The 57,671-nt window shown below is 67.0% G+C and carries 49 protein-coding genes, 3 tRNA genes and 1 other RNA gene (2 of these 53 cut by a window edge); 13 read left to right on the forward strand and 40 right to left on the reverse strand.

Annotation, left to right across the window (positions count from 1 at the left end):
- The 3 genes in view from FM104_RS00570 to FM104_RS00580 are tightly spaced (at most 40 nt apart) and all read right to left on the reverse strand, a layout consistent with a single transcriptional unit that may run on beyond the window.
- Nucleotides 1-343, reverse strand: the 5' portion of a protein-coding gene (locus tag FM104_RS00570) for an IMPACT family protein (RefSeq protein WP_087129507.1). Its footprint begins 317 nt before the window's first position; only the first 343 of its 660 coding nucleotides appear in the window; the start codon lies at nucleotides 341-343; the stop codon falls past the left edge of the window.
- Between the two features lie 40 nt (nucleotides 344-383).
- Nucleotides 384-929 carry a DUF1697 domain-containing protein gene (locus FM104_RS00575; protein ID WP_087129508.1) on the reverse strand — a complete coding sequence of 182 codons (546 nt, stop codon included), beginning with the start codon at nucleotides 927-929 and terminating at the stop codon, nucleotides 384-386.
- The gene (locus FM104_RS00580) at nucleotides 926-1,522 is read right to left on the reverse strand and encodes an isochorismatase family protein (protein ID WP_087129564.1); all 597 of its coding nucleotides are present in this window, start codon (nucleotides 1,520-1,522) and stop codon (nucleotides 926-928) included. The genes FM104_RS00575 and FM104_RS00580 overlap by 4 nt, the downstream gene beginning before the upstream one ends.
- 477 nt (nucleotides 1,523-1,999) lie before the next feature.
- Between FM104_RS00580 and FM104_RS00585 the strand changes: the two genes are divergently transcribed.
- Both FM104_RS00585 and FM104_RS16405 read left to right on the forward strand, forming a co-directional pair.
- Nucleotides 2,000-3,658 (forward strand): sodium:solute symporter family protein, encoded by a 1,659-nt coding sequence (locus tag FM104_RS00585; protein WP_087129565.1) that lies wholly within the window; start codon nucleotides 2,000-2,002, stop codon nucleotides 3,656-3,658.
- Between the two features lie 19 nt (nucleotides 3,659-3,677).
- Nucleotides 3,678-3,815 carry a putative transporter small subunit gene (locus FM104_RS16405; protein ID WP_179206608.1) on the forward strand — a complete coding sequence of 46 codons (138 nt, stop codon included), beginning with the start codon at nucleotides 3,678-3,680 and terminating at the stop codon, nucleotides 3,813-3,815.
- A gap of 57 nt (nucleotides 3,816-3,872) precedes the next feature.
- Here FM104_RS16405 and FM104_RS00595 read toward each other — a convergent pair.
- The 10 genes from FM104_RS00595 to FM104_RS00640 all read right to left on the reverse strand — a co-directional run bounded on the left by FM104_RS00595 (nucleotide 3,873) and on the right by FM104_RS00640 (nucleotide 13,259).
- A tRNA-Thr gene (locus tag FM104_RS00595) sits at nucleotides 3,873-3,944 on the reverse strand.
- Between the two features lie 73 nt (nucleotides 3,945-4,017).
- Complete coding sequence (locus tag FM104_RS00600; protein ID WP_087129567.1) at nucleotides 4,018-5,529, reverse strand: alpha/beta hydrolase; 1,512 nt, start codon at nucleotides 5,527-5,529, stop codon at nucleotides 4,018-4,020.
- Nucleotides 5,530-5,567: 38 nt separating this feature from the next.
- A complete protein-coding gene (locus FM104_RS00605; RefSeq protein ID WP_087129509.1) occupies nucleotides 5,568-6,725 on the reverse strand; it encodes a DNA polymerase III subunit delta' in 1,158 nt (385 codons plus the stop codon).
- A 42-nt stretch (nucleotides 6,726-6,767) separates the two neighbouring features.
- The gene (gene tmk, locus FM104_RS00610) at nucleotides 6,768-7,388 is read right to left on the reverse strand and encodes a dTMP kinase (protein WP_087129510.1); all 621 of its coding nucleotides are present in this window, start codon (nucleotides 7,386-7,388) and stop codon (nucleotides 6,768-6,770) included.
- A complete protein-coding gene (gene topA / locus FM104_RS00615; protein ID WP_087129511.1) occupies nucleotides 7,385-10,231 on the reverse strand; it encodes a type I DNA topoisomerase in 2,847 nt (948 codons plus the stop codon). Before topA ends, tmk begins: the two co-directional genes overlap by 4 nt.
- A gap of 110 nt (nucleotides 10,232-10,341) precedes the next feature.
- Nucleotides 10,342-10,671 carry an Rv3654c family TadE-like protein gene (locus tag FM104_RS00620; RefSeq protein WP_087129512.1) on the reverse strand — a complete coding sequence of 110 codons (330 nt, stop codon included), beginning with the start codon at nucleotides 10,669-10,671 and terminating at the stop codon, nucleotides 10,342-10,344.
- Between the two features lies 1 nt (nucleotide 10,672).
- Nucleotides 10,673-11,047 (reverse strand): TadE family type IV pilus minor pilin, encoded by a 375-nt coding sequence (locus tag FM104_RS00625; protein WP_087129513.1) that lies wholly within the window; start codon nucleotides 11,045-11,047, stop codon nucleotides 10,673-10,675.
- Nucleotides 11,047-11,292: a DUF4244 domain-containing protein gene (locus FM104_RS00630; RefSeq protein ID WP_087129514.1), complete on the reverse strand. Its 246-nt coding sequence runs from the start codon at nucleotides 11,290-11,292 to the stop codon at nucleotides 11,047-11,049. The genes FM104_RS00625 and FM104_RS00630 overlap by 1 nt, the downstream gene beginning before the upstream one ends.
- Before the next feature lie 54 nt (nucleotides 11,293-11,346).
- Complete coding sequence (locus FM104_RS00635; RefSeq protein ID WP_306298497.1) at nucleotides 11,347-12,261, reverse strand: type II secretion system F family protein; 915 nt, start codon at nucleotides 12,259-12,261, stop codon at nucleotides 11,347-11,349.
- Nucleotides 12,258-13,259 carry a TadA family conjugal transfer-associated ATPase gene (locus tag FM104_RS00640; RefSeq protein WP_087129515.1) on the reverse strand — a complete coding sequence of 334 codons (1,002 nt, stop codon included), beginning with the start codon at nucleotides 13,257-13,259 and terminating at the stop codon, nucleotides 12,258-12,260. Before FM104_RS00640 ends, FM104_RS00635 begins: the two co-directional genes overlap by 4 nt.
- Before the next feature lie 381 nt (nucleotides 13,260-13,640).
- On the opposite strand from FM104_RS00640, the gene acs reads away from it, so the two are divergent.
- Nucleotides 13,641-15,611, forward strand: coding sequence for an acetate--CoA ligase (acs, locus tag FM104_RS00645; protein WP_087129516.1), 1,971 nt, complete (start codon nucleotides 13,641-13,643; stop codon nucleotides 15,609-15,611).
- 92 nt (nucleotides 15,612-15,703) lie between these two features.
- Here the strand turns inward: acs and FM104_RS00650 are convergent, their stop codons facing one another.
- Entirely contained in the window at nucleotides 15,704-16,162 is a 459-nt protein-coding gene (locus FM104_RS00650; RefSeq protein ID WP_087129517.1) for a RidA family protein, read from the reverse strand.
- Nucleotides 16,159-16,383 carry a hypothetical protein gene (locus tag FM104_RS00655; RefSeq protein ID WP_087129518.1) on the reverse strand — a complete coding sequence of 75 codons (225 nt, stop codon included), beginning with the start codon at nucleotides 16,381-16,383 and terminating at the stop codon, nucleotides 16,159-16,161. Before FM104_RS00655 ends, FM104_RS00650 begins: the two co-directional genes overlap by 4 nt.
- Nucleotides 16,384-16,466: 83 nt before the next feature.
- On the opposite strand from FM104_RS00655, the gene FM104_RS00660 reads away from it, so the two are divergent.
- From FM104_RS00660 to FM104_RS00675, 4 genes are all read left to right on the forward strand, one after another.
- A complete protein-coding gene (locus FM104_RS00660) occupies nucleotides 16,467-19,091 on the forward strand; it encodes a transglycosylase domain-containing protein (protein WP_256971441.1) in 2,625 nt (874 codons plus the stop codon).
- Between the two features lie 44 nt (nucleotides 19,092-19,135).
- Nucleotides 19,136-20,026, forward strand: a complete 891-nt coding sequence (locus FM104_RS00665) for a metallophosphoesterase (RefSeq protein ID WP_087129570.1) — start codon at nucleotides 19,136-19,138, stop codon at nucleotides 20,024-20,026.
- Nucleotides 20,027-20,104: 78 nt separating this feature from the next.
- Nucleotides 20,105-20,181, forward strand: a tRNA-Pro gene (locus tag FM104_RS00670).
- 92 nt (nucleotides 20,182-20,273) lie between these two features.
- A complete protein-coding gene (locus tag FM104_RS00675) occupies nucleotides 20,274-21,047 on the forward strand; it encodes an HAD-IIB family hydrolase (RefSeq protein ID WP_087129519.1) in 774 nt (257 codons plus the stop codon).
- A gap of 123 nt (nucleotides 21,048-21,170) precedes the next feature.
- On the opposite strand, the gene FM104_RS00680 is transcribed toward FM104_RS00675, so the two are convergent.
- The 18 genes from FM104_RS00680 to ffs all read right to left on the reverse strand — a co-directional run bounded on the left by FM104_RS00680 (nucleotide 21,171) and on the right by ffs (nucleotide 43,381).
- Nucleotides 21,171-22,442 carry an alpha-hydroxy acid oxidase gene (locus FM104_RS00680; protein ID WP_087129520.1) on the reverse strand — a complete coding sequence of 424 codons (1,272 nt, stop codon included), beginning with the start codon at nucleotides 22,440-22,442 and terminating at the stop codon, nucleotides 21,171-21,173.
- A gap of 50 nt (nucleotides 22,443-22,492) precedes the next feature.
- Nucleotides 22,493-23,251, reverse strand: coding sequence for a FadR/GntR family transcriptional regulator (locus FM104_RS00685; protein WP_087129521.1), 759 nt, complete (start codon nucleotides 23,249-23,251; stop codon nucleotides 22,493-22,495).
- Between the two features lie 98 nt (nucleotides 23,252-23,349).
- On the reverse strand, nucleotides 23,350-23,991 hold the full coding sequence (locus tag FM104_RS00690; RefSeq protein ID WP_087129522.1) for a thymidine kinase: 642 nt from the start codon (nucleotides 23,989-23,991) through the stop codon (nucleotides 23,350-23,352).
- Nucleotides 23,992-24,001: 10 nt separating this feature from the next.
- Nucleotides 24,002-25,474: a malate:quinone oxidoreductase gene (locus tag FM104_RS00695; RefSeq protein WP_087129523.1), complete on the reverse strand. Its 1,473-nt coding sequence runs from the start codon at nucleotides 25,472-25,474 to the stop codon at nucleotides 24,002-24,004.
- A 111-nt stretch (nucleotides 25,475-25,585) separates the two neighbouring features.
- Nucleotides 25,586-26,656: an aspartate-semialdehyde dehydrogenase gene (locus FM104_RS00700; RefSeq protein WP_087129524.1), complete on the reverse strand. Its 1,071-nt coding sequence runs from the start codon at nucleotides 26,654-26,656 to the stop codon at nucleotides 25,586-25,588.
- Nucleotides 26,657-26,907: 251 nt separating this feature from the next.
- Entirely contained in the window at nucleotides 26,908-28,026 is a 1,119-nt protein-coding gene (locus FM104_RS00705; protein WP_179206615.1) for a DDE-type integrase/transposase/recombinase, read from the reverse strand.
- A gap of 303 nt (nucleotides 28,027-28,329) precedes the next feature.
- Nucleotides 28,330-29,616 (reverse strand): aspartate kinase, encoded by a 1,287-nt coding sequence (locus FM104_RS00710; protein WP_087129571.1) that lies wholly within the window; start codon nucleotides 29,614-29,616, stop codon nucleotides 28,330-28,332.
- Between the two features lie 317 nt (nucleotides 29,617-29,933).
- Entirely contained in the window at nucleotides 29,934-30,854 is a 921-nt protein-coding gene (locus FM104_RS00715; RefSeq protein ID WP_256971442.1) for a DMT family transporter, read from the reverse strand.
- A complete protein-coding gene (recR, locus tag FM104_RS00720; protein ID WP_087129526.1) occupies nucleotides 30,851-31,444 on the reverse strand; it encodes a recombination mediator RecR in 594 nt (197 codons plus the stop codon). The genes FM104_RS00715 and recR overlap by 4 nt, the downstream gene beginning before the upstream one ends.
- Nucleotides 31,444-34,020, reverse strand: coding sequence for a DNA polymerase III subunit gamma and tau (locus tag FM104_RS00725; protein ID WP_087129527.1), 2,577 nt, complete (start codon nucleotides 34,018-34,020; stop codon nucleotides 31,444-31,446). Before FM104_RS00725 ends, recR begins: the two co-directional genes overlap by 1 nt.
- Before the next feature lie 53 nt (nucleotides 34,021-34,073).
- Nucleotides 34,074-35,144 (reverse strand): DUF2207 domain-containing protein, encoded by a 1,071-nt coding sequence (locus FM104_RS00730; RefSeq protein ID WP_087129528.1) that lies wholly within the window; start codon nucleotides 35,142-35,144, stop codon nucleotides 34,074-34,076.
- 9 nt (nucleotides 35,145-35,153) lie between these two features.
- Nucleotides 35,154-37,664: a glycoside hydrolase family 65 protein gene (locus tag FM104_RS00735; protein ID WP_087129529.1), complete on the reverse strand. Its 2,511-nt coding sequence runs from the start codon at nucleotides 37,662-37,664 to the stop codon at nucleotides 35,154-35,156.
- Nucleotides 37,665-37,685: 21 nt separating this feature from the next.
- On the reverse strand, nucleotides 37,686-38,432 hold the full coding sequence (locus FM104_RS00740) for an HAD family hydrolase (RefSeq protein WP_087129530.1): 747 nt from the start codon (nucleotides 38,430-38,432) through the stop codon (nucleotides 37,686-37,688).
- 70 nt (nucleotides 38,433-38,502) lie between these two features.
- Entirely contained in the window at nucleotides 38,503-39,726 is a 1,224-nt protein-coding gene (locus FM104_RS00745; RefSeq protein WP_087129531.1) for an acetate/propionate family kinase, read from the reverse strand.
- Between the two features lie 106 nt (nucleotides 39,727-39,832).
- Nucleotides 39,833-41,938: a phosphate acetyltransferase gene (pta, locus tag FM104_RS00750; RefSeq protein ID WP_087129532.1), complete on the reverse strand. Its 2,106-nt coding sequence runs from the start codon at nucleotides 41,936-41,938 to the stop codon at nucleotides 39,833-39,835.
- 50 nt (nucleotides 41,939-41,988) lie between these two features.
- Nucleotides 41,989-42,624 carry a hypothetical protein gene (locus FM104_RS00755; protein ID WP_256971443.1) on the reverse strand — a complete coding sequence of 212 codons (636 nt, stop codon included), beginning with the start codon at nucleotides 42,622-42,624 and terminating at the stop codon, nucleotides 41,989-41,991.
- Nucleotides 42,621-43,220 carry a rhomboid family intramembrane serine protease gene (locus FM104_RS00760; protein WP_087129534.1) on the reverse strand — a complete coding sequence of 200 codons (600 nt, stop codon included), beginning with the start codon at nucleotides 43,218-43,220 and terminating at the stop codon, nucleotides 42,621-42,623. Before FM104_RS00760 ends, FM104_RS00755 begins: the two co-directional genes overlap by 4 nt.
- Before the next feature lie 64 nt (nucleotides 43,221-43,284).
- Nucleotides 43,285-43,381: signal recognition particle sRNA small type (gene ffs, locus FM104_RS00765), an RNA gene on the reverse strand.
- Between the two features lie 105 nt (nucleotides 43,382-43,486).
- Here ffs and FM104_RS00770 point away from each other — a divergent pair.
- The 3 genes from FM104_RS00770 to FM104_RS00780 are packed head-to-tail and all read left to right on the forward strand — an operon-like array spanning nucleotide 43,487 to nucleotide 47,981.
- The gene (locus tag FM104_RS00770; protein WP_087129535.1) at nucleotides 43,487-44,467 is read left to right on the forward strand and encodes an AAA family ATPase; all 981 of its coding nucleotides are present in this window, start codon (nucleotides 43,487-43,489) and stop codon (nucleotides 44,465-44,467) included.
- Nucleotides 44,468-44,491: 24 nt separating this feature from the next.
- Nucleotides 44,492-45,676, forward strand: a complete 1,185-nt coding sequence (locus FM104_RS00775) for a DUF58 domain-containing protein (RefSeq protein WP_087129536.1) — start codon at nucleotides 44,492-44,494, stop codon at nucleotides 45,674-45,676.
- Nucleotides 45,669-47,981, forward strand: coding sequence for a transglutaminase family protein (locus FM104_RS00780; protein WP_087129537.1), 2,313 nt, complete (start codon nucleotides 45,669-45,671; stop codon nucleotides 47,979-47,981). The genes FM104_RS00775 and FM104_RS00780 overlap by 8 nt, the downstream gene beginning before the upstream one ends.
- Nucleotides 47,982-47,989: 8 nt before the next feature.
- On the opposite strand, the gene trhO is transcribed toward FM104_RS00780, so the two are convergent.
- Both trhO and FM104_RS00790 read right to left on the reverse strand, forming a co-directional pair.
- On the reverse strand, nucleotides 47,990-48,880 hold the full coding sequence (gene trhO / locus FM104_RS00785) for an oxygen-dependent tRNA uridine(34) hydroxylase TrhO (protein WP_087129538.1): 891 nt from the start codon (nucleotides 48,878-48,880) through the stop codon (nucleotides 47,990-47,992).
- Between the two features lie 24 nt (nucleotides 48,881-48,904).
- Complete coding sequence (locus tag FM104_RS00790; RefSeq protein WP_087129539.1) at nucleotides 48,905-51,274, reverse strand: transketolase-like TK C-terminal-containing protein; 2,370 nt, start codon at nucleotides 51,272-51,274, stop codon at nucleotides 48,905-48,907.
- A gap of 226 nt (nucleotides 51,275-51,500) precedes the next feature.
- Here FM104_RS00790 and FM104_RS00795 point away from each other — a divergent pair, with 226 nt between their 5' ends.
- Nucleotides 51,501-51,962: an Lrp/AsnC family transcriptional regulator gene (locus FM104_RS00795; protein WP_306298498.1), complete on the forward strand. Its 462-nt coding sequence runs from the start codon at nucleotides 51,501-51,503 to the stop codon at nucleotides 51,960-51,962.
- Between the two features lie 61 nt (nucleotides 51,963-52,023).
- Nucleotides 52,024-52,108 (forward strand) — tRNA-Ser (locus tag FM104_RS00800).
- Between the two features lie 104 nt (nucleotides 52,109-52,212).
- Here the strand turns inward: FM104_RS00800 and FM104_RS00805 are convergent.
- Together FM104_RS00805 and FM104_RS00810 are read right to left on the reverse strand one after the other, a co-directional pair.
- Nucleotides 52,213-52,815 (reverse strand): GNAT family N-acetyltransferase, encoded by a 603-nt coding sequence (locus FM104_RS00805; protein WP_087129541.1) that lies wholly within the window; start codon nucleotides 52,813-52,815, stop codon nucleotides 52,213-52,215.
- A 2-nt stretch (nucleotides 52,816-52,817) separates the two neighbouring features.
- Complete coding sequence (locus FM104_RS00810) at nucleotides 52,818-53,471, reverse strand: phosphatase PAP2 family protein (RefSeq protein WP_256971445.1); 654 nt, start codon at nucleotides 53,469-53,471, stop codon at nucleotides 52,818-52,820.
- A gap of 71 nt (nucleotides 53,472-53,542) precedes the next feature.
- Between FM104_RS00810 and FM104_RS00815 the strand changes: the two genes are divergently transcribed.
- A complete protein-coding gene (locus tag FM104_RS00815) occupies nucleotides 53,543-53,875 on the forward strand; it encodes a cupin domain-containing protein (RefSeq protein ID WP_087129542.1) in 333 nt (110 codons plus the stop codon).
- 14 nt (nucleotides 53,876-53,889) lie between these two features.
- Here FM104_RS00815 and FM104_RS00820 read toward each other — a convergent pair whose 3' ends face one another.
- The 3 genes from FM104_RS00820 to FM104_RS00830 all read right to left on the reverse strand — a co-directional run.
- Nucleotides 53,890-55,119, reverse strand: coding sequence for a multidrug effflux MFS transporter (locus tag FM104_RS00820; protein WP_143738221.1), 1,230 nt, complete (start codon nucleotides 55,117-55,119; stop codon nucleotides 53,890-53,892).
- A 293-nt stretch (nucleotides 55,120-55,412) separates the two neighbouring features.
- Complete coding sequence (locus FM104_RS00825) at nucleotides 55,413-56,381, reverse strand: carbohydrate ABC transporter permease (protein WP_087129544.1); 969 nt, start codon at nucleotides 56,379-56,381, stop codon at nucleotides 55,413-55,415.
- Nucleotides 56,381-57,671, reverse strand: partial view of a carbohydrate ABC transporter permease gene (locus tag FM104_RS00830; protein WP_087129545.1) — the 3' portion only. The gene runs 56 nt beyond the window's last position; only the last 1,291 of its 1,347 coding nucleotides appear in the window; the start codon falls outside the window, past its right edge — the gene reads right to left on this strand; it ends in the stop codon at nucleotides 56,381-56,383. The genes FM104_RS00825 and FM104_RS00830 overlap by 1 nt, the downstream gene beginning before the upstream one ends.

Here is a 57,671-nt window from a genome sequence, read left to right on the forward strand (position 1 = left end):
CCCCCGCACCGAGTTTGATGCCGCCGAAGTATCTTGTCACCACCGCCACGACATCGCTGAGCTCGCGGCGGCGCAGCACCTCGAGCATCGGGATGCCCGCGGTTCCGGAGGGCTCACCATCATCCGACGACCGTGCTCGGTCGCCGCGCAGCCCCGTCACCTGGGCGCTGCAGTTGTGCCCGGCATCCCAGAATCGCTTCTTCACCTCGGCGATCACCTCGTCCGCGTGCTCCGAAGACAATACCGGCGCGACGTGGGCCAGAAAGCGCGACTTCTTGATCACGAGTTCATGATCGACCGGGACGGCGATCGTCGCCGGCAGCGGATGCGACGGGTCGGACATGGTCCCAGGCTACGGGAGCCCCACCGATGCCAGCCCGGGCTCAGCCTGGCGCGGTGAGCTCGGTGAGCGTGCGAACTGTGCGGAGGTTGCGTGCTGTTCCGGCGACGCCGAGCGCTCGATCGAGCACCGACTTCGTCAGCTTCGTGCCGGCCACGCCCCCGGCGCCGTAATCGATCCAGAGGTCGCGGCCAAGCAGAGCGATGCGCTCCCCCGGCTGCAGCCGTTCGGTCAGCTGGTCGACTGCCTGCGGTGATGCGTCGCCGTCGAGGAACATCACGTGCACCATCTTGTCGAGAGGTGCGTCCGGAAAGGGGTTCTGGCCGGCCAGAATGCTGAGTTGGCTGTGCGTGCGGAGGATCACGGGCGTATCCACGCCGAACCGCTCGGAGATCAGCGCGCGCACCTCCGCGCAGAGAGCCGCCCGATCGTCCGGAAGATCGCAGAGGATGTTGCCACTGGCGATGTACGTCGACACACCGGTCAGCGCGGTGCGGTCGCCGAGCAGCATCCGCAATTCCGCCATCGGCACACGGTTTGCGCCACCGACGTTGACCGCACGAAGCAGCAGCACCCCGCTTTCGGTCATACCGTGCTGCCGAACGCCTCCGCGCTCTCGATGAGAGCTGCGCCCGCATGCGCGAGCTCGGCGAGCGCGGCCTGGCTGGACTCCTCGCCGACACCCGCGACAAGATCCGTGAGAACGCGCAGATGCACACCGTGCGCGATCGCGTCGAGCCCCGATGCCCGCACGCAGTGGTCGGTCGCGATGCCGACGATATCCGCATCCGTCACTCCGTGGGCCGAGAGGATTTCTCCCGCCGTCGTGCCGTCTTCGGCTGTACCTTCGAACATCGAATACGCCGGGATCCCCTGCCCCTTGCGCACATGGTGGGTGATGGCATCCGTGACCAGCAGCGGGTCGTAGTCCGCCCCCACAGTGCCCTCGACGCAGTGCACCGGCCAGGAATCGACGTAGTCAGGAGCAGGCGAGAAGTGCCCGCCGTTGTCGCCGTCGCCGTCATGCCAGTCCCGAGAGGCGAGGATGACCCCGTAGTCGTCGGCATGCTCGGCGAGCAACTGAGAGACAGCGGATGCCACCGCATCTCCGCCCGCTACGGCGAGCGCGCCGCCCTCCGTGAAGTCATTCTGGACGTCGACAATCAGAAGCGCTCTGGTCATGATTCGAGCGTACGCAGTTCCGTCGCATTTGACTTGCCCACGGGGCTTGTTACCTTTGAAAGGCGAGCCGGACGCGCTCGCAGCGTTGCCGTCGTTCGCGAGCGTGCGCCCGCCCGGGGCCGAAAACCCCTCTTGCAGGCGCGCCATGACTGCGCCTTGTCGTGAGGCAACGCCTGTTTTCCTTCCGGCTTCGTACGGACCGCTGTGCTGTCCGTGCATGTGCGCGTCACCTCCTCGGCGAGAGGGACAGCTGCGCGCGTGCCCACTGACGGAAGGAACCGAATGCCGGCCCGCGTACTGCCACCCGCCGCATCCCCCGCCCCCGACCTGACGATGACTTCCGGCCCACTCAAGGCCACTCTGCCCACCCGTTAGCGCTCTCTCTGCGTCCGAGCCGGAATCTCCCGGCCCCTTCAACCCAGAGAGAAGAACGTGGAAAATCTGCAAACCCTCGCAGGACCTGTCGTCATCCTGCTCATGCTGCTGTTCTTCGGTGGCAGCCTGTACATGTCCTTGCGCATCCGCAAGCGGAAGGAGAACGCCGACGGCTACATGACCGCAGGCGGCCGCATCGGATTCGGCATCTCGGCGGCTTCGATGACCGCCACCTGGATCTGGGCGTCGTCGATGTACGCGTCCGCGACATCGGGATACACCTACGGCATCTCCGGGCCCATCCACTACGGGCTCTGGGGTGCACTGATGATCCTGCTGATCTACCCGTTCGGCAAGCGCATCCGCAAGGTCGCGCCCAACGCGCACACCATCGCCGAGGTAATGTTCGCCCGGCACGGCCGCTCCAGTCAGCTCATGCTCGCCGGCTCCAACGTGCTCGGCAGCGTCATCAGCCTCACCTCGAACCTCATCGCCGGCGGCGCACTGATCTCGATGCTGTCGCCCTTCACCTTCACGCAGGGCATCCTCGCGATCGGCGCAGGCGTGCTGCTGTACACCCTGTGGTCGGGCTTCCGCGCGTCGGTGCTCACCGACTTCGCGCAGGTGTGTCTGATGCTGGGCGCGGTGATCGTGATCATCCCGGTGGTCTTCTTCGCCGCCGGCGGGCCGAGCCTGTTCGAGACCGGGGCCGTTCACGTCACGCCGCAGCAGGCTGACTTCTTCTCCTCCGACGCCTTCTTCAACCAGGGCGCTCCCTACATCGCCGCGGTGCTGGCCTACGCCATCGGAAACCAGACGATCGCTCAGCGCCTGTTCGCGGTGCGACAGGACCTGATCAAGAAGACGTTCATCACCGCCACGTTCGGTTACGGCGCGACGATCATCGGAATCGGGATGCTGGGAGTCATCGCCCTGTACGCCGGCATCACTCCGACCGGCGGCGACGTCAACAACCTGATCCCGCAAATGGCCGCTACCTACCTGTCGCCGCTGCTGCTGTGCGTATTCTTCGTGATGATCATCGGCTCGCTGTCATCGACGGCGGACGCTGACCTCACAGCGTTGTCCTCGATCGTGATGGCCGACATCTACGGACAGAACATCGCCGGCAAGAAGAAGGCGAACCCGCGCACGATGGTGCTGATCGGTCGCATCACGATGATCGTCGCGATGGTAGCCGGGCTGTTCTTCGCCGGTTCGCACCTGAACATCCTCGACCTTCTGGTCTTCGTCGGCGCCCTGTGGGGTGCGCTGGTGTTCCCGGTGATCGCGAGCTTCTACTGGAAGCGCGTGACCAACCTGGCATTCTCGGTCTCAGTGGTCGTCGCCCTGGCGGCGTTCCTGCCGGTGCGCTTCGAATGGATCGCACTCACCGGTCCGATCGCCGTCATCTCGGATGTGCTGTCGACCATCGGCATCGGCGTGGTGCTGGGGCTGATGGCGTTCGGTTTCTTCGGCAAGCGTGTCGCGCTGATCGTCGGCACTGTGGCGATTGTTGCTGCGGCACCGTTCTCGATCGGTTTCCTGCACACCTACCCAGTGCTGTCCGGTTCGCTGGTCGCCTACGCGGTCTCGACGATCGTCTGTGTGGCGCTGACACTGCCGAGCAAGAAGGAGGACTTCGACTTCGCGGTCATCGCGGAGCGGACGGGCAACTTCGATGTCGAAACCGATCAGGACCTCGACGCCGACCTGGCCGCACTGGAGTCCGAGTCCGATTCCGAGAGCACGAGCCGCTGAGGCTGAGAGGAGAAGCATCATGGAGATGTCGACCATCGCATTGACCGTCTACGTGCTGATGTGGCCGGTGATCGTGGCGGGCACGCTGACCGTCATCGTCCGCGCGTTCGTCAAGGAAGCGCGAAAGGCCAAGGCCGAGAACCGCAGCATCATCTGAGCACCACCGCGTGCGCATGCGAAAGGCCCGGGATGCTGGCATCCCGGGCCTTTTCTGAGCCACCTGTCAGGATTGAACTGACGGCCTTCCCATTACGAGTGGGATGCTCTACCACTGAGCTAAGGTGGCGTGCGCGGTTAAGCGGCACGATCAATAATCCTACCCTGTCGGACCGATCACCGCGAAACCGAGCCGGCGAAAATCACTCGCAGCGGAGTCCGTTCTTCGGCACCGTGCCCCCGAGGAGGAAGTCCTCAACGGCACTGTCCACACAGCTGTTGCCCTTGTTGTAGCCGGTGTGCCCCTCGCCGACGCGCGTGACCAGCACGCCGTTGTCGAGCTGCTTCGCCAACGATTCCGACCACTCGTACGGGGTCGCCGGGTCGTTGGTGGTGCCGACGACGACGATCGGGCCGGAGCCTGTGGCGGTGATCTCTTCCCGCACGCCGGCCGGGGGGTACGGCCAGACCTCGCAGGGGTCGGGCCCCTCCCAGTACGGCGCGAAGGTCGGCGCCTTGGCTTCGATCTTCTTCATGGCGGCGTCTTCGGCGGCCTGGTCGTCTTCGACCGGGTAGTCCATGCAGTTGTATGCCCGGAACGCCTCTGCGGAATTGCTGAGGTAGGTGCCATCAGGGCCGCGGTCGTTGTAGCTGTCGGCCAGTGCGAACATCACCGAGGGGTCGCCCTGCAGTGCGGCGTTCAAACCCTGCGTGAGGTACGGCCAGCTCTGCTCGCTGTACATCGCGGTGATGACACCCGTGACCATGGTGTCGACGGTCAGCATCCGACCATCGCCGTTCGGCATCGGCGAGCGCGAGACCGTGGCCAGCAGCGCGCGGAAGTCGGTGAGCGCTTCATCGATCGACCCGCTGAACGGACACTTGGCGCTGCTCAGGCAGTCGACGAGGTAGGCGCGCAGCGCGGATTCGAAGCCGATCGCCTGAGTGGTTCCGACGTCGAGACCGGGAACAGCCGGGTCGATCGCACCATCGAGCACCAGCCGCTGCGCGCGCTCGGGATACAGCTTCGCGTACGTCGCACCGAGGAAGGTGCCGTACGAGTAGCCGAGGTAGTTCAGCGTCTCATCGCCCAGCACGCCGCGGATCAGATCCATATCGTGCGCGGAGTTGACGGTCGTGATGTACGGCAGGATGCCGTCGCTGTTCGCGTCGCAGGCATCGGCGTACTTCTGATTGCGCTCGGTGATGTCGGCTTCCCACTCCGGGGTGCCGCGGGGCGCGTCGATGACCCCGTAGTTGTACTCGTCGTTCTGCTCGTCGTCGAGGCAGGCGACCGCGGTAGAGCGCCCCACGCCGCGCGGATCGAAACCGATCACATCGAAGCTCTCGATCAGATCGGGACCCACCGCGTAGTCGAGGCTCTGCGCGATGAAGTCGTAGCCGCTGCCGCCGGGCCCGCCCGGGTTGACCAGCAGCGAGCCCCGGTGCTGCCCTGTCGCCTGGTGACGCACGATCGCCAGCGAGATGGTGTTGCCGTCACCGGGGTTGTCCCAGTCCAGCGGCGCGGTGAGGTCGGCGCAGTCGAAGCGCGCACCGCACTGCTTCCACGACACCTCCTGGGAGTAGAACGGTTCCAGCTCGGCGGAGACCCCGGCGGTGTCGGGTTCGCGCGTCGTCGACTCGGTCGTCTCGGGGATGAGGGAGGCAAGGCATCCCGTCAGTACGACGGATGCTGCGGCGAGTCCGGCCAGCATGGCGAACGTGCGGCGGGGACGGTGCGGGGATCGGAGGTTCACGGGGTCCTTCCACTGGAGACGGTGACGAGAAGGCTTTCGATGGCGAGCAGCGGCGAGACGTTGCTCGACAGCGACTCCCTGGTGTCGGCGATGGCGTCGAGCACGATGATGGTGCGCTCGACCGGCCAGGCGGCGGCGAGCGCCTCGAGGTCGCTGCGCAATTCGCGGTTGATGAGCTCGTCGTGGCGACCGAACTGCAGCATCACGACATCGCGATACAACGACTGCAGGTCGGTGAGCACGCGGTCGATGCCGTCTCGGAGACTGCGCGTCGCCCGCTTCTTCTGGTCGTCTTCGAGAGCCGAGATCTGGGTGCGCAGCGCTGGCGGCACCGACTGCCCCTCGGCGATGCCGACAGTGCGCAGCAGAGACGCGCGCTCGACGGCATCCCGTTCGGCAGACAGCGACTTCGCATCGTCGGTGGCGGCCTGGATGATCTGACCGGCGACCTCGACGGCGCCGCCGACTCCGCGCACGCTCAGCACAGCGCGCAGGCTCTGCTCGCGGCGAAGGCGCGCGGCGTCGTCGGTGGCCAGGCGCTGCGCCATGCCGATGTGCCGCTGCGCGTGCCGGGCGGCCTGCTCGGCGGTGGCCTCGTCGGCATCGGTGCGCAGCCTGATCAGCCGTGCGACGTCGGCGACCTCGGGCTCGCGCAGGCGCAGCGACCGCACGCGGGAGCGGATCGTGGGCAGCAGATCGGCTTCGCTGGGTGCGCACAGCACCCACACGGTCTGCTCCGGGGGCTCTTCGAGCGCCTTCAGCAGCACATTGGAGGTGCGCTCGACCATGCGGTCGGCGTCTTCGACGACGATGACGCGGTAGCGACCTGCTGAAGGCGCGAAATAGGAGCGCTCGACGAGTGCCCGCGCCTCTTTAATGGTGATGATGACCTTGTCGGTGCGCAGCGCCGTGACATCGGGATGCGTGCCGGCAAGCACCTGCCGCATCGCCGCCTCATCGTCGGGCCGGTCGGCGATGAGCGCTGCGGCGAAGGCGTATGCGAGCGTCGAGCGCCCGGAGCCGGGCGGGCCCGTGATCAGCCAGGCATGCGAGAGAGATGCGGGATCGGCCGCCGCCTTACGCAGCGTCTGCACCGCGGCATCCTGACCCCAGACGTCCGTCCACGGAAACGGGGCGGGATCGACGGCGGTCATGGTCTCCAGCCTATCGGCGGGGGCGGACACAGCCATCGTCGCTCAGAGCAGCTCGGCGACCCGAACGCGGATCGTCTCGGCGATCTGCTCGGGGGCGAGAGTCGCGTCGATGACGAGAAAACGTTCGGGTTCGGCCGCGGCGAGCGCAAGAAACGCCTCGCGCACCCGGGAGTGGAACTCCTCTTTCTCGGCTTCGAGCCGGTCGAACGGCTTGTCTGCGGCGTCCAACCGCAGCCTGGCCGCGGCAGGGTCGAGGTCGAGCAGCACCGTGAGCTGCGGCAACGCGCCCTCCGTCGCCCAGAGCGAGAGGCCGCGCACCTCTTCGGCTTCCAGCACTCGTCCTGCGCCCTGGTAGGCCACCGACGAGTCGAGATAGCGGTCTTGGATGACCACCTCGCCGCGTGCGAGCGCGGGGCGCACGACGGTCGCGACGTGATGCGCGCGGTCGGCGGCGTAGAGCAGCGCCTCGGCGCGGGGTGCGACCTCGCCGCGGTGGTGCAGCACGATGTCGCGGATGAGGATGCCGACCTCGCTGCCACCGGGCTCGCGCGTGCGCAGCACGGTTCGCCCCTGGTCGCCGAGCCACTGCTCGAGCAGCCGGGCCTGGGTGGTCTTCCCCGACCCGTCGCCGCCTTCGAGAGTGACCCAGAGACCTTCTGTCACGAGCTGGACTTCTTGGCCGCGTTGGCAGCGCGCGTCGCGGCTGCCTTCTTCGCGGCGGCCGAGCGGGCTGCGGCCTTCTCGGCATCCGTCTTTGCCGCAGCCTTCTTCGCGGCAGGCTTCTTGGCAGCTGTCTTCTTCGCCGGTGCCTTCTTTGCAGGAGCCTTCTTCGCCGGCGCCTTCTTGGCGGCGCCGCGCTTGGGCGCTGGGCCCTTGGCGCGCTTGTCAGCGAGCATCTGCACCGCGATCTCGAACGTGATGTCGTCGGGCGTCTGCCCGCGCGGAATCGTCACGTTGGTCACGCTGTCGGTGACGTACGCGCCGAAGCGGCCGTCACGGATGCGAATCGGTTTGCCGCTGACCGGATCGGCGTCGAATTCCGCGAGCGCGCTCGATGCCTTGCGGGCACCGTACTTCGGCTGCGCGTACAGTTCGAGCGCCTGCTCGACAGTGACATCGAAGATCTGCGATTCGCTCTCGAGCGAGCGCGAATCCGTGCCCTTCTTCAGGTACGGGCCGAAGCGGCCGTTCTGCGCGGTGATCTCCTCGCCGGATTCCGGGTCGGTGCCGACCACGCGAGGCAGGCTGAGCAGCTGCAGAGCGGTGTCGAGTTCGATGCTGTCGACCGACATCGAGCGGAAGAGCGATGCGGTGCGCGGCTTGGGCGCGGCGTCCTTCTTCTTCTTGCCCTTCTTCGGCTTCTCCTCGGCGACGACCTCGCCCGTGGCCGTGTCGACGGCGTCGTCCTCGGAGACGGGGTCGTTCTCCTGAACGTACGGCCCGAACCGGCCGTCCTTGACGACGACGATCTTGCCGTTCTCCGGGTTCTCACCGAGAACCCGGTCGCCAGCGACCGGTGCGTCGACGAGTTCCTGCGCCTTCGCTGCGGTGAGCTCGTCCGGTGCCAGGTCTTCCGGCACGTTGACGATGCGCGGCTTGGCGTCGGGGTTGGACTCGTCTGCGACCTCGAGGTACGGGCCGTACTTTCCGAACCGCAGGGTCGCGGTGTCGGTGATCTTGGTCGAGTTCAGCGCACGGGCATCGATCTCGCCGAGGTTCTCGACCACCTGGTGCAGGCCGACCTGGTCATCAGCGCCGAAGTAGAACCGGCGCAGCCACTCCACGCGGTTCTGCTCACCGCGGGCGATCGCATCGAGGTCGTCTTCGAGACCGGCGGTGAAGGCGTAGTCGATCAGAGTCGGGAAGTGCTGCTCGAGCAGTCGCACCACGCTGAAGGCCAGCCACGTCGGAACCAGGGCCTGGCCGCGCTTGGTGGCGTAGCCGCGGTCGATGACGGTGCCGATGATGCTGGCGAACGTCGAAGGGCGGCCGATGCCGTGCTCTTCCAGCGCCTTCACGAGCGATGCCTCGGTGTAGCGCGGCTTCGGCGTCGTGCGGTGGCCCTTGGCCACGGCATCCGCCATCGCGAGCTCGTCGCCCACCGCGACGGCAGGCAGGGACTGGCTGTCGGTCGAGTCCTGGGCGTTGCGCTTCTCGTCGCGACCCTCTTCGTAGGCTTCGAGGAAGCCCTTGAACGTGTAGACGGTGCCGGATGCGGTGAATTCGACCTTCTTGCCGTCGGCCTGCGCCTCGAGCGTGACGGTCGTGGTCTCGTACTTCGCATCGGCCATCTGGCTGGCGACGGTGCGCTTCCAGATCAGGTCGTACAGGCGCTGCTCTTCGCGGTCGAGCGCGGAGGCGACCGAAGAAGGCGTGCGGAACTTCTCACCCGATGGGCGGATCGCCTCGTGCGCCTCCTGCGCGTTCTTGCTCTTGGACTTGTACACGCGGGGCTTCAGCGGCACTGCGGCGTCGCCGTACAGAGCTACGGCCTGGCTGCGCGCGGCCTGGATGGCCTGCGTGCTCAGCGACGCCGAGTCCGTTCGCATATAGGTGATGTACCCCTTCTCGTACAGGCGCTGGGCGACGCTCATCGCCTGCTTCGCGCTCATCGAGAGTTTGCGGCCGGCCTCCTGCTGCATCGTGGAGGTCGTGAACGGGGCGTACGGGCTGCGCTTTCCTGGCTTCGCCTCGACCTTGCTGACCGTGGCGGCCCCTGTGGCGTCGACCGCGGTTGCGAGAGCGTTCGCCTGCTGCTCGGTGAGCACGACGACGGCCTTCTTGAGCTTGCCGTCGTCGTCGAAGTCGGTGCCGCGTGCGAGCTGGCCGCCATCGACGCGCACGAGGCGCACGGTGAAGGCGGTGCCGGTCGATGAGGCGCTCGCCTCGACGTCCCAGTACTCGGCTGAGGTGAACGCCATGCGGTCGCGCTCGCGCTCGACGATCATGCGGGTGGCGGCGGACTGCACACGGCCCGCGGAGAGACCGGACTTCACCTTGTACCAGAGCACAGGAGAGATGTCCCAGCCGTACAGACGGTCGAGAATGCGGCGGGTCTCCTGGGCATCCACGAGCGCAAGATCGAGCTCGCGGGTGTTGCCGACCGCGGCCTGGATCGCGTCCTTGGTGATCTCGTGGAAGACCATGCGCTTGACGGGCACCTTGGGCTTGAGGGTCTCCAGCAGGTGCCAGGCGATCGCCTCGCCCTCGCGGTCCTCATCTGTGGCGAGCAGGACTTCATCGGCGGTCTTGAGTGCGCGACGCAGCTCGGCGACCGTCTTGGTCTTGCGATCGGAGACGACGTAATAGGGATCGAAGTTGTTGTCGACGTCGATGGAGTACTTCCCGTACGCCTTCTTGTCGTCGGCCGGGATGTCCTTCTTGTCAGCAAGGTCGCGGATGTGGCCGACCGAGCTGAGCACCTCATAGCCGTCGCCGAGGTACCCCTGAATCGATCGCATCTTCGTCGGTGACTCGACGATGACGAGCTTCTTGCCTTCTGCCAAGAGTGCGTCCTTTCTTCGAAGCACACCATACACACCACTTTCATGGTGTGCACCGAGAAGCCTCACGACACGGAGCGCCGGAGGAGGTGAAGAGGTGTGCGAGATCGTCGTCATGACTGTTCGGGTGGGCCCGCTCGGGAGCGGGAGACGGCGACGAGTCCAGCGTACGCGGCTCTGACCTCGACATCCGCCGTGAGCCCGCGGATGGCGCAGGCCGAAAGCGTCGCGCCGGATGCTGCCGCGACTCGTTCCGCCAGCACACAGGGGTCCTCCCCCGTGGTGATCGCGCCGGAGGCGGCATCCGCGGCGGCGAGCGCCGCCGCATCCGCAGCGCCCGCGGCACGCTGCGCGGTGACGGTGGCGCCACCGACCGCCGCGAGCCCCAGAGACAGAGTCGCGGCCACCGTGAGGACGCCGGCGGCGAGCGCCGTGCCGGCCATCTCAGAGCCCTCCGGCGAGAGCGCAGCTCTCGGCGCGCAGCGGGACGGAGATGAGGCGGCCGACCCGCATGTCGAGGGACGCGGTGACGCAGATGAGGTCGCCCGCACTGCGTGAGGTCGACGTCGCGCCAGAGACGGACGCCGTCACCACGCCCGCGGCGCGCGCCGCGCTCTCGCCGCGGCCGAGCAGACGCGCGGAATCAGCGGCGGCGTCCTGCAGCGACACCAGAGTCGCCGCAGCGCTCAGCGCGCCCACGCCCATCATCAGCGCGAGCAGCGCCGCGGGAAGGGCGACGGCGAGTTCGGCGGCGACGGAGCCGCGCTCAGCGCCGAGCCCGCGTGCACCGCCGAACTCACGCCGTCGGGTACGGCGCATCACGACACCGTCAATGCCCGTCGGACGAGATCGGTGAGGATGCCGCGCACTTCGTCGGATCTCATGATCACCACCAGCAGGCCCGCGAATGCGACAGCGGCCATGGTGGTGATCGCGTATTCAGCGGTCGCGGCACCGGACTCATCGGTGAACAGCGACGCCGCGCGGCGCCTGGTCAACTCCGGCAGCTCCGGCAGTTCGGACAGCTCGGACAGCTCGCGCTCGGCGAGGTCATCGTCAGTCATGGTGTTCCTTCTTTCTATCGAGGGCGCGTCTCGCCCCAGGTCGTGCGGGTGTGATCAGATCGGCAGCGGCGTGGAGCTCAGCACGCTGAGCATGAGCGGCGCGACGCCGAGGAGCAGGAACGCGGGCAGCGTGCAGGCTCCCAGTGGCAGCAACAGTTTCGATGAGAGTCGGGCGGCGCGGATGCGGCCCTGTACGCGGGCGTCGTGACGCTGCTGGGCGGCGGAGGCACGCAGCAGCTCACCGGCAGGAACACCGGCTGCCCGAGAGAGTTCGAGCACAGCATCCGTCTCGCTGCGGTCGGCGGCGAGGTCAGCGGAGCTGTACTCCACGAGCCGGAGTGCGCGCGGAATCCCGACCCCTCCGGCGAGCGCCACCGCGACGAGTTCGGCGTGCATGCCTGGTGTGCCGGGCCGCGGCTGTGCGCCGCGCACCATCCGTGCGGTCCACCACCGCGCGACCAGCACCAGTGCGACACCGAGGATCACGCACACGATGCCGAATGGGTTGGTCACCAGCACGCCGATCGTGTCGAAACCCAGCGCAAAGCCGAGCAGCAGCCCAGCGAACGGCAACCAGAGCAGCAGCCGTGCGGTTCCGGTCGGCTCGGCCAGTGCGATCCGCACGTCATCGGCGGCGGACGCCGCGTCTTGCAGCGATTCGGCGAGCGCGCGCAGCACTTCGGCGAGCGGAGCACCGACCGTCGTCGCAACTTCCCAGGCCGCCGCGACATCCGACCACGCGCCGTGCTCGGCATCGATCGCTCCGACGAGATCCGCACCGTCGGCACAGCGGGCTGTCACGCGCTCCGCGACCGCGTCCCCAGTATCGGCCAGGTGCTGCCAGGCCGTCATCGGCCGGGCACCCGCCTGCAAGAGGACGGCGAGCGTGCGCACAGCAGCGGCCGCATCACCTGCATCCGCTCGAGCGTCGGCGCGACGACCGATGAACCACCCCCTCACCCGGCTCACCACGGCTGCACTTCTTCGATGCCGAGGCGCTCGTCGATGAGCGTGAACCGTCCCGCATGCGCGATCCGCCGTCGTCCGTCGGTGGCACGCTCGAGGTGCAGCACGATCGTGAAGGCGCTGACGACCTGCCGGGCGAGTGCCACAGCATCCATCCCCGCGAGCGCCCCGAGCGCCTCCATCCGGGCCGGCACATCGAGCAGGCCGCTTGCGTGCAGGGTTCCCGCCCCGCCATCGTGACCGGTGTTGAGAGCGGTGAGCAGTTCACGCACCTCTTCTCCGCGGCATTCTCCGACGATGAGCCGGTCGGGCCGCATGCGCAGCGATTCGCGCACGAGCATGGCGAGGGTGATGCGCCCGGCGCCCTCCAGATTGGCCTGCCGCGCTTCGAGAGACACGTGATGCGGGTGCCGCGGCCGCAATTCGGCGACGTCTTCGATAGTGACGATCCGTTCGCTGGGCGCGACCTCAGAGAGCAGCGCGCTCAGCAGCGTGGTTTTGCCGGTGCCGGTGCCCCCGGTGATGAGGACATTCGCACGCTCGGCCACGAGGCGTCCGAGCCACGCCCGTTGGGCCGAATCGAACGTGCCGGAGACCGCCAGCGCATCGAGATCGGCACCCAGCACACGCGGCACGCGGATGGACAGGGCTGTTCCCGATGTCGACACCGGTGCGAGCGCCGCATGCACGCGGATGCCGGATTCCAGACGGACATCCACGCAGGGGGACTGGTCGTCGAGGTGCCGACCACCGGCGCCGATCAGCGCCACCGCGAGGTCGCGCACCTCCCGCTCGGACGCAAGCCACGCGGGCACGGGCTCGGTGCCGTTGCCCCGATCGACGAACAGTCCGCTCGCGCCGTTCACGAAGATGTCGGTGACGCGGTCGTCGCGCACATGCTCGGCCAGCGCCCCGAACACCGGATCGACGGCGAGCGCGGGCACAGCATCCGCTGCATCGACGGCAGCAGTGCGGGGACGGAGCACGAACGGATCAGGCATGCCACGACGGTAGGTCGGCGACGCAGCACGGCCCGATCGCTTTCCCACGCCCTGTGCACAACGAGCAGGAATCTGTGTCGGTGCAGAGCGAAGACCGACGCACGCGCTGCACGCTCGATGTCCTGTCCGAAGAAAGCAGAGGGCGGCACCTCACGGGGGGAATGAGGTGCCGCCCACACGCGCCCCAAATCGGGGTATCGGGCGCGTGGAAAGCCAGAATAAGATTCGGCTGTGGGTCAGTGTAGGCGTGGGCACGTTCGCGTGCCAATCGCACCGCACTACCGACTTTCGACAGTATGCACCCGGCACGGAGGCTACTAGATTCACCGTGTTACGGTCGTGCCCCGAAACGATCCCAGCCCGCGCAAAGGAGCGAGTGCCATGAGCAGCCAGATCGATCACCTTCTCGATGAATCGCGGAAGTTCCCGCCGTCGGCGGAGTTCGTCGCCGAGTCGATCGACGATCCCGCCCTCTATGAGCGCGCGAAGGCCGACCGCGAGGGCTTCTGGGGCGAGCAGGCACGCGAGATGCTGCACTGGCACAAGCCGTTCACGCAGGTGCTCAACTGGTCGAACCCTCCGTTTGCGAAGTGGTTCGACGACGGCGATCTCAACGTCGCCTACAACTGCCTCGACCGCCACGTCGAAGCGGGTCTCGGCGATCGCGTCGCCATCCTCTGGGAGGGCGAACCCGGCGACGAGCGCCGCATCACCTACGCCGAGCTGACCGAAGAGGTCAAGCGCACGGCGAACGTGCTCGCCGAGCTCGGCATCGGCCACGGCGACCGCGTCGCCATCTACCTGCCGATGATCCCCGAGGCCGTCATCTCGATGCTCGCCGTGGCGCGACTCGGCGCCATCCACTCGGTCGTCTTCGGCGGCTACAGCGCCGACAGCCTCCGCTCGCGCATCGATGACGCCGGAGCCAAGGTCGTCATCACCGCCGATGGCGGGTACCGCAAGGGCAAGGTCTCCGCTCTCAAGCCGGCCGTCGACCAAGCGCTCAGCGACCGTCACGGTGAAGGCGTGCAGCAGACCGTCGAGCACGTGCTGGTCGTGCAGCGCGGCGGCAACGACGTCGACTGGGATTCCGAGCGCGACATCTGGTGGCACGAGGCTGTTCCGGCGGCATCCGCCGAGCACGAGGCGCTCGCGTTCCCCGCTGAGAACCCGCTCTTCATCCTCTACACCTCGGGCACCACCGGAAACCCCAAGGGCATCCTGCACACCTCAGGCGGCTACCTCACGCAGGCCGCCTACACGCACAAGTACGTGTTCGATCTGCATCCCGAAACCGACGTGTTCTGGTGCACCGCCGACATCGGCTGGGTCACCGGTCACAGCTACGTCACCTACGGCCCGCTGGCGAACGGTGCGACCCAGGTCATGTTCGAAGGCACCCCCGACTCGCCGCATCCCGGCCGCTGGTGGGAGATCATCGAGAAGTACGGCGTGACGATCTTCTACACCGCGCCGACCGCGATCCGCTCCTTCATGAAGCTCGGCCGGCAGATCCCGCAGAAATTCGATCTCTCTAGCCTGCGCCTGCTGGGCTCGGTGGGCGAGCCGATCAACCCCGAGGCATGGATGTGGTACCGCGAAGTGATCGGTGCCGACAAGACGCCCATCGTCGACACCTGGTGGCAGACCGAGACCGGCGCCATCATGGTCTCGCCGCTGCCAGGCATCACCGCGACCAAGCCCGGCTCGGCTCAGGTGCCGGTGCCCGGGGTGTCGATCGATGTGACCGACGACGACGGCAACAAGGTCGGCAACGGCAACGGCGGCCTGCTGGTGGTCACCGAGCCGTGGCCCAGCATGCTGCGCGGCATCTGGGGCGACCCGGACCGCTTCAAGGCGACGTACTGGGAGAAGTTCGAAGACAAGGGCTACTATTTCGCCGGCGACGGCGCCCGTCTCGATGAAGACGGCGACCTCTGGCTGCTCGGGCGCGTCGACGATGTGATGAACGTCTCGGGGCACCGACTGTCGACCACCGAGATCGAGTCCTCGCTGGTGGCGCACGAGTCGACCGCTGAGGCGGCTGTGGTGGGCGCGGCAGACGAGACCACCGGCCAGGCCGTGGTGGCATTCGTGATCATCAAGCAGAGCTACCTCGACGCGCACTCGCCCGAGGGCCTCGTCGCACAGCTGCGAGCGTGGGTCGGCGAGCAGATCGGGCCGATCGCCCGCCCTCGCGATGTGTACATCGTTGGCGAACTGCCCAAGACCCGCTCTGGCAAGATCATGCGCCGGCTGCTGCGCGATGTGGCTGAGGGCCGTGAAGTCGGCGATACGACGACCCTCGCCGACACCCTCGTGATGAGCACGATCTCGCAGCAGGTGAAGTAACCCGCCGACACCCCGTGTATTCGCCGAGACCCCGTGCTGCTGACGTCTGCAGCACGGGGTCTCGGCGATAGGTGGGGGTGTCAGCGCACCGGTCAGGCGAGGATGAAGGTGACCTCGACCTCGACGGGGGTGTCCAGTGGCAGCACCGTGACACCGACGGCGGCGCGTGCGTGCTTGCCGGCATCGCCAAAGATCTCGCCGAGCACCTCGCTGGCGCCGTTGATGACGCCGGGCTGCCCGGTGAAGGCGGGGTCGGATGCCACGAAGCCGCCCACCCGCAGCACGCCAGCGATCTTCTCGATGCCGCCGGCAGCATCCGCCGCCGCAGCCAACGCGTTCAGCGCGCAGGTGCGGGCGTAGTCCTTGGCGTCTGCCGCGTCGACTCCCGCACCGACCTTGCCCGTGCCCGGCAGCGCACCGTCAGTGAACGGCAGCTGCCCGGAGGTGTAGACGAGACCCGCGTGCACGACCGCGGGAACATAGGCCGCGACGGGCGGCACGACGGTGGGCAGCTCGATACCGAGCTCTTCCAGACGAGCAGAGATGCTCACTTGCTCTCCCCCTCGAACTGGCGTGCGGCCTCAGCGGCGGCGCCGAGGCCGGTGTTGGCGGCAGCATCCTGCGTCACCGGACGCTTCAGATACGCGACGAGCCCGCCTTCGGGCCCGGTCACGACCTGCACGAGTTCCCACCCCTGCTTACCCCAGTTGTTGAGGATCGCCGCCGTGTTGTGAATCAGCAGTGGCGTGGTCAGATATTCCCATGTAGTCATGGTGCTCCTGTGCGTCGGCGACGGTCAGAATCGGATGCTGCCGTCGAGGCTTCTATTCAGGGAACTCCCCTACGATCAAGCGTATGCCTCAAAAGAAACGCACGGTGAAAGGTGTGCTCGGCGGGCTGCTCGGCCTGGTCGGTCTGAGCGCCGTCGCCGGGGTGCTGGCGACAGCCGCAGTCACGCCCGCCATCGCCATCGCCGGCGTCACCGGCTCTCAGGCGCTGTCGATCTTCGACAACCTGCCGAACAGCCTGACGCCGGGCGCGCCGATGGAGCCGACGATCCTGTATGCCACCGGCGAAGACGGCAAGCCGTTCGAGCTGGCGAAGTTCTACGACCAGAACCGTGTGCCGGTGACCTTCGATCAGATCTCACCGCTGCTATACGACGCGATCCTCTCCAGTGAGGACAAGAACTTCTACTCGCACGGTGGGATCAATCTCGGTGCCACGGTGAAGGCCGTCGTCGAGAACCTTCGCAACACATCATCGCGCGGCGCCTCGACGATCACCCAGCAATTCGTGAAGAACGTACTGATTCAAGAGTGCGAGCAAGAGGTTTCCCCGAATGAGGAGCACTATCAGGAGGAACTGAACAAGTGCTTCACCGAAGCGACTGACCCCGACGGCGCGGATGGCATCAAGCGCAAGTTGCAGGAGATGCGCTACGCCATTCAGATCGAGAAGGACTACTCGAAGAACGACATTCTGCTCGGGTACCTGAACATCGCGAACTTCGGCGGCCAGATCTACGGCATCGAAGCGGCAGCGAACTACTACTTCGGCACGAGCGCCAAGAAACTCAACCTCGACCAGGCGGCGACCCTTGCCGGTATCGTGCAGAACCCCAACCGGTTCCGCATCGATTTAAAGGACGGCACGTGGACCGACGAGGCCGGAGTCGGCCGTAACTCTGAGGAAGACGGCTACGCAGACGCGCAGCACCGTCGCAACTACGTCATCGACCGGATGCTCGTCGACGGCAAGATCACCAAGGCGCAGCATGACGAAGCTGTCGCCGCACCGGTCGAGCCGAATATCAAGGCTCCCAAGCAGGGCTGCGCGGGAGCCGGCGCCCAGGCCTACTTCTGCCAGTACGCCAAATCCGTCATCGAGAAGGACCCGGCATTCGGCAAGACAGAGGCGGAGCGGCGAGACATGCTTCAGCGCGGCGGTCTGAAGATCTACACGTCGCTCGACATGCGTGTACAGCGGCCGGCCGTTGAAGCCATGCACGCGCGCGTGCCTGACAAGTTGCCCGGCATCCTCCTTGGCGGCGCCGGAGTATCCCTTGAGGTCAGCACTGGACGTATCCTCGCGATCGCGCAGAACACGTCGTTCAGCGAGTCAGCCGAGGCGAACATAGCGAACGGCCAGTCGTCGCAGGTATTCGCGGCTGATCGTGACCATTTCGGAGGAGTCGGGTTCGGTCCCGGTTCGACGTACAAGCTGTTCACCCTGCTGCAGTGGCTCGAGGACGGCCATTCCGTCAACGAAGTACTCGACGGACGCGTCCGCAACTTCGGCAAGTTCCCGCAGTGCGGTGGCACGTACACGCAGCCCGAGGAGGTCGGCAACTTCGGTCAGGGTCGCGGTTCGGTCAGCAGCGTGCTGCGGTTCACTGCCGCGTCGCTGAACACCGGTTTTCTGGCTATGGCGCAGCAGCTCGATCTGTGCGACATCAACAAGATGGCCAAGCGCCTCGGGGTGCACTGGGGCGACGGCGGAGACGTGACGACCTACGGACTCGATGGTGCTGGGCATCTGAAGGACGCGAAGAAGGACAACGTCCACACCGACGCGAACGATCCGTTCCCGACTGTGCTCGGTTCGAAGTCCATTCCACCGCTCCAGATGGCTGGTGCATACGCAACGGTCGCCAACAAGGGCATCTTCTGCGAGCCGCGGGTGATCGACAAAATCACTGGGCCCGACGGCAAGGAGATGACAACCCCGAAGCGCAGCTGCACCCAAGTCATCTCTCCCGAGGTCGCCGCGACGGCCGCATACGCGTTGCGCGGCGTCATGGAAGGCGGGACGGGTTCCGGCGCTAACCCCTACGACGGCATCCCGGTGATCGGCAAGACCGGTACCGCCGAAGCAGAACACACCATGCTCGTCGAGTCGAGCACGAAGGTGAGCACTGCCGTGTGGGTCGGCAACGTGGAAGGCCGCAAGCCACTGAAGGAGTTCAGCGCCAACGGCACCCGCCTCAATGACATCCGCTACCCTCTTGCGCGCGACCTTCAGCGCGCTGCGAACGCCGTGTACGGCGGCGATCGCTTCCCCGCACCCGACAAGAACCTCACTCGCCGCGTGCTGAAGGAGCTGCCCAGTGTCGTCGGTCAGTCCATCGAGGATGCAACGAGAACCCTTGAAGGTGCCGGTTTCTCGGTGCAGGTCGGCTCGCCCGTTGACAGCGCGGTCGAAGCCGGACACGTCGCCGAGCAGCAGCCCGGGGCGGGCAGGGTTCCAGGCGGCACGACCGTCACGCTGGCCCCCAGCACCGGAAAGGACCCGGAGAAGGCGGTACCCAATGTCGTCGGCTCGAAGTTCAAGCAGGCGAAGAAGGCACTGGAAGGTGCCGGATTCAGCGTAGATGGCGAAGACTGCAGCGGTGGCGCGAAGGTCGAAGCACAGGATCCTGCCGGTGGCAAGGCTCCCCCGGGCTCAACGGTCGCCCTGACCTGCGAAAGCGACGATTGACGAACCGCAGCGCAGCACACCCGGCCCTCATCGCTCTCGGTGCGATGGGGGCCGTCGGTGTCGCCTCAGCGGTGTGGGGCATCGGCATCGAGCGCTATCTGTTCACCGTGCGGAAGGTGACCGCCGCGGCGCTGGCACCGGGCAGCGCGCCGATCCGGGTGCTGCATGTCTCTGATGCGCACATGGCGCCGTGGCAGCACCGCAAGCAGAACTGGCTGGCGTCACTGGCTGAGCTCGAGCCCGATCTCATCGTCAACACCGGTGACAACCTGGGCCATCGCGACGGGTTCACCGGCATCCGTCGTGCGTTCACCCCGCTCGCCGGCATTCCCGGCGTGTATGTGCACGGTTCGAACGACGTTCAGGCCCCGGCACCCCGCAACCCGCTGAAGTACTTCACCGGTCCGTCGAAGCATCATCACGAACCCGAGCTGCTCGACACGGATGCCATGGATTCCTTCTTCACTGATGAACTCGGCTGGGCAGCCTTGAACAACTCCGCCGCACGATTGGATGTCGCCGGCAACAGCATCGACTTCTTCGGCGTCGACGACGCGCACCGCGACTGGGATGAGTTCGACAAGCTCCCCCCGGCCATCGATGCCCTCGGAGCGGCACCCATGCAGTCGACGCGCATCGGCGTCACCCACGCCCCCTATCAGCGCGTCCTCAACGGATTCATCGATCTCGGCGCGGATGCCATTTTCGGCGGCCACACGCACGGCGGGCAGGTCTGCCTTCCCGGCTACGGAACTCTCGTGGCGAACTGCGACATCCCGCTCAAGCAGGCCAAGGGCCTGAGCACCTGGAGCCACCGCGGGCGCACCGTGCCGCTGAACGTCAGCGCCGGGTGCGGCCATTCGATCTACGCTCCCGTGCGCTTCGCCTGCCGCCCCGAGGCGACGCTGCTGACCCTCACCCCACGCAGTCAGTGAGCCTCGTCGCCGGGCGCGCCCGGCGGTCAGGGCGATTCGTCGCAGCTCCTCCGGGCATGTAGACTTGAACGGTTGCAACGGGGTGTGGCGCAGCTTGGTAGCGCGCTTCGTTCGGGACGAAGAGGCCGCAGGTTCAAATCCTGTCACCCCGACCATTGCTTGAAGGGCTCGCCGGAAGGCGGGCCCTTCTTCATAGCATCCGTCGCTCAGGGATGCCGCTTCGAACGCCCGCTACCCTGGAGAGATCATGACCTCGCCACGCCTCGTCGCTTTCGACCTCGATGACACGCTCGCCCCGTCGAAGGGCCAGATCGACGACCGGATCGCCGACCTGCTGCGCGAACTGCTGCGCCGCGTCGACGTCGCGATCATCTCTGGCGGCAACGAAGCGCAGTTCCGCTCCCAGGTCATCGCGCGGCTCGGCGATGCGGATGCCACCGAGCAGGCACGCCTGCACCTGCTGCCCACCTGCGGCACCCGCTACCTGCGCCACGACGGCACCGAGTACACCGCCGTTTACGCGCACGACCTCACCGACGAGGAGAAGACTTCGGCTCTGACGGCGTTGCGCGAAGAGGCGGAGCGGCTGGGCCTCTGGGAGAGCAAGACCTGGGGTGAGATCCTCGAAGACCGCGGGTCGCAGATCACCTTCTCCGCCCTCGGACAGCAGGCCCCCCGTGAGGCGAAGCATGCCTGGGATGCGTCCGGCGAGAAGCGCGCACTGCTGCGGGATGCTGTCGCCCCGCGCCTACCTGGGCTCGAGGTGCGCTCCGGGGGATCGACCTCGATCGACATCACCCGAGCGGGGATCGACAAGGCGTTCGGCATGCAGAAGCTCGCCGAGCACACCGGCATCCGCCTCACCGAAATGCTCTTCTACGGCGACCGCCTCGACGAGGGCGGCAACGACTACCCGGTACTCGCGATCGGCGTGCCATCGATCGCTGTCGACGGCTGGGAAGACACCGCCGACAAGCTCGACGCGCTGCTGGCGACGCTGCCGGAGCCCGCGGCGCTCTGAGCGCCGCGCTCCCCCGCGCGAAATCAGGCGATCCGCTGAGATCAGGCTGATTCGTTCGGGAATCATCCTGATCCGGGCGAATCGCCTGATCTCAGTGCAGGGCGCGAAGAGCGACTCGCGCGCTCAGCGCGTCGCGGCCTCCGCAGCGGCGCTGGCGAGCGAACCGGAGACCGGCACGAGACGCGTCAACTGCGTGACGTGCGCGGGCGTGAGCTCGGCGAGTGACGAGACGCCGAGGAGCCGCATCGTGCGCTCGATCTCGGTGCGCAGAATCTCGATCGTGCGATCGACGCCCTCGCGCCCGCCAGCCATCAGACCGTAGAGGTACGCGCGTCCGATCAGCGTGAAGTCCGCGCCGAGAGCGACGGATGCCACGATATCGGCGCCGTTCATGATGCCGGTGTCGACCATGACGGTGAAGTCATCGCCAGTGGCCTTGCGCACGTGCGGCAACAGGTGGAACGGGATGGGCGCACGATCAAGTTGACGGCCGCCGTGGTTCGAGAGCACGATCCCGTCGACGCCGGCATCGCGCAGGCGCACCGAGTCCTCGACGTTCTGCACGCCCTTGATGACGATCTTGCCCGGCCAGATGTCGCGGATCACAGCGAGGTCGTCGTAGCTGATGGTGGGGTCCATCGCCGCATCCAGCAGCTCACCGACAGTGCCGCCGGTGGTGCTGAGAGATGCGAACTCGAGCTTGGGGGTGGTGAGGAAGTCGTACCACCACCAGGGACGCGGAATCGCGTTGATGATCGTGCCGAGCGTCAGCTGCGGCGGGATGCTGAAGCCGTTGCGCTTGTCGCGCAGGCGGGCACCTGCCACAGGAGTGTCGACTGTGAACTGCAGGGTGTCAAAGCCTGCGGCCGCAGCGCGACGGGTGAGCTCATAGGAGATCTCGCGGTCGCGCATGACGTAGAGCTGGAACCAGTTGCGCCCGTGCGGATTCGCGGCCTTCACGCCCTCGATCGACGTGGTGCCGAGCGTCGACAGGGTGAACGGGATGCCGGCGGCCGCGGCCGCGCCGGCTCCGGCGATCTCGCCCTCGGTCTGCATGAGGCGGGTGAAACCGGTCGGAGCGATGCCGAACGGCAGCGCGGACGGACCGCCGAGAACCTCGACCGAGGTGTCGACGGTCGGTGCGGGCTTGAGGATGCCGGGGTGGAACTCCACGTCGCGGAAGGCCTGCCGGGCACGCGACAGCGACAGCTCGCCCTCGGCTGCGCCGTCGGTGTAGTCGAACGCGGCCTTGGGCGTACGGCGCTTGGCGATCGTGCGCAGATCGTCGATCGTCAGCGCCGCATCGAGGCGACGCTTCTTGCCGTTGAGCTCAGGCTTCTTGAATTTCATGAGCTCGAGCAGCTCAGCAGGATTGGGCAGCTGGCGCTGGACCATCATGTTCCTCTCGGTTGTTGCGGGAATTCGGGGGCGATCGTTCAGATCGCTCAGGAACGTGTTCTAGGGGACGTGTGGGCGGAGCCGAGGTGGCCAGCTCCGAGAGCCGCGGCGTAGTAGCCGGTGATGTGGTTGCGCACGAGGGCTCGCGCAGCGTCCGTTCCTCCGGCTTCGATCGCCGTGACGATCTCGCGGTGCTCTGACCGCAGATGCGCGACCATGCCCGGCCAGTCTTCGATGCGGGCAGACCCTTCCAGCACGTACGATTCGATCGACGTGCGCAGCCCCGCCATCATCGCGGCGATCACTGTGTTGCCCGATGCCTGTGCGAGCGCATAGTGCAACTCGGCGTCGAGGGCGAGGAACTCGACGGCGGTGAGCTGTTCATCGTCCATCGCGTTCAAAACGGCGTGCACACCGGTCAGGTCGCGGTCGGCGTCAGCCGCGAGGGCTGCAGCAACAGCATCCTCCAGCACGAGCCGTGTCTGCACGACGTCGGCCAGCGGGAAGCCTTGAGCCGCCACCTGCAGTCGCAGCAGCGCTGACATGCCGCCGGAGGGGGCGGCGATCACGATGGCACCGGACTGCGGTCCTGAGCCCGTCGCCGTGCGGATCAGCCCCATGACCTCGAGCACACGCAGCGCCTCGCGAACACTGGAGCGTCCGACGCCGAGGTCGGCAGCGAGGTCGCGCTCGGACGGCAGACGATCCCCCGGGCCCAGGGAGCCGTCGAGCAGGTCGTTCTCGATGCGTTCGAGCACGGTGCGCCACGCGCGCTGCGTCGCCGTGGGCGCTGCGGGCTGCGGCATCCGTCCTCCTGTGGTCTGACCACAGCGTATCGAGTGTGGTCAGACCACGCAAGCCTGTGCCCACGTCCCGCGGGAACATCCCGCAGTCGGCCAGGGCCTCAGCCCAGAACGCCGCCGGATTCCTCGAGGTAGCAGCCGCCGCACAGCGACTCGTAGGTGGTGACGAGCGCATCGCCCGCACCGTCGATCGCGACCTGGTCGCCGTCGAAGACGAAGCGTCCGCCGATGACGCGTCCGTTGAACACGGCCTTGCGTCCGCAGCGGCAGATGGTCTTCAGCTCCTCCAGAGCGTGTGCGATCGCGAGAAGACGCGCGGAACCGGGGAAAGCATGGGTGCGGAAGTCATTGCGGATGCCGTAGGCCATCACCGGGATGCCATCGATCACTGCGATGCGGAACAGATCGTCCACCTGCTCGGCGGTGAGGAACTGCGCCTCGTCGATCAGCAGGCACGCGACATCAGCCGGCTCGGTCGGCAGCAGCTCGTCGTCGCCCTCGTGCCGCACGCGCTCGCGCTCGCGGGCGAACAGCGCGCGCGCATCAGCATCCGGATCGATGAGGAAGTCGACCTCGCGCGTGACCCCGAGCCGGCTCTCGATCTGCGCGGCGCCCTTGGTGTCGATCGCCGGCTTCGCGAGCAGCACCCGCTGCCCGCGCTCCTCATAGTTGTAGGCCGCCTGCAGCAGCGAAGTCGACTTACCGGAATTCATCGCGCCGTAGCGGAAATACAGCTTCGCCACGGTGCGCCCGTCAGGCCGTGAGTGAGAGGACGGATGCCGTCTCGGCCATCGACTGCGCGGCAGCATCCGCATCGTCGTTGAGCGTCTCGCCCATGGTCGGGATCAGCTCGCGCAGCGCGGGCTCCCACCCGGCATACTGCTCTGGGAAGCAGCGCTTGAGCAGACCGAGCATGATCGGCACGGCGGTGGATGCACCGGGCGAGGCACCCAGGAGCCCGGCGATCGTGCCATCGGCGGAGGCGATGACCTCGGTGCCGAACTGCAGGATTCCGCCCTTCTCCGCATCCTTCTTCATCACCTGGGCGCGCTGGCCGGCCTGGATCAGCGTCCAGTCCTCGTCCTTCGCGGTCGGCACGAAAGTGCGCAGACTGTCGACCTTCTTGCCGTGGGTCTTCACCAGCTCGCTGACGAGGTACGTGATCAGGTCGGGATTGGCGAACGCGACGCGCAGCATCGGCCAGAGGTTGTGCGGGCGCACCTGCCCGACGATGTCGAACATCGACCCGTTCTTGAGGAACTTGGGGCTGAACGTCGCGAACGGACCGAACAGCAGTGAGGTCTCACCGTCGACGACGCGCGCATCGAGGTGCGGAACCGACATCGGCGGTGCGCCGACGGATGCCTGCGAGTAGACCTTCGCGTTGTGCTGCGCGACCACAGCGGGGTTGCTCGTCTTGAGGAACTGCCCGCCGATCGGGAAGACGCCGTAGCCCTTGATCTCGGGAATGCCCGAGCGCTGGAGCAGCTTGAGCGCCCAGCCGCCGGCGCCGACGAAGACGAAGCGCGCCTTGACCTGGCCGGGGGTGCGACCGATGCTGTGGCGGTACTTGACCAGCCAGGTGCCGTCCTTCTGGCGCTTGAGGCTCTTCACGTCGTGCCCGGTGCGGACCTCGACTCCCGAATCGGCCAGATGGTCAAAGAGCTGGTGGGTGAGCGAACCGAAATCGACGTCGGTGCCGGAGGGGACGCGAGTCGCGGCGAACGGCTCGCCCTTGCGGCGCTTCTGCATGAGCAGCGGCGCCCACTTGTTGATCACGCGCGAGTCTTCGCTGTACTCGATGCCGGCGAACAGCGGCTGCTTCTTGAGCACCTCGTACCGGGCCTTGAGGAACGCGACGTCCTTCTCACCGCGAACGAAGGTCATGTGCGGCGTGGAGTTGATGAAGCTCTTCGGCTCGCCCAGCACTCCCCGGTCGGTGAATGTCGACCAGAACTGGCGGCTCTGCTGGAACTGCTCGTTGATCGAGACGGCCTTCGCCGGGTCGAGCGTGCCGTCGGATGCCATCGGCATGTAGTTCAGCTCGCAGAGCGCGGCGTGGCCGGTGCCCGCGTTGTTCCACGGGCTCGAGCTCTCCTGGCCGAGATCACTGAGTCGCTCGTAGGCGACGATCTTCCAGTCCGGCTGCAGCTCATGCAGCAGAGTACCCAGTGTGGCGGACATGATGCCCCCACCGATCAGCACGACATCGACGGTTTCAGTCACCCGACAAGTCTAACGGCGTGCGGCACATGCCCCTCACACGCGTCTATTTGGCGCAAAGTCTCGCTATTCCGGTGGAATTACGTGACTTTGCGCCAAATAGACGGGCGATGGTCAGACGACCGGGGCGAGGCGGCGAGTGAGCTCCTCGGCGATCTGCACCGCGTTCAGCGCGGCGCCCTTGCGCAGGTTGTCGTTGGTGATGAACAGCACGAGACCCTTGCCCTCGGGCGCGGACTGATCGGCGCGGATGCGACCGACGAAACTCGGGTCCTTGCCCGCTGCCTGCAGCGGAGTGGGAACCTCATCGACGACGACGCCCGGGGCTGCTGCCAGCACTTCACGCGCGCGGTCGGGGGTGATGTCTTCGGCGAACTCGGCGTTGATCGACAGCGAGTGCCCCGTGAAGACGGGCACGCGCACGCAGGTGCCGGCGACGCGCAGGTCGGGCAGACCGAGGATCTTGCGGCTCTCGTTGCGGAGCTTCTTCTCTTCGTCGGTCTCGTTGTCGCCGTCGTCGACGACAGACCCGGCCAGCGGGATGACGTCGAAGGCGATCGGGGCGACGTAGTTGTCCGGAGCCGGGAAGTCGATCGCCGATCCGTCGTGCACCAGGCGCAGCGTGTCGCCCTGGGCGATCACGCTCTCGACCTGGCCGAGCAGTTCCTGCGCCCCGGAGAGTCCCGAGCCAGAGACGGCCTGGTAGGTGCTCACGATGAGCCGCTCGAGTCCGGCCTCGGCGTGCAGCGCCTTCAGTACCGGCATCGCAGCCATGGTGGTGCAGTTCGGATTGGCGATGATGCCCTTGGGGCGCTCGTCCATGGCATCCGGGTTGACTTCGCTGACCACGAGCGGGACCTCGGGGTCCATCCGCCATGCACTCGAGTTGTCGACGACGACGGCCCCCGCCGCGGCGAACTTCTCGGCGTAGGCGCGGCTTGCGGTCCCGCCCGCGGAGAAGAGCGCAATGTCGATGCCGGTGGGGTCCGCCTGCTCGACGTCTTCGACGATCACCGTCTTGCCGCCGAATTCGATGGCCTTGCCCGCCGATCGCGACGACGAGAACAGTCGCAGTTCGCGGATCGGGAACGCGCGCTCGATGAGAATCTCGCGCATCACGGTGCCGACCTGGCCGGTCGCGCCGACGATGGCGATGGAGAATCCGGAATCAGAGATACGAGTCATGAAGAAAGTCCTTGGCGTCAAAAGCGATGCGCCAGGCTCAGCATCAGGATGCGGATGCCGCGCCTGGCGCCGATGTCAGGGTTGCGGCGAGTCTACCCGCTTGGTCACGGCGTGCGGCGCGTGCGTCTCGCGGGATCCTGCCGCGGATCCCTGAACTCCCACCCAGGGTCCCGGCCTCCCGCCACGGTCCCGAACTCCCGCCGAGAAACCACTTCCTGCACGAGAAATCACGCCGCACGTGGTGTGGAGTCTCATGACTTAGTGGACGGTTCAGTCTCAGGACTTAGTGGACTGTTCGCGTGGGGTGGTGTGTGGTCGATTTGGCGGGTGAGGCTCATCTCGGCTTTGCTCGCGGGCCAGGGCGTGGTGGTGATCAGCTCGCCGGCTGAGTCGAATAGGTCGAGAGTGTCGTCGTTGCGCAGGATCGTGATGCGTTGCCCGTGCCAGGCCTTCCCGAGGATGAACACATGAAGCAGATACCGGACGCGGCCTCCTCCGCTCGCCGTGCGTTGCTGGATGATCGCGTTGTATCGTTCCTGTCTCGCGACCGGGCGTGAGGCGGGCCGTGACGCGTTCGGTGGCGTGATCGGGTCACCCGGCGGGGCGATCTTTGGGAGCGTGTCGTAAAGGTCAGCGGGCGCGGTCCGTGGTGGCAGGGACTGGTGGGAGCGGTGGTGATTGAACCAGTCCCGATACTCGTCCAGAATCTGTTGCAACTGCTCGATCGTTGCCGGTCGGCGCGCGTCGATGAAGTTCAGTAGCGTCTGATGGGCGCGTTCAACTTTCCCCTGCGATTGTGGATGGCGAGGTCGGCCGGAGATCATCTTCACGCCCAGATCAGACAAGAACGCGTCTAACGCGCTCGTCTTGTTCGCGCGGCGTTGATTGAATGCGGTCCCGTTGTCCGTGTGCACCACCACGGGACGCCCATAACCGGCAATCGCCTGCTGGAACGCCTGGACAACGACGAGGGAGTTCTCCGCAGGGCCGGGGTGCAGGGCAATGCTGTAGCGGGTGCAGTCATCAAGGATCTCGACGACCACCACGATCTCTCCCGTCGTGAGCGCGACCTCGAGCCCATCTGACTGCCACCGTTGGTTCGGGAACTCAGAACGGATCCGCGTGTGCGATCGTTTCGGACGCTTGTGTTTGTTCCGTTTGACGAGGTGCACGCGGTCCAGGATTCGCGCGATCGTGGACCGTGATGGTAACGGACTGAACCCGGACCGCTCCAACACGTCCAGGATCGAACGAGGCCCGGAGTCCTTGCCCTGCCTGACGAGCTCGCGCCGTGTCGCGATCACGACCGCGACAACGACCTCCGGCATCACGGTCGGGCTGTGATGCGGGCGCGTGCTGCGCTTGACCAACCCTGCTGGGCCCTCGGCCACCGCTCTGGCACGAACAGCGTGGAACCACGACGTCGAGACACCATGACGTGCGCAGAACTCTTGGATCGCTCCCCGCGGCGCATCCTCACGCCACTCGATCACCTGGTTACGGACACGATCCGGAATACGAGACATAGCCAGATGGTCCACGAAGTCCTGAGACTCCAGAAACATCCACTATGTCCTGAGACAGCATCGTCCACTATCTCCTGAGACAGCACACCACTTCACACGTGGTTTTTCGAGCGGGAAGTGGTTTCTCGATGGAGAAGTGGATGCTGGTCAGCGGCCGGTGCCAGCGTGCACGATGGCTTCGATCTCGCTGTCGAGCCCGTAAGCGGCGTGCACCGAACGCGCAGCATCGGCGAGGTCGGTGCCGCGCAGCACCACCGAGATGCGGATCTCCGAGGTCGAGATCATCTCGATGTTGATGCCGCTGGCGCTGAGCGCCTGGAAAAGGATCGAAGAAACACCGGAGTGCGTGCGCATGCCAGCGCCCACGACCGACAGCTTGCCGATCTGGTCGTCGTGCAGCAGGTTCTCGAAGCCGACCTCGGTCTGCTCGGCCGCGAGCGCCTTGAGGGTCGTCGACGCATCGGCCTTCGGCACCGTGAAAGAGATGTCCGTGCGGCCGGTGGTCGCGGCCGATACGTTCTGCACGATCATGTCGACGTTCGCGCCCGCCTTGGAGACGATCTTGAAGATCTCGGCAGCCTTGCCAGGCACGTCCGGAACGCCGGCGACCGTGATCTTGGCCTGAGTGACGTCTGTGGCGACTCCGGCGACGATTGGCTCTTCCATGACTGCTCCCTCGGATTCGCGCGGGTTCTTCATGCCCGTGCCCAGAACGTAGGTGCCTTCGCTCGACGAGAACGTGGAGCGGGCGTGGATGATCACGCCATGACGGCGTGCATACTCGACGGCGCGGATGTAGAGCACTTTCGCGCCGTTGGCTGCGAGTTCGAGCATCTCCTCGCTCGAGATGTGGTCGAGCTTCTGCGCACGGGGGATGACACGCGGGTCTGCCGTGTAGATGCCGTCGACGTCGCTGTAGATCTCGCAGACATCGGCCTTCAGCGCCGCCGCCAGTGCAACAGCGGTCGTGTCGGATCCGCCGCGACCGAGTGTGGTGATGTCGCGGGTGTCGCGGTTGAAGCCCTGGAACCCCGCGACGATGACGATCGCCCCTTCATCGAGGGCCTCGCGCAGACGAATCGGCGTGACGTCGACGATGCGTGCTTTTCCGTGGTGCGAGTCGGTGATCATTCCGGCCTGACTGCCGGTGAACGAGCGGGCTTCGAATCCCATCGAATGGATGGTCATCGCCAGCAATGCCATCGAGATGCGCTCTCCGCTGGAGAGCAGCATGTCGAGTTCTCGTGGAGCAGGAAGCGGCGCCACCTCGTGGGCGAGCTCCAACAACTCGTCGGTCGTATCGCCCATGGCGCTCACGGCGACGACCACATCGTGACCAGCACGACGAGTGTCGACGATGCGCTTGGCGACGCGTTTGATGCTCTCTGCGTCGGCGACGGATGAGCCGCCGTACTTCTGCACGATCAGGGCCACGTTCACTCCCGGGGACTGCGGGCGGTTTCACCCACGCACAGTCTACGGATCGCGATCATGCCTTCCTGTGCATGTGTCGAATCGGGCACACGGTGCGGGCCAGGCGTGTCGAATGACGCTCCGAACGGTGCCTCGAACGAAGGATGATTGCAGTTCTGAAGGAGAATCCTGGCCGGATAGTCCTTCAGAATTGCCGACGTCCTTCAGTGTTGAGGGCGGGGCCGGGCAGGGCAGGGCCGGGCAGGGCGGGGCCGGGCGGCCAGACGTGCGGGGCGGATGCCGCGGACTGCCGCGGACTGCCGACTGCCCACTGCCGGTTACAGCGGCGGGGCAGCTTCGGATGCTCGCGGGCGCAGGCGCCCGCCGGTGGCGGCGAACCAGCATCCGACGAGGACGATCGGCATTCCGATCAGCAGCCCGGGAGTGATGGGTTCGGACAGCAGCGCAGCACCCAGCACGATGGCGACGATGGGATTGACGTAGGTGAACAGCGGAGCACGCACCGGCCCTACCTCACGGATGAGAGCGAAGAACGCCACGAATGCGATTGCGGTGCAGACGATGCCGAGCAGCAGCAGTGAGACGGTGGAGCGCACCGTCGGCACCTCGTGCTGGGTGAGCAGTGCGACCGGAAGGTATCCCAGCCCGATGGCGAACAGCGCCAGCGTGATCGTGCCGATCGATGGCACGTCGTTGAGCTTGTGCGCGATGATGAACGGCGCAATCGCATAGAGCAGTGCTGTCAGCAGGATCTCGCCGATGGCGAAGGCGCTGTCGGGGCCGTGCGGAAACAGCCCCGGTCCGGCGACGACGACGGTGACCCCGGCGAACCCGAGCAGCAGTCCGCCCAGACGCACCGGTGCGAGCACCGTGCGGTCGCCACGGAAGAGCGCGATGAGCACCGCGAACAGCGGCACGGTCGCGACGAGCAGTCCGGTCAGACCGGAGGGCAGCTGCGTCTCTGCGTGGCTGAGCAGCAGAAACGGCCCGGCCATCTCGACGAGGCCGAAGGCGAGCACCCAGGGCCAGCACTTCCACGCGGCCTTCAGCGCTCCGGCGCGGATCGCGAAGGGCAGCAGCACGAGCCCGCCGAGCAGAGTGCGCGCCGAGACGACGGCAGGCGGTGAGAACGAGTCGACCGCTTCTTTGATGAACAGGTAGGTGATGCCCCACACGAGCGCCATGATGGCGAACAGGATCCAGCCACGCTTCGTGAACCCTGCGTACTGCGTGTTCACAGCCGTCGGCGACCTTCGAAGGCACGACCTAGAGTGACCTCGTCGGCGTACTCCAGGTCGCCCCCGACGGGCAGACCGGATGCCAGCCGCGAGACCGTGATCTCCATGCTGGTGAGCAGTCGGCTGAGGTAGCTGGCGGTTGCTTCGCCCTCGAGGTTGGGGTTCGTCGCGAGAATGACCTCTTGCACTGTGCCATCGGCGAGACGCGTCATCAGCTGAGCTACGCGCAGATCGTCTGGTCCGACGCCCGCGATGGGGCTGATCGCTCCGCCGAGCACGTGGTAAAGACCGCGGAATTCTCGGGTGCGCTCGATGGCGGCGACGTCTTTGGCGTCTTCGACGACGCAGATCAGCTCGGGGTTGCGCCGCGGATCGCGACAGATCGCGCAGCGGTCTTGCTCGGACACGTTGCCGCAGATCTCACAGAACTTCACCCGCTCGCGGATCTCGGTAAGAAGCACAGCGAGTCGGGCGACGTCGAACGAGGGCGTCTGCAGAATGTGGAACGCGATGCGCTGCGCTGACTTGGGCCCGATGCCGGGAAGACGACCGAACTCATCGATCAGCTCTTGAACGATGCCGTCGTACATCAGTTGAACCTCGTCGCGGGCTCGTAGGGCTCTTCACGAAGAAACTTCGCGCCGAGCACCTGGCGGATCACTGCCTCGCCGCGGCGTTCAACGCCGTCTGGCGCTGGGCTGCGTGTGACGGCTGGGGATTCCGGGCGAGCGGCGTTTCCGTCGGAATCCGAACTGCTGCGGTTGGATGCCGGAATGCTGGGCGCAGAAGATGTCGGTGCGGACGGGGCCGCGACCGGCGCCGCGGATGGCGGCACGGGTGATGCAGGCCGCGGAGCCGAGACACGAGCGGCCTGCGGTTCGTCGTACATCGGGTCGTACGGCGGCTCGTCATCGAACGGCGGGTACTCGTCGTCGGGCTGCATGGGCGAGTCGACCCGGCCGTCGACGGGAGGTTGTGGTGCCGAAGCCGCGGCTTCGACCTCAGCCGGCTCGTCATCGACGGGAAACTGCGGGGCTGCGGCAAGCGACTGCGCAACAGGCTGCTCGATGGGCGCCGCAGTCGGAATAGGTGCGACCGCCCACTCGGTCACTGCCGCGGATGCCGCACGGGAGGCGGGAGCGGATGCCGGGCCTGAGCCTGTTCCCGAGGGCTTTCGCTGCTGCGACTCTGGTCCGGCCGACTTCGTGGGTGCGGGCCCTTCGGTCGAAGCCGGGCTGCTCATTGGGTTGGCCCAGCCGGCAGCAGGCGCGTCGTCGCCACGGGGAGTCACACGCGACGGTGCAGAACCGGTGGGAGCCGGGCCGGACGGCGGCTTCGCTCCTCCCCCGCCGCCACTCGGAGGAAGGGGAGCCGGACGGTACTTGACCGTGACACTCAGCTCTTGCTCGATAGCCGTTCGGAGGTGATCCGACGGACCTTCTCCGGGAGTTGTGCCCTTGAACTGCGCGACGTCGTCCGGGCGCGCGAACCCAAGGGTCAGCACCTCGGTCTCGGCGTCGTACGCCAGCGGCTGCACTGTTGTCACCATCAGCCACGATGCCCGGTTGATCGCATCGAGTCGAGTCAGCACCGCCGGCCACGCGGCCGTGATCGCCGCAAAATCGACCGGACCAGCGGATGTGGATGGCGTGGCGGATCCTGCTGCCGGTACGGATGCGGGTTCACCAGTCGGCGCAGCCTTCGGTGCGCCTGCAACCGCGGGAGCGGATGCTCCTGCGGGCGCGGATGCCGTCTGCTCCGGTGCATCCGATGCAGGAGCCACAGCAGCGGATGGCGTTTCCGTCGGTATCGCCGCGGCCGGCGCGGCCGCTGCAGGAGCCGATGAAGCCACCGTCGGCCGGGCCGACGCTGGTGACGGTTCGGATGCCGCTGGAGCAGGCGCAGGGGCCGTCGCTGGAGCAGGCGCAGGGGCCGTCGCGGGAGCAGAGGCCGCAGGAGCCGAGTTCCGTGCGGGAGCCGAGTTCCGTGCGGGTGCCGCCGCACCCGCCACCGGCGCGCCCGCAGGCACCGACGCGCCAGCGACTGCCGGCGCACCCGCCAGCACCCGTGCGACCATCAGCTCCAGGTGCAGCCGCGGCGATGTCGCGCCGGTCATGTCATCAAGCGCGCGGCTCACGAGATCAGCAGTCCGGGAAAGGCGTGCGCCGCCGAAGCCGGCCGCCTGCGCCAGCATCCGCTGCATCTCATCAGCCGGAACGCCCCGCAGCACCGCCGATGCCCCGTCGCCGACCGCATCGATGACGATCAGGTCGCGCAGGCGCTCCAGCAGATCGTCGACGAAACGACGCGGATCCTGCCCGGTCTGCACCACGCGGTCGACGGCCGGAAAAGCCGCCGCCGCATCGCCGGCGGCGAGCGCATCGACGATCTCATCGAGCAGCGCCGCGTGGGTGTAGCCCAGCAGTGAGACCGCACGCTCATAAGAGACGGTCTGCGCATCTGAACCGACCCCCGGGTCGGAGCCCGCGATCAGCTGGTCGAGGAGCGACAACGTGTCACGGGGAGAGCCGCCGCCCGCGCGGACGACCAGAGCCAGCACGCCCTGCTCGACCTTCACGCCCTCTTCGGCGCACAGCTTCTCGACGTATTCGAGCATGGCCGCAGGTGGCACCAGACGGAACGGATAGTGGTGCGTGCGCGAGCGGATCGTGCCGAGCACCTTCTCGGGTTCGGTGGTGGCGAAGATGAACTTCACATGCGCGGGTGGTTCTTCCACCAGCTTCAGCAGGGCGTTGAACCCCTGCGGCGTGACCATGTGCGCCTCATCGAGGATGAAGATCTTGAATCGGTCCCGGCTCGGCGCGAAGGTGGCGCGCTCGCGCAGATCGCGCGCATCGTCGACGCCGTTGTGGCTGGCCGCGTCGATCTCGACCACATCCAGCGAGCCCCCGCCGGAGCGCGAGAGCTCCACGCAACTGGGGCACACCCCGCACGGAGTGTCGGTCGGACCCTCCGCGCAGTTCAAGCACCGCGCAAGAATGCGTGCTGACGTGGTCTTTCCGCAGCCGCGAGGTCCGGAGAAGAGGTAAGCGTGCCCGACGCGGTCTCCGCGCAGCGCGGTCATGAGCGGGTCGGTCACCTGGGACTGCCCGATCATCTCCGCGAAGGTCTCGGGCCGGTACCGGCGATAGAGGGCTGTCGTCACCCGTCCAGCCTACGGCGTGCCGCCGACACTGCGGTCAGCCCGGTGCCCGCTCATCACGAGAACACGTCCAGCGCCTCGCCGATTCCGCCGATGATGTTGCCCGACGTATCGACCAGGTCACCGACCGCCGACGCGATCTCGGCTACGCCCCCGACGATCTCGATCACCTCGAGAACGGCCACCGTGGCATCGACCGCATCGATGAGTGAACCCACCTGCACCGATTCGGCCTTGAGCACCTCTACCCACGACTTCTCCAGACCGAACAGCACCGCGTAGGGCAGCAGCCGCTCGTTCAGCAGGTAGCGCTGCAAGTGCAGTTCCCGCGCATCGGCCGACACGTCCGAGCGCAGCAGCGCGCCCTCCGTCGACTGCACGAAATTCAGCGAATCCGTCTCGGCCAGCGCGATATATTCCCGCATGCCGGCCAGGTGCGCGCGCAGCGGCTGTGCTGCCGCGCGGAAACGGCGCCAGGGATGCGGCACGGTGCTGACTCCGGCGATCACGATGAGCATCGCGAGAAACGCTGCACAAAAAGCCAGCGCGTCGCCGCGCCCGTCGTCGACGCTGAGCGCGACGATGAACATCAAGAAGGTCACGGCAATGCCGATCCCGCCGAAGACTCTGAGCAGAACAACGGGCCACACGGCCCTCCCCTGCACGATCAGGCCAGCATCCGCCAGCGTCTTCTCCGCATCGGCGAAGACCTCGCGCAGCGTGCGGCGCTGCTGACGCCCGTCGGACGAGAACCGGCGCACGGCTCCCGGTGCACGCCCCGCGGGGAACAGCGCCTCCAGCACCCCGGCCTCAGCCGCGGTGAACACAGCGCCATCAGCCACCTCGATTCCGATGCGGGCCTTGCTCACGCCCTCCCCTTGACCTGTCGCCTCACCCACGAGCAGATTGATCTTGCGCCGAATCGCAAGGTCGATCAGCACCGCGGTGGGCGCCTTGCCGTCGGCATCCAGCAGCAGGGCATCGTCAACCACGGTCGCTCCGTCAGCCGCGGCGAACCGCGGCCCCGGCGACGACACTTTCTGCGCAGGGCGCACCCGCGCGAGAACCGCCAGCGTGAGAACCGCCAGGGCGGGAAGAAGCCCCAGCACGATCATCACCGTCAGCATGAGAGCGAGTCAGTCCTCGTAGCTTCCGATGATGGGGAAGGTCGTCGTGGTCACGGGTACCGTCGGCGACATCAGCGTGCCGTCTTCACGGCGGGCATCCTCGAACTGACGCAGCGTCGGGCGGCCACGCCGCAGCGGCCCCTGATCAGCGAGCACGATGACCGCAGGCTCGCCGGTCGCCGCACGATGCGCGTTTCCACGCACGGTGAACTCGACCGGCTCGCCGGTCATCACCTCGACGCGCATCGCATCAAGCGTGAGAGTGATGTACAACTCCGACCCCTGCCACTGCAGCGGGTAGGCGAGCTCGGGCCAGTCCGCCGGCAGCCGCGGATCGAAGCTCAGCTCGCCCAGGTGGTCGCGCATGCCGCCGAAGCCGCTCACCAGAGTCGTCCACACCCCGCCCGCGGATGCCACGTGCACACCGTCGGACGCGTTGTGGTGCAGGTCGCCGAGGTCGACGAACAGCGCCTGCCGGAAGTACTTCTGCGCAAGATCCTGATAGCCGACTTCTGCCGCCATGATCGACTGCACGACCGCAGACAGCGTCGAATCTCCTGTGGTCAGCGGGTCATAATAGTCGAAGTCTGCAAGCTTCTCCTCGGCTGTGAAGTGGTTGCCCTGCAGGAACAGCGCCAGCACGACATCGGCCTGCTTGAGCACCTGGAACCGGTAGATCACCAGCGGGTGATAGTGCAATAGCAGCGGATGCTTGTCAGCCGGGGTGTCCTCAAGATCCCAGACCTCGCGCTCGAGGAAGAACGCGTCCTGCGGGTGGATGCCGAGCGCGTCGCTGTAGGGGATGTGGATCGCCTCGGCGGCGCGCTCCCACGCCTCGCGCTCACCGGCATCCAGTCCGGTCCGCTCGACGAGAGCCCGATACGCATCGGGTTCGGTCTCGGCCATCTCGCCCACGATGCGTGCGGCGAAGCGAAGGTTGAAGCGCGCCATCACGTTCGTGAACAGGTTGTCGTTGACAACTGTCGTGTACTCGTCCGGTCCGGTGACGCCGTGGATGTGGAACGCGCTCGTGCCGTTCGTCCCGCGCCAGAAGCCCAGCGTGGCCCACAGGCGCGCCGTCTCGACGGCGATATCGGCGCCGCCGCGGTGCAGGAAGTCCACATCGCCGGTCGCCCGCACATACTTGCCGAGCGCGAAGCTGACGTCGGCGTTGATGTGGAACTGCGCGGTGCCCGCGGCGTAGTACGCGGATGCCTCTTCGCCGTTGATCGTGCGCCAGGGGAACAGCGCCCCGGCCTCGTTCAGCTGCGCCGCGCGACGGCGGGCCGCAGGCAGCATGAGCACTCGGGCGCGCAGCGCGTTCTTCGCCCACAACGGTGTCGTGTAGGTGAGGAACGGCAGCACGTAGATCTCGGTGTCCCAGAAGTAGTGTCCGCTGTAGCCGGATCCGGTCAATCCCTTGGCCGGCACGCCGGTGCCATCGGCACGCGCTGCCGCCTGTGCGAGCTGGAGCAGGCACCAGCGAGTCGCCTGCTGCAGTTCGTCCTGCTCGGCGATGCGCACATCCGACCGCTTCCAGAACGCCGTCAGCCACTTCGACTGCGCCTCGAACAGGGCATCCACACCCTCGACGCCCACGCGATCCAGCGAGCGACGGCAGCGGTCGACCAGCTCGCGCGGCGGCACGCCCCGCGAGCTGTGATAGCTGACGATCTTGCTGATGCGGATCGGCACCCCGGCCTTCGCCTGCACCCGGAAGACGTTCTTCGCGATGTCGGGCTCGACGAGCGATCGCGCGCTGTAGTCGTTCTCGGTCTCGATGATGTGGTCGGCGACGACGGCGACCGTCATGCCCGAGTCGGTGACCCGGTACGACAGTGCGGCGCGCAGGTCGTCGTGCCAGTACTCCACTGGCTCCAGCACCCGCGCGGTGATCTTCTCCGCCTTGCGCGGGTCGAAGCCGCCCTTGGCCGACTTCTTCGCCCTGCCCTCCGTTTTCGAGGCCATCGGGTCGCCCGCGTAGATGCCGGCACCATCCTGGCGATTCAGCAACTGGCTGTCGATCGTGACCGGAGCATCCGAATTCTCGACCGTCACCTCGAGGCGCAGCACCGCGAGGTGGCGCTCGTCGAAGCTCACGATGCGCTCATCGCACATCCGCACACGCTTGCCCGAGGGCGTCAGCCACACCACCGTGCGCTCCAGCACGCCGGTGCGCATGTCCAGCACGCGCGAGTACTCGAGAATCTCGGTCTCGTCGAACGACAGCGGCTCGTCATCGACGTAGACGCGCATCACCTTGGCATCCGGCGCGTTCACGATCGTCTGACCGACCTCGGCGAAGCCGTACGCCTGCTCGGCGTGACGGATCGGCCAGGTCTCATGCAATCCGTTGATGAAGGTGCCGTGCTCGTGTGCTCCGCGGCCCTCGATATGGTTTCCGCGCAGCCCCAGATAGCCGTTTCCGACCGAGAAGATGGTCTCCGAGACACCGTCTTCCTCGTAGCGGGTCTCGATGAGCCGCCAGGGGTCGACGGGGTAGCGTTCGCGATCGATCATGGTTCTCCGGTGCCGGGTTTTTCAGCGGGTGGTTTCGCCCGGAAGCAAATGGGCAAGATCATCGACGATACACGTTGCGCCGGCGGCGCGAAGCGCGGCCTCTCCGGCACCTCGATCGACGCCGACGACGGTGCCGTAGCCGGCTGCTGCCGCCGAGGCGACGCCGGCGACAGCATCCTCCACCGCGATCGCGTCAGCGGGGGCGACTCCCAGCATCCGCGCACCCTCGAGGAACATGTCGGGGGCGGGTTTCGATGACAGCTGATCGCGTTCGGCGACGACGCCGTCGACGACGATCCGGAAAAAATCGCGGATCCCGGCGCTCCCCAGCACCTCCTCGGCGTTCTTCGAGCTCGACACGACGCCCATCGGCACGGATGCCGCGCTCAGGCTCTCCAGCAGCGCGAGCGAACCAGGATACGGGGCGATGCCATCGCTGCGAAGCGACACCGCGAAAGCCTGGTTCTTGCGGTTGCCGACACCGCAGACCGTCTCTGCCTCTGGCGCGTCATCGACGTGCCCCCAGGGGATCTCGACGTTGCGGCTGCGCAGCAGACTCGCGACGCCGTCGTAGCGCTTCTTGCCGTCGACGTAGGCATAGTAGTCAGCATCCGTGTAGGCGGGCTCGATGCCCCAGCGTTCGAAGACCTCGTCGAACACGCGCTGCCAGGCGTGCATGTGCACCTCGGCCGTCGGCGTGAGCACGCCGTCGAGGTCGAACAGCACGCCGGGTGCGCTGTGCAGATCGGGAAGATGAGGGGTGGACACGTAACCTCCTGAGTCGAGCGTGCACGATCCAGCGTAGTGAACTCCGGCGCAGGTTCCGAGGGTCGGATGCTCAGATCGCGCTGAGCGTCTGCCGCGCGATCTCGAGTTCCTCGTCGGTGGGCACGACGAGCACGTCGACGGCCGAATCGTCGGTGGAGATGCGTCGGATGCTGGAGCTCCGCTCGGCATTGCGCTGCAGGTCGATCTGCACGCCGAGGAATCCGAGCGTGGCAACGGCATCCGCGCGCACATCAGCGGCGTTCTCGCCGACGCCCGCGGTGAAGGAGAACACATCCACTCCCCCGAGCTGCGCGATGTAGGCACCGGCGTAGGCGCGCAGCCGATGGATGTAGACGTCGTAGGCGAGAGTCGCCGCGGAGTCTCCTTCTGCGCGGCCCGCAAGAATGTCGCGCATGTCACCACGGCCCGCGAGACCGAGCAGACCGCTGCGCTTGTTGAGCAGGTCGTCCAGGCCGTGAGCGTCGAGGTCGGTGCGGCGCTCGAGGTGGATGAGGATCGCCGGATCGAGGTCGCCGGAGCGGGTGCCCATCACCAGCCCCTCCAGCGGCGTGAAGCCCATCGACGTCTCGACGGACCGCCCGCCGTCGACGGCGGTGACCGAGGCGCCGTTGCCGAGGTGGAAGACCAGCTGGCGCAGTTCGCTGGTCGGCCGGCCGAGGAATGCCGCGGCGGCTTCGGACACGTATTTGTGGCTGGTGCCGTGGAACCCGTAACGGCGGATGCGGTGCTCGCGCGCCGTATCCGCATCGATCGCGTACGTGTAGGCCGCTGGCGGCAGACTCTGGTGGAAAGCGGTGTCGAAGACGGCCACGTGGGGCATGTCTGGGAAGGCGGCTTTCGCGGCGCGGATGCCGGCCAGGTTGGCCGGATTGTGCAGCGGCGCGAGCACGATCAGATCTTCGATGTTGATCTCGACGAGCGACGTGATCACGGTCGGCTCATAGAAGCGCGCGCCGCCGTGCACGACGCGGTGGCCGACCGCGACCGGCGGATGCTCATCGAGCGAGGGGCCATGATCGGCGAACTGCTGCAGCATGACCGCGAACGCCTCGTCGTGATCGGCGATGGGGCGCTCATCCGAATGCCGCACCTGCAGCACGGTCGGCGTCGGTTCGCCGGGCACGGCCACCGTGTGCACTGTGTGCCCGACCGTGCCGGTCGCCTGTCCGATGCGCTCGATGAGACCACTGGCGAGCTCGACCTCATTCGCCACGTCGAGCAGGCTGTACTTCAGCGACGACGACCCGCTGTTGATCACCAGAACGGCACTCATGCGCCCTTCCTCCTCCGCTCGCACCCGTCTATGTGGCGCAAAGTATCGAAATTCAGCCCCGCAAAGCAGACTTTGCGCCATATAGACGGGTGGGGAGGGAAGATGCTCATGCGGTGCCGCCCTGCGCCTGGATCGCCGTGATGGCGACCGTGTTGACGATGTCTTCGACCAGCGCACCGCGGCTGAGGTCGTTGATGGGCTTGTTCAGCCCCTGCAGCACCGGACCGATCGCGACCGCGCCGGCTGAGCGCTGCACGGCCTTATACGTGTTGTTGCCGGTATTGAGGTCGGGGAAGACGAAGACCGTCGCGCGCCCGGCGACAGTCGAATCGGGCAGCTTCGCCTTCGCCACGGCGGCATCGGCTGCCGCGTCGTACTGGATGGGGCCCTCGAGGGGAAGCCCCGGTTCGCGCGAGCGCACCAGGGCCGTCGCCTCGCGCACCTTGTCGACGTCGGCGCCCGTGCCCGACTCCCCCGTCGAATACGACAGCATGGCCACGCGCGGGTCGATGCCGAACTGGCGGGCGGTGGCGGCGGAGGAGATGGCGATGTCGGCGAGTTGGATGCTGCTGGGATCGGGGATCACCGCGCAGTCGCCGTACACGAGCACGCGGTCGGCGAGCGCCATCAGGAACACGCTCGAGACGACCTCCACGCCTGGCTTGGTCTTGATGATCTCGAACGATGGCCGGATCGTGTGCGCAGTAGTGTGCGCGGCTCCCGACACCATCCCGTCGGCGAGACCGAGATGCACCATCATCGTGCCGAAGTACGACACGTCGGTGACCGTGTCGGCCGCCTGCTGCACGGTGATGCCCTTGTGTGCCCGAAGGCGCGCATATTCGGCGGCGAAGCGCTCGACGAGAGCGGGGTCGCTCGTGCTGATGATCTGCGCGTCGGCGATCTCCAGTCCGAGTGATGCCGCTCGGGCGCGGATCTCGGTCTCGTCGCCGAGGATCGTGAGATCGGCGACGCCGCGGGCGAGCAGGATGGATGCTGCGCGCAGGATGCGGTCATCGCCGCCCTCGGGAAGCACGATGCGCTTGCGCTGCTGGCGCGCCCGCTCGACGAGCCCGTATTCGAACATGAGCGGGGTGATCACGGTCGACTGCGCCAGGCCCATCTCGATGGTGAGCTCAGCGATATCGACGTGCTTCTGGAAGAGCGCGAGCGCACTCTGGTACCGCGGGCCGGATTCGATGCTCACTCGTCCGCGGGTGTTCATGATGCGCACGGCGGTGTCGTAGGTGCCGAGGTCGGTGGCGATGATCGGGATGCCGAGTTCGAAGCCGTCGATGAGCTGCAGGATCGGGTCTGGCAGTTCGAAGGGTCCGTTCAGCACGATGCCGGCGAGGTCGGGGAAAGTGCCGGATGCTGCGGCGAGCAAGGTCGCCAGCAGTGTCTCGGTGCGATCGGCGGCGATGACGACGACAGCGCTCTCGGTGAGGCGCGGCAGCACGTTCACCATCGACATGCCGGCGATGACGATGCTGTAGGCCTCGCGGTCGAGCAGCTCTTCGCCGCCTCGCACGAGCCTTCCATCGACTGCCTTGCGGATGCCGCGCATCGACGGCGCCACCAGCGAGCGGTCTTCGGGGATCGCCCAGACCGGGGTGCGCCCGTCTTCGACGCGTTCGACGATCTCGGCGAGCGCATCGGGTTCGGCACGGTTGACGATCACGGCGAACAGCCCGGCGCGCTCTTGGGCGAGCTCGGCGAAGGCGAGAGCGGCCATCTGCTCGATCTGCGCGGGCGTGCGCGCCGTGGTGGTGCCCAGCTGCTCGGCCTGGTTCTGCTGGTCGCGGCCGGAGAGCACAAGAAGCACGGGCACGCCGAGGTTCGCCGCGATGCGCGCGTTGTAGCCGAGTTCGGCAGGGCTGGCGACGTCGGTGTAGTCGCTGCCGATCACGATGACGGCGTCGCACTGGGCTTCGACCGCTTTGAAGCGCGACACGATGGTGCCGAGGGCCGCGTCGGGATTGCGTCGCACGTCGTCGTAGGTCACGCCGATGCAGTCGTCGTAGTCGAGGTGCACGCCATCGTGTGCGAGCAGCAGCTCCAGCACGAAGTCGCGTTCCTCCGTCGAGCGGGCGACGGGCCGGAACACCCCGACGCGTGGCGAGACGCGCATCAAGGCGTCGAGCACACCCAGCGCGATAGTGGACTTTCCGGTGTGCCCCTCGGCGGAGGTGATGTAGATGCTGCGTGCCACGAGTCCAGCCTAGCGACGTGCCCGTTCGACGAGATCAAGCATCGAGCCCGTCAAGAGTCGTCGCACGCCCCACCGAGCGTGTCGACGACGGCCGTCGCGTCGTATTCGAATCGCGCATAGTGCTCGCGATCGGAATTGATCTGCACGCGGTTGATGGCGTGCGACGGGGCCAGCTGCTGCCAGTCGTGAATACGCGCGAGCCGCGAATAGAACTTCGCCGTCGCGGTGGCCGGTTCCATCCGCTCCTCGGCCGTTCCCCACCAGTCCTGCTGCTGGAACAGCCCGATGCTGGTCGTGCGGGTGCCGTCGGGGTTGGTGACGCGGCTGGTCTCCCAGTCGCCGTGCTCGATGTTGCGCAGCGAGCTCTCGCCCATCGCGGCCATCACGCCGATGATCTGTCCATCGCGGTCGAAGCCCATGCTCTCAGCCGTGTGGATGATCACGGCCGCGTTCTCCAGCTGATCGCCGCGCCAGCCGTTGATTCCCAGCGCGGGGAAGGTCTGCGGCTCTTCGACGCAGAAGGTGCCGGCTGGGCGCGATGTCAGCATCCCAAGACCGACGAGAGCAACGGATGCTGCCATCGCGACGGATGCCGTGATGGCGATCACCCGCAGCATCCGCCTGCGCTCGCGCCGACGGCGCGCACGTCGTCGCGCCGCAGCCGCACGAACCCGGCGCTCACTCACGAGGACCGCCCCACTGGCCGACCCCGGAGCGCCATGAGTCCGCCGCCGATGGCACCGAACAGGTGCGCCTGCCAGGACACTCCCGGGCCCGCGCCGAAGATGCCGGTGAGCATCGAGGCGCCGTAGACCACGATGACGATGACGGCGATCGCGGCGTACGCGATGCGGTGGGCAACGCGGCCTGGCGCGATGACGCGCAGCAGCACGTACCCGAAGTAACCGAAGACGAGTACCGAAGCGCCCACCGTGAGAGTGCCGGGCGTGTTGAAGAACCACGTGCCGAGGCCGCCGACCAGTGCGGCGACCGCCGTCACGATCCAGAATCGCTTCGCACCCTCGACGGCGACCAGGCAGCCGAGCACGAGGAACGGCACCGAATTGGCGATGAGGTGCGGCCAGTTCGCATGCAGCAGCGGTCCCAGGACGAAGCCCTGCAGACTGCCGAGATCCCAGGAGCGAAGACCCCAGCCGGTGAACGAGCCCGGCAGCACGGCATCCGCGATCTGAATCGCCCACATCAGCGCGAGCATCACCACCGGCGCGAGGAAACGCGACAGTCGCGAAGGCGCGTAGGACGCTGTGGGTGCAGTCACCATTCGATCCTCGCAGGCTCCCCGTCGCGGATGCTGGGCATCGTGCCGAGCATCCTGCCGAAGGCAGAGAAAAGACCCTCCGCGCACCCGACAGAGCCCGGTTACCCTTGCTACGTTTCCGTCCTGGGGGAATTGGCCTGGGTGTCGTCACGCGGAGAGCCGTCGAACAGTCTACCCGAACGTTCGGGGGCCCCTCGACAGGAGCAGAGACCCACGTCCGCAGAGCGCGTTACGATCAACAGACGCCCTGTCGCCCAGGAGAGGCCCGCATGCCCGAGAACGCACCATCGATCACCGCCGAAGACTTCGCTGAGCAGACCTCCCGCATCATCGCGTCCGTCTCCTCTGTGATCGATGGCAAGCCCGATGCTGTGCGCAGCGCCCTGACCTGCCTACTCGCCGAGGGCCACCTGCTCATCGAAGACGTTCCCGGTGTCGGCAAGACAATGCTCGCCCGCGCACTCGCGGCCAGCGTGGACGCCACGGTGCGCCGCATCCAGTTCACCCCCGACCTGCTGCCCGGCGATGTCACCGGTGTCGCCGTGTACGACCCGGTCGGCCGCGAATTCGAGTTCAAACGAGGGGCGATCTTCGCGCACATCGTCATCGCCGATGAGATCAACCGCGCATCTCCCAAGACCCAGTCGGCTCTGCTCGAGGCGATGGAAGAGCAGCAGGTCACCGTCGACGGCTCCACGCACCGACTGCCCGAGCCGTTCCTGGTCGTCGCCACCCAGAACCCGCTCGAGATGGAAGGCACCTACCCGCTGCCCGAGGCGCAGCGCGACCGGTTCATGATGCGCATCTCGATGGGGTATCCGGATGCTGCCGCTGAAGCGCTCATGCTGCGCCAGCGCGAGATGTCCAGCCCGCTCGATGCCGTCGCACCGGTCACAGATGCCGCTGCCGTGCGTCGACTCATCGCCTGGGCGCGCCGCGTGCACGTCGCCGAGTCGCTGGAGGAGTACGCCGTGGCCCTCGCCCAGGCGACCCGCATGGACCCGAACCTGCACCTCGGTGCCAGCCCGCGCGCCACGCTGCAGCTGGTGCGCGCGGCGAAGGTGCACGCGGCCCTCGATGGCCGGGAGTTCATCGTGCCCGACGATCTCGCCGACCTCGTCATTCCAGTGTTCGCGCACCGCCTCCTCGCCGCACGTGGCGTGCATCGAGCGGGTGCGCAGCCGGTGGAGGCAGCACTGAAGCAGATCATCGCTCGCGTGCCCGTGCCGTTCGCCGGCGCACGTGTCTGAAGCCCTGACCCAGAGACCCGCACCATGAAGCGCCGACCACTGACCGCCCGCGGATGGGGATGTCTGCTGAGCGGCATCCTGCTGGCCATCGCCGCCAGTCTGCTCTCGGCGCGCCCCCTGCTCTACATCGGCGTGCTGCTGATCGTGCTGGTGCTGGTGTCGATGCTCGTCGTGCACATCCCCCGCCGTCGCGGCGAGGTGTCGCGCGTGATCTCCACCGACCTGATGTCGGTCGGCGAGACCTCGGGCGTGAGCATGCGGTTCGATCTGCGATCCCCCGGCATCCCGAATGGCATCTGGCGCGACATCCTGCCCGACGCCGTGCGCGGCGACGCCGCCGGCGACTACCTGGGCGACCGGATGCTGCTGCGCTACGACCTCGAAGGGGTGCGACGCGGCCTGTCGACGCTGGGCCCGCTCGTGCTGCGCACCACCGACCCGTTCGGCCTCGCCCAGCGCGAGCAGGCCTTCGGCGAGACCCGCACGATCACCGTCGTGCCGCAGATCTTCTCACTCGCTTCGCTGCCGACGAAGGTGGGCGCGGCAGGCGGCTCCGCACAGACGCGTTCCAGTCGACTCGGCCAGGGCACCGACAACCTCACTCCGCGCCCCTACATGTCGGGCGACTCGCGCCGCCGCATCCACTGGCGCGCCACCGCGCATCGCGGCGATCTGATGGTGCGGCAGGAGGAAGAGGAGTCCAGCCCCGACGCGGTCGTCGTCCTCGACCGGTCGGCGTCGCGGTGGGCGCGGCCAGGAGACGACATCGACCCCGCCTTCGAAGCGGCGGTGTCGCTGTGCGCCTCGGCCGCGCTGCGATTCGTGCAGGACGGGTACAGCGTCGACGTCGTCGACAGCGCCGGCAACCTGCTCGGCGCGCTGCGCGGGCACGAAGACGACCGCGACGGCATGATGGTCGCGCTGTCGACCGTCACCCCGCGCGGAGAATCACGCGACCTGCGCACCGTCGTGGGCAGCACGCCACCCGGCCCACTCGTCCTGATCACCGGCGTGCTCGATGAAGCGGATGCCGAGAAGCTGAGCACCTGCGGCGCAGCAGCCCCCATGCTGTTCGCCGCCGCCGCTGAGCCAGGTGCTCTGGCGACGGCATCCGCCCACGGCTGGAGCACCGCCCCCCTGCCATCGGCTGCCGGTCTCGCCGCCGCGTGGGAAGACGCGCTTCCGCTCGCGAAGGCGCCTCATGTCTGACCTGCTGGCGCTGTTCGAGCACGATACGGACGACACCCCTGGGGGTGGGGATGCCCGCCCGCGCGATGGCAGCCATTCCGGCAGACGCGACCGGTTCGACGGCGTGGGTCGCGCAGACGGCGCAGGCCGCGCGGATGGTTTCGGGCAGCGCCCCTCCGGCGTGCTGGCACCGAGCCTGCTCGCCGCCGTGGCGACCCTGGTGGCGATGTGGCCGTATACGGCTGTCATCACCGCTGGCGTGTGGTCCTTCGTGGTGGTGGTCGTCATCTGCGTCGTGGCTGTCGCGGGCATCATCGGTCGTCTGCTGTTCGCGCGGCTGCGCGGCAGCATCCGGCATCTGGCGACGCTGGTTCTGCAGCTGATCGCGGCGACCGCCGCGTGCACGTCTCTGCTGGCCAGCGAGACCGCGCTTCTGGGGCTGATCCCGACGCCGACATCTCTCCGACTCATCGAGCTGCGGCTCGCGCAGAGCGTCGACGAGATCGCCAACGGCGTCGCGCCGGTGGCGGCATCGCTTCCGCTGGCGACGGCGCTGGGCCTGGCGTTCGCCGTCGTCGCGATCATCGTCGATCACCTTCTCGCACGTCGGATGGTGCTGCTCGCAGTGCTGCTCACCTCGGTGGTGGGTGCCGTGCCGATGCTGATCTCGTTCAGCTCGGTGAACATCGCGTGGTTCCTGATGCAGGCGGTGATGATCCTCGTGGTGCTGCGGCACGGCACGCGCCGCGATCCGCAGGCGCCGCGCGACGCTTCTTTCCTGCTGGCCGGCGGCACCGGCATCGTCGCGATCCTGATCACGCTGGTCGCTGCGCCCGCGCTGCCCCTGTCGTCGCCCCTGCCTGGCAATGGCCCCATGCTCACCGTCAATGCGAACCTGCGACTGGGCGATGATCTGCGTCGCCCCGAGGGCATCGAAGCGCTGACGCTGGTGACTTCCGCCGCCACTCCCCCCTATCTGCGCATCGCGACCCTGTCCCGGTTCGACGGAGACGTCTGGCGGCCGGATCGCTCTGACCAGGTTCCGCTGCGCGATGGCTTCGGCGACCTCGACTGGGCAGCGTCCATCAAGACCGTGGAACAAGATGTGTCGATTCGGGTGCTCGGCGTCTCGAGCGATCGGCTGCCGCTGCCGTACGCCGCGGAGTCCATCAGCGGCGTCGATGGCGATTGGTCGGCAGTGCCGCTGAGCCGCACAGCCATCAGCCGCACAGCGGATGCCGCCGGAGCCGACTACACGGTGAAGACGGCGACCGCATCGCCCACACTCGAGCAGATTCGCGCCACATCTGCCAGCGGCCAGCCGGTGATGGCCCTGCCGAACGGCGTGCCCCCGGTGGTCGCGCAGCTTGCTCGCGAAGTCACCGCCGATGCGAACACCGACTACGACCGGCTTCTCGCGCTGCAGAACTGGTTCCGCAGCGACTTCAGCTATTCGCTCGATGCGCCGGTCGAGGAGGGGTTCGACGGCACGGGGGCCGAAGCTGTCGCCACGTTCCTCGACAAGCGCACCGGATACTGCATCCACTTCGCCGGTGCCTTCGCCCTGATGGCGCAGGCACTGGACATGCCGGTGCGGATCGTCGTCGGCTACCTGCCTGGCACCTCGACCGATGAGAAGCGCGGCGACGACACCGTGTACTCGGTGAGCAGCGACCAGCTGCACTCGTGGCCGGAGGTGTACTTCGACGGCATCGGCTGGGTGCCATTCGAGCCGACTGCGACACTCGGCGAGCCGACCGACTTCGTCGCCGAATCGACGGGCGGCAGCGGTGATGGTCCGGACGCTCCGACGCCGACGATCGCCCCCTCCGCGGGGCCATCAGCCGCTCCGACGTCGGAGGTCGACCCCCGTCTTGACGCGGATGGCGGCGGGCAGGCCCTGCAGCGGCTTGACCCGACGCCGGTGGTGCTCGTGGCATTCGGCATCCTGCTTCTCCTGCTGCTGCCCGCGCTGGTGCGCGAGCTGCGGCGGATGCGGCGCATGCGGCGAGCGCACGCAGGAGACGCGATGGCGGCCTGGCGCGAGCTGACCGACAGCATGGCGGACCTGGGCCTCGGCGTCGACGACGCGCAGACGGCACGCACACGGGCGGATGCTCTCGTGCGGCGGGGTGCGGCCCCCGCCGCGCTGAGCGTGCTGGTGGATGCCGTCGAACACCGCAGCTACGCGAAGTCGGCGGCGGATGCCGGAGATCTCGCCACTCCCCTGCGCGTCGTGCTCACTCAGCTCGCGGCACGCTCCGACCGCCTCCAGCGCGTGCTGGCACGGGTGCTGCCCGCGTCGCTGTTCCGTCGCCGCCCCTGATCCAACTGTTACGCGGTGTGCTCCGCGCACGGCACCGCGTCGCAGGTCTCGCACACGACGAACTGGTGTCGGCACGACGGGTCGGGGCAGTTGGCGGTGCGGTTGGTGGCTGAGCCGCATCCGGCGCATTCGCCGATCACCGCGGCGTGGTCGCTGAAGTCGATCGAGCCGCGCTTGTCGAAGACGTAGAGCGAGCCGTCCCACAGCCCGTCGTCGCCGTACTTCTCGCCGTAGCGGACGATGCCGCCTTCGAGCTGATAGACCTCGCCGAAGCCGCGCGAGACCATCAGGCTCGACAGCACCTCGCAGCGGATGCCGCCGGTGCAGTACGTCACCACCGGCTTGCCCTTGAGATCGTCGTAGACACCGGAATCGAGCAGCTCGACGAAGTCGCGGGTCGTCTCGGTGTCGGGCACGATCGCTCCGCGGAAGCGGCCGATCTCGGCCTCCAGCGCGTTGCGCCCATCGAAGAAGACGACCTCGTCGCCGCGCTCGGCCATCAGCGTGTGCAGCTGATCGGGATCCAGCCGCGCGCCACCGCCGACGACACCATGCTCATCGACAACGAGTTCGCCCGGAGCCCCGAAGGACACGATCTCGTCGCGAACCTTCACGCTGAGCTTGGGGAAGTCCTGGCTCAGCCCGTCAGCATCCAGCCCGGTCCCCTCGCTCCATTTGATGTCGGCGTTCTTGAAAGCCGGGTACTCCCGGAAGCGTCGGAGCCACTTCTTGAGCGCCGGCAGGTCGCCGCCGAGCGTGCCGTTGACGCCGTCCTTCGAGATGATGACCCGTCCACGCAATTTCAGCGCCTCGCCGAGGTCGCGCTGCCACAGCCGGATCGCCTCGGGGTCGGCGAGCGGCGCGAAGGCGTAGAACAGCACGATCTTGGGGGTGGGCACCTAGCGATTGTAGGCGGCTCGGCGTCACTCCGTCAGGTCGAGGGCGGCGCGCACGATGCTGTCGACATCGATGCCGTGGTGCCGGTAGACGTCGGCGAGGTCGCCGGACTGACCGAAGCCGCTGACGCCGAGGTGCCTGGCGGGCACACCATGGATACCGGCCAGGAACGCCAGCGCATGCGGATGCCCATCGAGCACCGTCACCATCGGACGCGCGCGGTCAGCGGGCAGCACCTGGTCGAGGATCCAGTCGTTCCCGTCGACCTGTCCGCCTCGGGCCTGCACTGCTTCGAACAGCAGCCCCGGGTTGGTGATGCAGACGATGTCGCTCTCCAGGCCCAGGGCGGACAGCCTCTCGGCAGCATCCAGAGCATCGGGCACCACCGCTCCCATGGCGACGATCGTGACGACCGGATGCTGCGCACTGCGCAGCCGGTAGCCGCCCGCGACCACCTGACGGCGACGGCGCTCGCGTGCAGCAGGGTCAGCCGGGATAGCCGCGAGCGACTGGTCCACCGGCTTCGTCGATAACCGGAGATACGCTGACTTGCCCCCGGGGCGCCCCATCTGGCCCATCGCCGCCAGCAGCATCCACTCGGTCTCCTGCATGAACGCAGGTTCGTAGCTGAGGCACTGCGGCTGCTCCATGCCGATCGATGGCGTCTTGATCGACTGATGCGCTCCGCCCTCCGCGGCGAGAGTGACGCCCGACGGCGTGCCGATGAGGATCGACTGCCCACCGGCGTACATCCCGTACGACCAGGGCTCGAGCGCCCGCTCCACGAACGGGTCGTAGAGCACGCCGATGGGGAACAGCGGCTCACCCCAGCGGCTCCAGGTCGCACCGAGCTCGCCGATGATGCTCACCAGGTTGACTTCGGCGATGCCCAACTCGATGTGCTGCCCGCTCGGCCGCTCGTTCCAGTGCATGATCGTCTCGGGGTCATCGACGAACCAGTTCTGGCGGTCGCTGTCGGTCGACCAGACCCCGGCCTTGTTCAGCCATCCCGCCAGGTTCGTGCTGCTCGACACATCAGGGCTCGCCGTGACGACCCGACGTGCGGCGTCGGGAGCAGAGCGGGTGAGATCAAGCAGCACCCGGCCCAGGGCGGCCTGCGTCGTGCCGGTTCCGGATGGCGTCCGCCCGAAGTCCGCGGGCACAGCGGGTGGTTCTTTCATCGTGACCGGCTCACGGCGCAGCCGCTCGGCGATCTGGGCGCACAGCCGGCCCGCAGGCGACTCGGCGTCAAAACGCTGCCACGGATCGGCAGCATCCATCCCCATCTCTGTGGCTAGTCGCTCGTACTGGTCGACGGTCAGCAGCGAGGAATGGTTCTGCGGATGCCCGGCCATCGGCAAGCCCTTGCCCTTGATGGTGTAGGCGATGATGACCGTGGGGCGGGTGTCGTCGATCTGCGCGAACGCCGCGCGCAGCGCTGCCAGGTCGTGCCCGCCGAGGTTGCGGATGGTGTCGACGAGTTCCTCGTCCGCCATGTCGCCGATGAGAGAGCGGATGCTGTCGGGGCCAGCATCCATACCCGCCGCCGCCCCGGGAAGCCGCTGGCGCAGCTCATCTGCCGAGCAGCGCAGCAGCCGCTGGTACTCGGGGTTGGGCATACCCAGGATGCGCGCGCGCAGCACTTCTCCGCCCGGACGCCGGAACACTTCCTCCAGCCGCGCTCCGAACGGCACGGTGAGCACCTGCCAGCCGGCGGCGGCGAACATCCGCTCGATCTTGCCCGCGGCGATGTTCGGCACCACGCGGTCGAGCGACTGCCGGTTGAGGTCGACGATCCAGACCAGCTCACCGAGGTCGGGCACGTGCGAATCCAGCAGCGCCTCCCATACCGCGCCCTCGTCGAGTTCGGCATCGCCGACCAGTGAGTACTGACGGCCGCGCGCCGATTCGCCCGAGATCGACGACACGTACCGCCGAGAGATCGCACCCCAGATCGGTGCGGTGGCCCCGATGCCGACCGACCCCGTGGAGTAGTCGACGGTGTCGGGGTCCTTCGAGCGGCTGGGGTAGCTCTGCACGCCGCCGAACTCGCGGAGCGTCGTCATGTGCTCTGCGCCGATCTCGCCGAGCAGGTAGTTGATGGCGTGCAGCACCGGTGAGGCGTGCGGTTTGACCGAGACTCGGTCTTCGGCACGCAGCTGCTCGAACCAGAGCGCCGTCATGATCGTCGCGATCGACGCGCTCGAGGCCTGATGACCGCCGACCTTGAGACCGGAGGGGTTGGTGCGCACCCGGTTGGCGTGGTGGATCATCGAGGTCGACAGCCAGAGCACACGCTGCTCGATGGCTGCGAGCACGTCGAGATCGCCCGTGGCGGGGGTGGGCAGTGCCGTCGATGCGGGTGGCGCGGTGGTCATGGCGATGGCGGGAGTCATGCGATGAATTCCTCGATGATTCGCACGGCGTCTTCGCCGTGACCGGTGGCGTCCCGGCCCTTGTGGGGGCTCTGTGCTGCTCAGCCTGGGTGAGCTGTCGAGCACGGGGGAATGAAGCAGATGTTTCCGCTATTGGATCAGCATCTGTCGTGGCGCACAATAGAGGTCTGATGAACTGATCGAACAGCGCAATTCAGTACCCGAACAACAAGGAGAGCTGAGCACAGTGGCACGCAACCGAATGGCCGATCGCACCGACCGAACGCTGCTGCGCGAACTCATCCGCGACCCCGCGGCCACGATCGTCGCTCTCGCCAGCGCGACGGGGCTTGCGAGGAACACCGTGCGCGCACGCCTGACGCGCTACGACGAAGACGGCACGCTGCGCTCTTTCCAGAACCGAGTCGACCCGGCCGTGCTCGGATACCCGCTGCGCGCGTACGTCGTCACGAGCGTGACGCAGCGCAAGCTCGGGCGCGTGGGCGAGTCGCTCGCAGAGATTCCCGAGGTGGTGGAGGTGCTCGGGCTCACCGGGATAACTGACCTGCTCATCCGCGTCGTGGCGAAGGATGCTGACGACCTCTACCGCATCGCTGGCCGCATTCTCGATGTCGACGGGGTCAAGCGCACGACGACCGGACTGGTGATGCGCGAGATGGTTCCGTATCGGGTGGAGCAACTGCTCTGACGCTCAGCGCTCTGGTTCGAGGGCACAGCCGGCATCGGATAGGATGGACAGGTTGTTCCTTGGTGATGTGTCCGAGCGGCCGAAGGAGCACGCTTGGAAAGCGTGTGTTGTGCAAGCAACCGAGGGTTCGAATCCCTCCATCACCGCCGAAAACCGTGAAGGGCCCGTGCATTCGCACGGGCCCTTCACGCATTCCAGCCCCGCGCGTCGCAGTCGTCCGGGCGGTCGCCGACGTGCGCGCGGGAGAGACTCAGTCGAAGCGGATGCCGTACATCGTCGTGTCTGACGCAGACTCCAGCCGGTGCATGCCCACGCGCTCGTAGAACGCCGCAGCGCCCGTGTTCGCGGGATTCATGCCGAGATGCAGGCCCGCGACACCGCGGCTGCGCAACTCCGTGAAGAGCGTCTCGATCAGCTCGCGCCCCAGCCCCTGCCCCTGCGTCTCGGGCAGCAGATCGATGTGCAGATGCGCCGGGTACTCTGCCGCGTGCTTCTCGACCCCGGGCGCGCGCTTGCTCGCATAGCTGATGATCTCGTCCTGACGAGTCGGCTCTGCGGCTCCGGACAGCGAGTAGACGCCGATGCGGTTCGACCACCACTCGTCGCGGAACCACTGCTCGAAGGCGTCGGTGTCATCCGTCGCTACGACGTAGCCGATGGTGCGTCCGTCATCGGATTCGACGACCCAGCACAGGTCGGGCTGACGCACGGCGTACGGCACGGCGAACACATCGCCCCAGAGGCGGTCGTCGGTGAAGATGCCGGTCGCATCACCGCCGGCATCCGCTGTTCTCACGCAGACCTCGTAGAGGGCATCGCGATCAGCGGCACGGTAGGGGCGGATCTTCGGCACGGCTACTCCTCGGCGACGATGGTGGGACGACCTTCCCAGCCTACCGACCCTCTCCCCAGCGATGCCCACCGCAGCAGCAGCGCGCCGACCACGAGCGCCGCCGAGGCGCCGACCAGGGCCCCGCCGATCGTGTCGCTCGCCCAGTGCACCGAGAGGATCGTGCGCGACAGCGCCATCGCCACCACCCACAGCGCGCCGATGACCGCCACCCAGGCACGCGCGAAGATCAGCCACAGTACGACGGCGATCGCCATGGCATTGGCCGTATGCCCCGAGGGGAATGAACCAACATCCGACATCACGAGCATGTCGACGGGACGCGCGCGACCGAAGATGTGCTTCAGGATCTGCGTCAGCCCGGTAGCCGCGATGAACGCAGCCGCTGCGAATACAGCGCCACGCCACCGGCGCAGCAGCACGAGCGCGATGATGATGATCATCGGCACGAGTGCGATCGCCACCCACCCGCCGCCGATCTGATTCAGCGCGTACGCGATCTCGAGCATCCAAGGCTGGCGCACCTGCGCCATCAGCTGGTTCCATGCGATGTCGAGGCCGCCGACGCCGCCACCGGGTGTCACCTCTATCAGGATGCCGAGCAGGCCGGCGGCGGCGAAAAGCGCCCCGCCGGTGAGAAGCATCGGTCGTCGTGTCATCGTCCTATTCTGCCGATCGAAGTTGCTGCCAGGCGGCCCGCCCCGCTCATCCCCCGGGATATCCTCAGGCTATGAGTGCCGATACGTCCTTCCTGCTTGCCGCATCCGCCGCCGAGTTCGTCGCCGCTTATCCCGTCGAAGACGGGCGCGTCCGTCCGCATCGTGTGCTCGACGGCGACGGATTCAAGATCCGCACCCTCACGATGGATGCCGCTGCGATCATGCGCGAGCATCGCGCTCAGGTTCCGATTCTCGTGCAAGTGGTGTCTGGTCGCATCCTGTTCCGCGTCGGAGGATCGGAATACGATCTCACCGCCGGTGGGGCGATCCAGGTGCCGGCGGGCGTGCTGCACGAGCTCGAGGCCGTCGACCCCTCGCACGTGCTGCTCCTGCTGCTGGGCTGACCGACGCGGGGCTTTCAGGGCTCGAGCATCGCGACCGTGCGCGGGCGCACGATCAGCCACAGCGAGAGGATGCCGATCACGGCGCATCCCACCATCACCGACGCCATGGTCGTCGCGGTGATGCCGGAGCCGACGGAGATCAGTCCGACCACGGGCGAGATGATCGCCGCGACACCGTTGTTGCATGCGCCGAGAACGGATGCCGCAGTGCCCGCCGCCTTGCCGTGCCGGTCGAGAGCGAGCACCTGCACACAGGGGAAAGTGAAGCCGCAGGCGGTCATGAACAGCCAGAGCGGGATCACCGTGCCCCAGAACCCGAGTCCCAGCAGGTCGCAGGCGATGATCGCACTGCCCGAGAGGAACAGCATCCCCGTCGAGAACGCCATCACCCACTGCGGGCCGAAGCGCGCCGCCAGCCGAGCGGCGATCTGCACTCCTCCGACGACGCCGATCGAGTTCGCGGCGAACAGCAGCCCGTACGCCTGCGGGTCGAGTCCGTGCGTCTGCTGGAACAGGAACGGCGACGCCGAGAGGTAGGAGAACAGGCCGGAGAAGGTCATCGCGCCGATGATGAGCACGCCGACGAAGACCCGGTCGCTGAAGACGCTCCGGTAGCGCTGCAGCACGGTGCTCGAGCCGCGATCCTGCCGCCGTGCCCGGGGCAGCGTCTCCGGGATGAAGCAGATGGCGGCGGTGAGCATCACCAGGCCGTAGGCGGCCAGCACGACGAAGATTCCGCGCCACGGCATCACTGTCAAAAGTGCTGAGCCGATCAGCGGCGCGACCACCGGCGCGACACCGGACACCAGCGCCAGCCGCGACAGCATGACCACCAGTCGCCGCCCACCGAACAGGTCGCGCACGATCGCCATGGCCACCACGCCGCCAGCGGCGGCGCCGATGCCCATCACCACACGCGTGATGCCCAGCGTCACGAGATCCGGCGCAAAAGCCGCGCCGATGCTGGCGACCACGTGCAGTGCGGTGACCACGATGAGCGGCACACGCCGGCCGACCTTGTCGCTGAGCGGACCGACGACGAGCTGGCCGATCGCGAAGCCCATCATCGTGCCAGTGAGGGTCAGCTGGATCATCGCGGCCGAGGTGCTGAAGTCCTCTTCCAGCTGCGGGAACGCCGGCAGGTACAGGTCGATCGTGAACGGGCCCAGGGCAGTGAGCGCGCCGAGCAGGATGATGTAGAGCACCCGCCGGCGGGTCGAGATCGCATCGCCCGGGTGCAGCATGATGGGCGCCGTGGCCGGATCGGCGCCGAGGGTGCGGATGGCGCCAGTGGACGTCGAGGTGCGGATGGTGCCGGTGATCGTGCGGATGCTGCCGGTGGAGGTGCGGTCGTCAGGCACGGAGAACTTTCACGAGAGGCGGACGGATGCTGCGCCGAATCGATTCGACAGCGCGGTGTCCCATGCTACTCCCCGCTCGGGAATGCCCCGTCACTCGCGAGCCGCACGAACCTGAACGCGCGGATGCCGGATGCTGAACATCAGCATCCGGCATCCGGCATCTTGAGGAACCCGCGTCAGCCCTTCGTGGCACCCGCCAGCAGGCCGCGCACGAAGAAGCGCTGCAGCGCGAAGAAGACGATCAGCGGCACGATGATCGAAATGAAGGTACCCGCCGACTGCAGGAACCACTTGTTGCCCCAGGTACCCGACAGCGAGTTCAGCGCCTGAGTGATCGGCAGTGCTCCGGGCGAGGCGAAGATCGTCGCGACCAGGAGGTCGTTCCAGACCCAGAGGAACTGGAAGATGCCGAACGAGGCGATCGCCGGCATCGCCAGCGGCAGGATGATCCGGAAGAACACCTGACCGTGACCGGCGCCGTCCACGCGCGCGGCTTCGACGACGTCGCCGGGGATCTCGGAGATGAAGTTGTGCAGCATGAACGTCGCCAGCGGAAGCGCGAAGATCGCGTGCGCGATCCACACTCGCGCGAAGCTGTAGCTGACATCGTTCAGCCCGAACCCGGGGAAGATCGCGACATCATTGATCGTCAGCCCCTCCGAGAACAGGCTCAGCAGCGGCACGAGAGCCATCTGCAGCGGCACGATCTGCAGGGCGAACACGAACACAAACAGCATGTTCCGACCCTTGAAGTCGATCCACGCGAACGCGTAGGCCGCCAGCGATGCGAGGGCGATCGGGATGATCGTGGCGGGAATCGTGATCGCGAGCGAGTTCACGAATGCCGAGGCGAGAGTCGTGGATGTGCCGCCGGCCGTGAACGCTTCGACGTAGTTCTCGAAGGTGAACGCGGGGTCGGTGAAGGCGGTCCACCAGCCTGTCGACTGGGTGTCGGCGCCTGGACGGAAGGAGGTGACGAAGAGCCCGAAAGTCGGCAGCGTCCAGAACACGGCGATGATCACCGCGGCGATCGTTGCGCCCTTCGACGTCAGCTTCTTATGGGCGATGGCCTCGTTGCGACGGGTCTCGCGTGCGATCTGCCCCTTGCTTCGCGTGTCGAGGACGGGAGCCTGTGTAGCGGTCATCAGCGGATCTCCCTCTGCTTGCTCAGCGATCTGGCGTTGTAGATGATCAACGGCAGCACGAAGATGAACAGCACGACGGCGAGCGCCGACGAGTGCCCGTAGCTCTGGAAGCGCTGCTGCTGGTTGACCATCTCGAAGCCGAGCACGCTGGTGTCGTCGCGGCCTCCGGTCATCACCGCCACGATGTCGTATACCTTCAGCGACATGATCGTGATGGTGGTCAGAACCACGATCAGCGAAGAGCGGATGCCGGGGACGGTCACGTTCGTGAACCGCTGCCAGGCATTGGTGCCGTCGAGCTCCGCCGCCTCGATCTGCTCGGCCGGGACGGCCTTGATCGCCGCGGAGAGAATCACCATCGCGAAACCGGTCTGCGTCCAGATGAAGACGATCAGCAGCATCAGCGTGTTGATGACGGGCTTCACCGCGAGCCAGTTCACCGGGTCGCCACCGAACAGTGTGACGATGGCGTTCAGCAGCCCGAGCTGGTCGCCCTGACGGAAGTCGTACATGAACTTCCAGATGATGCCCGCGCCGACGAACGAGATCGCCACCGGCATGAACACGAGCACTTTCAGCACCTTCTCGCCTCGCGCCTTGTCGATGAAGACCGCGTAGGCGAGTCCGATCCCGACCGAGATCGTCGGTGCCAGCAGTGCCCAGATGAGCGTGTTGATCACGGACGACGAACCCACCGGGTTGGTGAAGACCCAGACGTAGTTCTCGAACCCGACGAACGATTCGCCCTTCTTATCGAAGAACGACTTCACGAAGGTCGCGACAGCCGGATAGATGAGGCCGAGCAGCAGCATAAGGGCTGCAGGCGTCATGAACAGCACCAGCTGGAACAGATAGCCGGCGCCCTGGCGGGAGCGGAAGTCGGCGAAGAAGAGCAGCGCGCCGACGACGAGCGAGATGGCGACGACGTAGAGCACGGCGTTCTGATAGGGCCGCACGAGCATGAATGCCAGCACCGGAATGACCAGGCACGCCACGAGCCGCATGATGAAGTAGCCGCGGCCCGGCCGGGGTGCGAACTCGATGAGTACGAGCACGATCGCCACGACGACCCCGAAGATGACGATGAAGATGGGAATCTGCACCAGCGGATGCAGTCCGCCCAGCCACACGAACAAATCGTTCAGTGAGAAGCCGAGTGTGGTCGGGCGCGCCCCTTCGACGGGCGCGGAGAAGATGAGGAGGAAGAACAGCGCCACCACCAGCACGAACCCGACGATGAGAACGATGCGGGTGAGCGCGCGCCCTTTCGCATCAGCGCCATGTGTGGTC

It is taken from the genome of Microbacterium esteraromaticum, assembly GCF_900163815.1.
Taxonomy (GTDB): Bacteria; Actinomycetota; Actinomycetes; order Actinomycetales; family Microbacteriaceae; genus Microbacterium; species Microbacterium esteraromaticum_B.

Coding starts and splice junctions, on each gene's coding strand:
- FM104_RS00780 (WP_087129537.1), top strand. CDS start 45,669: ATGTCTGACCTGCTGGCGCTGTTCGAGCACGATACGGACGACACCCCT.
- FM104_RS00685 (WP_087129521.1), bottom strand. CDS start 23,251: ATGCCGCAGCCCGCAGCGCCCACGGCGACGCAGCGCGCGTGGCGCACC.
- FM104_RS00775 (WP_087129536.1), top strand. CDS start 44,492: ATGAAGCGCCGACCACTGACCGCCCGCGGATGGGGATGTCTGCTGAGC.
- FM104_RS00770 (WP_087129535.1), top strand. CDS start 43,487: ATGCCCGAGAACGCACCATCGATCACCGCCGAAGACTTCGCTGAGCAG.
- FM104_RS00655 (WP_087129518.1), bottom strand. CDS start 16,383: ATGACTACATGGGAATATCTGACCACGCCACTGCTGATTCACAACACG.
- acs (WP_087129516.1), top strand. CDS start 13,641: ATGAGCAGCCAGATCGATCACCTTCTCGATGAATCGCGGAAGTTCCCG.
- FM104_RS00575 (WP_087129508.1), bottom strand. CDS start 929: ATGACCGAAAGCGGGGTGCTGCTGCTTCGTGCGGTCAACGTCGGTGGC.
- recR (WP_087129526.1), bottom strand. CDS start 31,444: ATGTACGACGGCATCGTTCAAGAGCTGATCGATGAGTTCGGTCGTCTT.
- FM104_RS00605 (WP_087129509.1), bottom strand. CDS start 6,725: ATGACCGCCGTCGATCCCGCCCCGTTTCCGTGGACGGACGTCTGGGGT.
- FM104_RS00675 (WP_087129519.1), top strand. CDS start 20,274: ATGACCTCGCCACGCCTCGTCGCTTTCGACCTCGATGACACGCTCGCC.
- FM104_RS16405 (WP_179206608.1), top strand. CDS start 3,678: ATGGAGATGTCGACCATCGCATTGACCGTCTACGTGCTGATGTGGCCG.
- FM104_RS00630 (WP_087129514.1), bottom strand. CDS start 11,292: ATGACTGACGATGACCTCGCCGAGCGCGAGCTGTCCGAGCTGTCCGAA.
- FM104_RS00735 (WP_087129529.1), bottom strand. CDS start 37,664: ATGATCGATCGCGAACGCTACCCCGTCGACCCCTGGCGGCTCATCGAG.
- FM104_RS00730 (WP_087129528.1), bottom strand. CDS start 35,144: ATGCTGACGGTGATGATCGTGCTGGGGCTTCTTCCCGCCCTGGCGGTT.
- FM104_RS00625 (WP_087129513.1), bottom strand. CDS start 11,047: ATGCGCCGTACCCGACGGCGTGAGTTCGGCGGTGCACGCGGGCTCGGC.
- FM104_RS00680 (WP_087129520.1), bottom strand. CDS start 22,442: ATGGTCCAGCGCCAGCTGCCCAATCCTGCTGAGCTGCTCGAGCTCATG.
- FM104_RS00790 (WP_087129539.1), bottom strand. CDS start 51,274: ATGACTCCCGCCATCGCCATGACCACCGCGCCACCCGCATCGACGGCA.
- FM104_RS00820 (WP_143738221.1), bottom strand. CDS start 55,119: ATGCTGCACCCGGGCGATGCGATCTCGACCCGCCGGCGGGTGCTCTAC.
- FM104_RS00640 (WP_087129515.1), bottom strand. CDS start 13,259: ATGCCTGATCCGTTCGTGCTCCGTCCCCGCACTGCTGCCGTCGATGCA.
- FM104_RS00825 (WP_087129544.1), bottom strand. CDS start 56,381: ATGACCGCTACACAGGCTCCCGTCCTCGACACGCGAAGCAAGGGGCAG.
- FM104_RS00810 (WP_256971445.1), bottom strand. CDS start 53,471: ATGACACGACGACCGATGCTTCTCACCGGCGGGGCGCTTTTCGCCGCC.
- FM104_RS00700 (WP_087129524.1), bottom strand. CDS start 26,656: ATGACTCGTATCTCTGATTCCGGATTCTCCATCGCCATCGTCGGCGCG.
- FM104_RS00665 (WP_087129570.1), top strand. CDS start 19,136: ATGGGGGCCGTCGGTGTCGCCTCAGCGGTGTGGGGCATCGGCATCGAG.
- FM104_RS00760 (WP_087129534.1), bottom strand. CDS start 43,220: ATGGTGACTGCACCCACAGCGTCCTACGCGCCTTCGCGACTGTCGCGT.
- FM104_RS00745 (WP_087129531.1), bottom strand. CDS start 39,726: ATGAGTGCCGTTCTGGTGATCAACAGCGGGTCGTCGTCGCTGAAGTAC.
- FM104_RS00815 (WP_087129542.1), top strand. CDS start 53,543: ATGAGTGCCGATACGTCCTTCCTGCTTGCCGCATCCGCCGCCGAGTTC.
- FM104_RS00600 (WP_087129567.1), bottom strand. CDS start 5,529: ATGCTGGCCGGACTCGCCGCAGCATCCGTCGTACTGACGGGATGCCTT.
- FM104_RS00580 (WP_087129564.1), bottom strand. CDS start 1,522: ATGACCAGAGCGCTTCTGATTGTCGACGTCCAGAATGACTTCACGGAG.
- FM104_RS00620 (WP_087129512.1), bottom strand. CDS start 10,671: ATGGCCGGCACGGCGCTCGCCGCCGGCGTCCTCACGGTGGCCGCGACT.
- FM104_RS00585 (WP_087129565.1), top strand. CDS start 2,000: ATGCTGCTGTTCTTCGGTGGCAGCCTGTACATGTCCTTGCGCATCCGC.
- FM104_RS00660 (WP_256971441.1), top strand. CDS start 16,467: ATGCCTCAAAAGAAACGCACGGTGAAAGGTGTGCTCGGCGGGCTGCTC.